Genomic DNA, 57,671 nt, shown 5'->3' on the forward strand with positions numbered 1-57,671 from the left:
CCGGGAATTCTGGGACGCGGCCAGTTCGTCGGCATCTCAAAAGCTCGGCGCCATGCTCCGCTTATCAAAAATGGTTAACATGGCCAACGTCGGGGAAACCGGATCGTTTCGCTGGATGATCATGTCGTTGAACCTGTTGGGTTGTCCCGCGACGCATCCCGTGTATTTCACCCGCTGCGATAACGACGGCGACGGTTCGCCGAATGTCACCTGTTTTGGCGGCGATTGCCACGACGGCGACAGCGACATCAATCCCGGTGCCGACGAAGTCTGCAACGGAGTCGACGACAACTGCGACGGAAATGTCGACGAAGGCGGCGCCGCGCTGTGCAGTGACGGTATCTCGTGCACCGAAGATTACTGCGACGGCGCCCGTGGCTGCCGGAACGAAGCTATCAACTCGCGCTGCAACGACGGCGTCAATTGCACGACCGACGAGTGCATCACCGTGATCGGCTGCCGCAACACGCCCGTCAACAGCGCCTGCAACGACGGATACGACTGCACTGACGATGTCTGCAGCGCCTCCAGCGGGTGTTCCAACTCGCCGATTCATTCCCGATGCGACGACAACTTTACCTGCACGACCGATACCTGTGACCCGGGCAAGGGCCAACTGGCCACGGGCTGTAATTTCCAGCCCATTCATTCCCGATGCGCCGACGGCTTTAGTTGCACCGATGATTCCTGCGACCCGGCCAACGGTCAATCCGGAACCGGCTGCTACATTCAATCTCTCGATTCGCGCTGCGAAGATGGCCTCTATTGCACCGACAACACCTGCGACCCAGCGACCGGCGACCCCGCCACCGGGTGTTTGCTTACGCTCTTTCACACCCGCTGCGAAGACAACGTCGACTGCACGCAAAACGTCTGCGATCCGGCCGACGGCTGCACCTTCTTGGCGCAGGATGATCTTTGCAACGATGGCGTTTTCTGCAACGGCGCGGAATATTGCGACACCCAAGACGATTGCTCGCCGGGCGAAGAACCGTGCCCCGACGACGGCCTGTGGTGCACGGGCGAAGAAATCTGTCACGAGAACGAACAAACCTGCAAACAAGTCGACGTCCCTTGCCAAGAGGACGGATTGTTCTGCAACGGCGACGAGTCGTGCAACGAATCCGACAAAGCCTGCGTGTCCGCCGGCGACCCCTGCGCCGCCGACAAAACGTGCAATGAGAGCGCCAACTCCTGCGACGATGCCGGTGACGACGACGCCGGTGACGACACTGATGATGACGCGAACGACACCGATGACGACACCGATAACGGCGACGACGACGCCAATAACGGTACCAAAGACACCGATGATGATGACGACGGCGGCGGTTCCTGCGGCGGCTGAGGCGCTAGCTTAACGTCTCGTCGTCCACCGCGAGGCTCTTTAGAATCGGCAGCAGATCGGAAGGCTCGAGTTCGCCGGAGGCTAGGCGGTCGGCGAGGTCGGCAAGGGTTTGGCGGAGGGCGTCGAGTGTCGATTCAGCGCGCAGCAGGCGCGTGCTGGTCAGTTCGATGCGCTCGGCCATGTCGGTCAAAATCGCATGCATCAGCTTCTTGTTGGCCGACAGGAAAAGCGTCAACTCGTCGGTGCCGATGCGCAGGATCTCACTCTCGGTCAGCGTGCGCACCGTCGCTGAACGCAACGCGCCGCGCACCAACGCCATCTCGCCCAGCACCTTGCGCGGCTGCGTGATCACCGCCAGGCGCCGCCCGCCGCGAATCACCTCCACCTGCCCGCTGACCAACCAGTACACCGCGTCGGCGATGTCATCTTCGTAGAACACGACCCGACCCGGCGGCAGTTGCAGCAGTTGACCGCCTTCGGGCCCCGACGAGCCCACCGATGAGTTGGGCGAGACCACCTCGGCCGGCGGCGCTTCGTCCGCGCCACGCTCGTGAAAGATGCCGCTGTCGAGGGGCGATTCGGTTTCGCCGACCACCCACGCCAGGTCGTACATCACCTCGTGCATGTCCTGATAACGCCTCGCGGGCTGCTTGGCGGTCATGCGGTCGATCAGCTTCATGACACGCCGGTGCGACTCGTCGGTCCAGTCGGCCGGGTAGCTGATGGCGTCGGTCAACTGCCGCGTGAGCACCAGCGGAATGCTCGTCCCCTTGAAGGGCGGTTCGCCGATCAGCAGAAAGTACAGGCTGCAGCCCAGGCTGTAGATGTCCGAACGGCGGTCGATGGGCGCTTGCCGGCTGATCTGCTCCGGCGCCAGGTAGTGCGGCGTGCCCAGGATGCCGCCCGCCATGGTGACCGAAGGGTCGTCGGCGGTTTTGGCCAGGCCGAAATCGCTCACTTTGGCCATGCTGTCGGCGGTCAGCAAAATGTTCGAGGGCTTGATGTCGCGGTGCACGTAGCCCTTTTCGTGCATATACGCCAGGGCGTCGGCGACCTGGGCGAAAATGGCCACCGCCTGCTCGAGGTACATGGGGCCGTCGAGGTGGACGTTCTGGTCGGCGGACAGGCCGTTGATGAACTCCATAACCAGATACGGCCGGTCGTCGTCGAGGCGGCCCATGTCGTAGGCTTCGACCAGGTTGTCATGCCGGAGCGAAATCGCCGTGCGGGCCTCGCGTTCGAAGCGTTCGGCGTAATCGCAGAAGGGGCCGGTGCAGGCGATGTCTTTGAGCACCTTGAGCGCCACCGTTTTGCCGTCGGCGTCGCGGGTGCCGCGGTACACCTCGGCCATGCCGCCGCTGCCGATGGGCCGGAGGCCGGTGAAGCCGGGGATTTCTTGAACCGACGCTTGAAAAGCTCTCATGTCGACCGGTCCTTGTTTCCTAGTAGAAAATTCCGCCGAGCAAGCGCATGATCTCGGTCAAGTTGAGACCGGATGTCAGCCCTTGCTGTACCATATAAATACACGACATCAGGAAGAAAGTCAGATAGATCTTCCCGACGCCGATCACCTGCCCCAACAGCTTGAATTTACCGATTTTTTCCCGCAGACGCCGGTTTCGCCCTTTCTGGGCCATGAACAACTGAAGCCAGATGTTCAGCCCCGTCAGCACGCCCAGCAGGCCGGAGCGCACGAGAATCGGATACGCAAAGGACATGTTGCCCCGGTAGAAACTGATGGGGACAAGGTGCACGAAGATCCCCAGGCCGATGAAGAAACACAGAATGCAGGCCAGCATGTAGGCGGCGTATTTGCCGATCTTGCGACCGGTCTTGAGCAGCACGGGGTTGAAGATGATCGCCACGACGAAATCGCGGTTGTAGATGTTCCACCGCCGCCAGTGCTCGAGCAGGTTTTTGGCGAAGAAGGGGAAGTAGAAATCGGCCTTGAGGTCGAAGCCGAACATCCGCCACAGGCCGATGATCAGATACACGTTGCCGGCCAATTCCAGGAATATTTTCAAGAAGTTATAGTGCGTAAACAGCAAGATCTGCCAGCCGGGCAGTTCGGAAGCGAGGTCTTGAATTGGCGTGGGTCCCTGCCAGTCGAGCCAGTGGGAAAACAGCGTCGTGCGGATGATCAGATACAGCAGCCCCTGCCCGAACAGGATGACGCCGTCGCGGGCGATGAGTGTCCGCTTGCGCGCCATGAACTGGTTGTTGAAGTAGGCGTAGCCGATCGGCTTGATGTGGTAAGGCACCAGGAAAAAGGGCCCGGCGAACAGGTAAAGAAACAGGTTGAGCAGCGACTGCTCTTCGGGTTTCCCGGCGAGCAGATTCGTCTTTTCAAACAGGTAGTAAACGCTTTTGAGGAAGATGGCGAAGAAGGCGACCACCGCGAAAACATGCATCTGTCGCGGCACGATCAGCGGCTTGAGATGCCCGCGCCACGCCAAGAAAAACATCGCCCAGAACAAAATGAGCGCCGCCCATTTCGCCTTGTTCGGTAAGCCGGAGCGTACGAGGTGGTAGAGGCCCAGGCCGATGATCGGCATCACGACCAGGGTTTGCCAGGGGATGAGTATCGGCGCGGTGCAAACCGAAACCAGCAGCAAAAACGAACGCTTGTACGCCGCCGGCACGAACCACCCGGCCACGACAAAGGCCCACATCACCGCCAGGAAGGTGCCCAACCCGCGAGCGTTGGCGGTCTGGTTGAAGTCGCCGGGCATGAAGCTATAAATCGGGCCGGACTTGTACAGGTAATATAGGACGTAGAAAACAATCGCCGCCCCGGCCGCCAACGCCGGCGCGCCCCACCAGGGTCGATCGGCGTCGTTCTCGAGAACCTTCGGGTCCAGGTTCTTTTCTTTCAGCCAGGAAAGCACGGCCTGCACAGTGAATCCTTCTTACGGCGCCGGCGGCGCATCGGTGGGAGCGCGGCGCGCGGCCATCACCTCGCGCACGACCTCGACCAAGAAAACCAATGCCGCCGCGGCAATCAACCAAATGCCGAAACGGTAGAAAACCTTCAGAGCTTCGGCCGGAAGGAGCATCAACGGCAGCGCCTGACTCGCGCCGAGCACGACCGCCGCCCCGAGCATCAACCTGCGCCAAAGCACTTTGCGGCGGGAAAATAGTACATATAGCGCGGCGCCGAGGCCGAATACCGCCAGCCACCCGACCAACAGATGCTGCCAGATGCGTAATAGCTGCAAATCAACGCGGATATCGCCTGGTTCGGGCAGGTCTTTGAATTCTTTGGCCAGAATTCGTTCGCGCACGGCGGGCACGGCGATGATCTCCCGCCGCCGCTGCTCGCGCTCGCGGGTTTTCTCCAGTTGGTAATCCTTGACACCCCGGTATCCGGCCAGTTCCCTGTTCAGCAAGTGCCAATAACCCAACGCGATGGCCGCCGCGACCACCACCGAAGCCAAGGCCAGCGACACGTTGGTTACGCGATCTCGGGTCAAGAACCGCAAACTGCATCCTCCGCCAGGTTAGGAGCGTCGTGCCGACGAAAACGCATCACATGATAGCGAATCGGGAAATAGTAGTACTGCGGATACAGCTTCGTGTCGATCCGGTGCGACTCCAAGCAGAAACCGTTGGCAAAAAAAGGCGCGGTCAGGTACTCAACGGGATAGGTTTTGAAACTCGCCTCGCGGACCGGCTCGACCATTGTCACGTGGCCCTCTTTTTTTAGCGCACGGTAGATAGATTGGTACAAGCGGTTGCGTTCTTCGAGGTCTTTCTGCGGTAGAGGTTTTTCAAGGTCCCTTATACCCAGGCGGCAATTGATCACTGTCACGACATCGATTTGGTTTTCCGGCAACATCACGTCCTCCGGACGCGAATGAACTAGGTGAACCCGATCCTCGCCGGGAAGCGTGAACGCATCCAACGTCGCTCGGAGGAATTCTAAAGACAACGCATCGGTATCCACCGCGTAAATTTTAGCGACATCCACCTGCCCGCGTAGTAAGCGAATCTCAAAAGCGCCGGTGCCCGCGCCGATATCCGCAATCACGTCGCCGTCTTTGAGTCCGAGGTCTGCCATCGTCGGCAGCAACGACATCGACTTGAAAAGATTCATCGGGTCGCGGCCCTCGGCCGCCCACCGGTTTAACACTTGACGGTTGTTTTCCATGTTGCGTTGCCGGTCGGTTGCTTCGGCCGTCGGAGCCAGCGAGTGAAACATCTTGTATCGGAAGCGGTTGTGAATCCAGAGACCGGCCGCTACCAACAAGACGATCGCCAACAATAATGCGGTGGTTCCAGCGATTCGCTTGGCCATCACATCCCCTTGTTCGGCATTAGTCCGCTGTCTCCAATGCGGCCGCCAGAATCTCCGCCGGGTGCTTGGCGGGCACGCCGGTCAGGTGAGTGATCTGCATCCGGCAGCCCTCACATTCGGACAAAACGACGTCCGGTTTCCACTGCGCCACGCGCTCACGCACCTCTTGGCCAATGGTGACGGCGAGATCGGCGGTCTTGTGTTTCAGGCCGAAAGTGCCCGCCAGGCCGCAACAGCCCGCGTCGAGGGTGCGGATTTCGAATTCGGGAATACGGCTCAGGATCACCGGGGCGTTGGCGCCGTGGCCGAGGGCGGTTAAGTGGCAGGCCTCGTGAAAGGCGGCGAATTGGGGTAGCGGTTTGAGCGACAGGCGCAGTTCGCCCAGGTCGTCCAACTGCTTGAGATACGTGAACAAATCCAGCACTTTGGATTGTACGTCGGCGGCCTCGACACCCAGCAAAGCAGCGGTTTCCTGCGCCAGCGCAAGCGTGCACGAGGGCGAGCCAACGACGATCGCTTCGCAGCCTTCGTCCAACGCCCGCCGCAGCGAGACCATGTTTTTTTCGTTTTGCTTCTTGGCCGCCGCCAGATTCCCCCCGCCGATGAGCGCCGCGCCGCAACACGTCTGCTCGGGGATGACAACCTCCACCCCCGCCGCCTCCAGCACGCGGAGCACCGCCCGGCCGACGCCGGGGTCGTTGCTGTCGGTAAAGCAACCGTAGAAGTAGGCGACCTTGCGCTTGGCCGGATGACCCTGATAACGCCGCGCCTCCGTGGCAAAGCGCCGCCGCGCGAAAAGCGGCATGGGGGCGTGTCGGGAAATTCCAAACAGTTTCTCGGCCAGCCAACGCGACCATCTCATTTTCAAGAAGGGGTTGATGAGAAACGCCAGGTGCGAGCCAAGCGGCATGAAGCGAAACGCGTTGGTCAGCAGGTGCGTCGGCAGGTCCCGGCCCCGCGCCGCGGCGTATCGCTGCTTGGCGAAAATGTTGATTTCAGCGATGGGAATGTCGGCCGGGCAAGCGACCTGACAGCGGTGGCAGCCCGTACACAGGTTGATCCAATCGCCCTCGACCGCCTCGCCGCGACCGCGAAACCGTTGAGCGTCGGGACCGGCCTGCTTCGGGCCGGGGAAGGCGTCGGTCGCCTGGGCGACCGGGCACGCCGTGACACAAACCGTGCACTTGATGCAAGCGTCGTACAGGTCGTCCGGCCGCAAAGGTTCGATCAACTTACGCCGAGTCATGATCCGCCTCCTGCCGCTTCCCGCCCGGCCTGCATGCCGGTGGCCAAAGCCACGGCGCCGCCGGAGCGTTCACAGTACGGATCGAAATCCGCCAGGATGTCGCCGGCTGCGAATAGGTTCTCGTATTTCGGCTTGCCGTCGACAAGCGGACGCAGCGACTCGTCGACCGCCACGCCGGTGCGCAAGGACGGATGACCGCCGGGGTCCAGAAAGCGCTTGCTGAAAAACGGCGGCCCGGCCTCGCCGCTTACCGGCAAATCGAACAAGGGTTCGCGCAGCCCCGCGCGGTCGCCGATGATGCCGCCGCCGACCAGATGTCCGGTGGCCAGCACGACCGCGTCGGCTCGCTGTTCGCGCTGCGCATGGCCGACCTTGACCATCACGCCCCGCAAGCGTGCCGGGTCTTCCAGAGGCCCCACCGCCCGCGCTCCTTGAACGATGCGCACGCCGGCGTCGAGCACGCCCCGGCGCAACGCGGCGAAGAGGCGCAATCCCGGCAGGCTGGGCGGCTGGCCGGGGACTTCCACCAACTTACCGCCGAAGGTCGCTTCAATTTCAGCTACCAGCGGCGAGACTTCGCGGCGGCCGAGCAGCGCGGGCACGGCCACGGTTTGGCCTGCGGCGTGCTGCTCGAGGAAGCGGCCGAACAATTCGGCGAAGCGCTCGTCATGGAACATCACCGCGACACCCAAGGGATCGCGTCGCAGCGGTTCGGCTTGGAAATCCAGCGCGGCAACGGCGTGCCCGTGGCGGACCGACAATTCCCGCGCCAGCATTTCGGACGAGAAGTTTTGAAACAGGTTGATGTTGCACACGACCCGGATGCTCTCGGCCGCGGCGTCCATCGTGGCGGGGATCAACGCGGTGGGTCGCGCCGCGCCCAACACGGTCAACACGCGAACCAGCCTTCGCCCGTCGCCGCGATATTCCAAGCCTTGCGCCGCGACGGCTTCCCGAAAATCCTCCAGCGCCGACTCCACCGTTTCCACGCCGACCTTCGCATAGGGATGCTGCGGGTGCGTCTTGGCGACTTCGGCCACGGCATCCAAGGGCACTTCGCTCGCTGCGGCGGAACCGGGCGGATAAGCCAGCACGTCAATGCAGCCCGAAAAGAGGTGGTGCATCCCCTGCCCGCTGGTCAGCAACGTGACCTCCGCGCCGCGCCGCGCCGCTTCACGCGCTGCGGTCAACCCGGCCAGGCCGCCGCCGATGACCAACACGCGCGTCACGATTCACCCTCTCGGTCCAGGCCCATGAGCGTGCCGTAAATCGCGTAGTTGAGCGCTTCCTCGCGCAACTGGTCGCCCCACAAAACGGGCGCGATGCCGTGGAAACGCTGTTCCAGAAAGCGACGCAATACGGGCCGGGCCCGTCCGGGCTCGACCAGCCCCTTCTCGGCCAGCAGGCTGAGGGCGCGAAAAGCGCACATGCCCCCCTGGCAGGTGCCCATGCCCAGGCGGGTGCGGTGTTGGATATCGGTCAGGTCGGCGCGTCCGCGCAGTTCGGGCAGAATAGCCTCGATCATGTCGCGGTCGACCATCTCGCATTCGCAGATCATATCGCCGGGCTTGGTGTGGCCGATTTTCGCCAGGCGGTCGAAACGGGAGTACGGATCCCGAGCTTCGGCGGTCCGCAAGGGTGTCTCGGCGGTGCGGCACGGCTGTTGGACGCCGAGAATGTCGCACACGAGATCGGCGGTTTTTTCGGCCATGAGTCGGTAGGTCGTCAGTTTGCCGCCGACGATGCTCACCAGGCCGGGGACGTCGTCGCGCTTGGCGTGGTCGAGCACAAAGAAGCCGCGGCTGATGGCCCGGCCGTCGACCCCGGGGCCGCTTTCCTGATAGAGCGGCCGCACCCCGGCGTAAGCCCGCAGCGCGCGCGAAGCGGCGAAGCCCGGCACCATGTCGTCGCCTTCGTTCAGCATGAGGTCAAGTTCGGCTTCTTCGATGCCCAAGCCGTCGGGTGAAGGTACGCGAATGCTCGTGGTGCCGATGATGCTCGTGGGCCCGTTGGGAATCATCAAATCACCGTCGGCGGGCCGGCGGCAGCGATTGATCACCCGGTCGCAAAAACGCCGGTTGAAAATCACCAAACTGCCCTTGGACAGCGCCAGACTAACTTCCACACCCGCCAGCGCCGCCAGGGGCATTGACCACCCGCCCGCGGCCAGCACGACCAGGGGGGCGCGCACTTCCCGCTCGCCGTCGCCGTCGTCGAAACGCACCCCGATCACGCGGCGGCCGTCGCGGACGAATGCCGTCATCGCGCTGTGGGTCAGTATCGTGGCGCCGTGACGTTCGGCGGCGCGGGCGTTTTCCTGGGCCAGCAGAAAGGGATCGACACTGGCGTCGGGCACGGCAAGCGCCCGCGTGAGGCGCGGGTTCAGATGCGGCTCGCCGTCCAGCACGTCTTCCACACGCCGGGGTTCACAGGGGATGCCCGCCTCATCGCAGGCGCGGCGGAGTTGATCGTAATAGCTCGGATCGTCGCCGGGCAGTTCGATGGACAATCCGCCGGTCGGCTCGGTGCAGTGGGGGGCGATCTTTTGGATGATGCGGTTTTCTTCGATGCATTCGCGCGCCGCGACCGGATCGGTGACCGCGTAGCGCACGCCGCTGTGCAGCAGGCCGTGGCAGCGCCCGGTAGCGCCGTACGCCAAATCGTGTTGCTCAAGAAGCACGACGCCAAGGCCCCGCTCGGCCAAGTCCCGGGCCACGCCGCAACCCGTGGCGCCGCCGCCAACCACGATGACTTCCGTGCTTTTTACTTCCCTACCGGGTTTCATGTCGCTCCTATACGGCTCTCCGGTGGTTTTAGCGGTCTATGACAGCGCTGTCCAGCACGTGTGCGCGAGCGGTGCGACATATTCCACCCTTTTAATGCCAGGTTGGCGCTTTGTTGAGCGAAGTAGTATGTAGTCGACGATGAACACAACTCGACGCGCCAACGTCTCGGCCGTCGCCACGGTGGCCGCGGCGGTGATTACCGCCTTTTTCCTCTGGGTTTGGCTGGCCGGGCAAATCACGCCCCGGCTGCCGTCCCGCGATGCGCTCTTGGTGTGCGATATCGTCGCCGCCCTAGACGCGGGCCGCGACGTGCCGGGCTCTCTAAGCGAAGACCTGCAACTCGACAACCCCTTAGTGCGAGCCGCCGCGTGGACCGGCACTCATTGCGGTGCTTCCCTGCGCGGCATGCTCTGGCCGCAGGTGTTTTTCGTGATCGTGTTGTTGATCTCGGTCGCGGCGCTGGCCTGGCGTTGGGGCGGACCCTCCGCGGCCGGCCTGGCGGCATGGTTGGCGCTGGCGGCGCCGGTCACGCTGGGCTCGGCGTTGGAATTCACCGATCTGGCCGCACTGCAAGCCGGCGTGGCCGGGGGCGTGGCGTGTTTGGCTTGGATACGCCGCCCGCGGGATAGCTGGTTAGCGCTTGTGGCCACGTTGTGTGTCGCCGTGCCGGTGGCCGCACGCGCCACGTTTTCGACCGGCGCGATAGCCGTGTTGACCTACGGCCTGGCGAGCCTGGCGGTGCTGACTCCGGGCCTTCTCAGGCGGCGGGAGACGCCGGAACCTCGCAGTTGGCTTCCGGCGGCGTTGTGGGCGTTGGGGTTGGTGCTGCTGATTCCGCTGTTGCATCCGCGCTTCGCGGGTTTGCAGGCCGATTACTTCACTCACGAACTCGGCGGGACCGGAAGCGTCGAAGGCGGGTTCAGCCCGGCGGCGCTGCTGGGCTATCCGTCGATTTGGGCGTTGCTGCAGGTCGGGCCGGTAATCGCGTTGGCCTGCCTGGCGGCGACGGGCGTCGCCCTGCGGCGCAAAGAAGCGCGGCGGGTCGCGGTGCCGTTGATCTGGCTGTTCGGGACAATGCTCGCGCTGAGCGTTCTGCCCAAACGCAACGAATACTACCTGCTCGGCGCGGTGCCGGCTTCGTACGTGCTTGCGGCGACCGTGGCGGCTCGACTGCCGCGGCGCGCACTGATTGCCGCTTGGATGCTCGTCGCGCTGGCGAGCGCCTATGGGGCCTATCTATACGTCGATGCGAACGCTTACGAGCGCCTTTGGCATCGTACCAAAACTGTCGCCGCCGACACGGCGCAGCCCTTCGACTACTTCTCGGCCTTCCGAAACGGGGCGCTCAATCCCTATCGCCCGCGCCCGGATAACGCCCGCACCGAGGAGGATATCGTAGCGGAGGCCGTCACGCGGCACTGTGGCGAGTTGCCGTTGGTCCGCCTGTTTCCGTGGGGAAGAGATTGCGTGCTTGATTTCTATTTGTGGCGGGCTCGCGGCCGCCGCCGGCATGTCTCCGCTGCCGCCGCCGATGCGCCGCTGAACGGCTCCTACTGTTTGTTGATCCCGCGTGTCCCGGGCGCGGCGGATGACGACGCGGCGGCGCAATTGTCCGCCCATCTTCCGGAACTGACATCACCTGAACATGGGGCGGCACGGCTGGACCCGGATCGCAGCCGCCTGCTGCTGGACGACGTCGAACACGCCACGCTGCTGGCCCGCCTGCCCGGTCGTAATCTCTACGCGATCGACCCCGCGGCGCCTTAGCTCAACTGCGCGAAATTAACGGTGCCGATTGAATGGCCGTTTCGACGCGCATACAACTAGCGCCTATTCGGCTGGATTCTCCGGCGCCGGCGCGCGATCCAATTCGGCCTCGAGTTCGTCGGCGGCCCCGGCAAAGCGTCCTTGGAAGAGAATCAACACCACCGCGCCGACCGCCACCGCAAACCACAACGTCGCCAGACGAATGATGAGCGTCGCGGCCGAAGCGGGGGCCTTGGTCATTTTCGCCGCTCCCATGATCGTCTGACTTTGCAGCATGCCGATCATGCTCGCTTCGGTCGGTCCCAAGCCGCCGGGGCTGACCACGCCGAGAATTGTACCCAGAGCGTAGATGAACGCCGCGGCGAGCAATTGCGGGTCGTCGGTAAAGGCTGAGAGAGTGATCCAGAAACCGAGGCATTCGCACAGCCACGCCAGCACCGACCAGAAGGTCGCCACCAGCAGGGGCCAGAAGCGCAGCAGGCGATAGGTGGAGTCGTACATGCTGTGCAGCTTGTCGCCGACGCGGCGCAGGGGGCCGAGTTTTTCGATCAGGCCGATCAACCCCAGCGAGAGCGTGCGGTTGCTGATCAACGCCACGAACGCCAGCAGCAGCAGGCTGAAACCGCTGAGCACCCACAGGCTTGACGCTTCGACGGTGAAGACCGTCAGCCCCGCCAGGCTGATGAACACCAGGGCGACGAAGTCGGTAATGCGTTCGCCAACCACGATCGGCGCCGATACGCTGATCGGCGTGCCCTTGAGTTGTTTGAGCAAGACGCTTTTGAGCAGTTCGCCGATCTTGCCGGGGCTGATCGTCATGACCAACCCGGACAGGAACACGATCAGGCTGTCGGACCGGCGCAGATCGATCGACAACCGGCCCAGGTAGAAATGCCATTTCAGGAAGCGGAACATGTAATTGGCGAACGCCAACACGAGCAACAGCGGAAACAGCCACCAGTTGAACGTCGCCAAGGCGTCTTTCAACTCGCCCCAGCCGGAGTAGAGCATCATCACCAGGTACACCAAGCCGCCCACGGCAATGCCCACGGCAAGCTTGCCTTTCAGGCGCGAGAGCAGAGACGGCTGCGTGGTGCTCACTTCGATCTCCGTAAAAAAGGGCCTTCAAAAATAGGGGCAACCGCCGGGTGATGCAAGCTCAAGGCTTGCGCAACACGGCCAGGTAGCCCACCGGCAGAAGCGGCACGAGGGCATCGATCGCCGCGGCGGCCCGCAGGCAAAACCGATGTAGCGCGCGTCCCCATCGCCAACCCAAGTGATGTTGACCCAGGCGGTCGAGGGCGCGAACCAGGCCGGGGAAACGCGAGCGTGCCCGGTCGCGGTTCATCCCGTATAGACCGTAAAGGACGGCCTTGGCGGCAAGCTGCATCGCCTTGGCCGGGAAAAACCACAGGAAATGAAAACACCAACCCGCCGGGCCGCCCACCCGCCGCAGATACTCGACCTCCAAGCCCGCCTGGACTCCCAGCCGCCGCACCGCGCCGGCCGAATAACGGCGATACCCGTGCTTTCCGTACAACGGATAGGAATAGTGCGACGGCACCGCCAGCAACGCGCGCCCGCCGGACTTCATCACCTCGGCCATACCCCGCGCTACGCGGTGATCGTCGGCGAAATGCTCGAAGGCCGTAAGGGAGATCACGAAGTCGAACGTGTCGCCCAGCGACCCCAACTCGTGCGCGTCACCTTGGCGGCGGGTGCCGGGAAACTCGGGCGGCAGCGGCAGGTCGTCCCATCGCTCGTCGCTGATGTCCACGCCGGTGTACGTGCCGCGGATATCCGCCTCGACGAAAAACAGCGCGTAGCGGCCCGAACCGCAACCGATGTCGAGCACGGCGGCGGCGGACGGACAATAACGGCGAATCAGCGGCGGCACGCGCGTGGTCAACTCGCGGCGAAACGGGCTGCCGTAATCGGCCTGGACCGCTTTTTCGCGGGCGGCGGCGCGCGCCTGCTCGTAGGTGACGCTCACGCGGACAGGACTCCTTTCGCTCGGGGACGCCGCCAGTATACGGCAAGGACCGGCGCGGCAAAACGGCCACCGCGGCGTTGACCGACAGCCGTCAAAAAGGGTAGAAATCAAACCAGCGAACTTATCTACTTTTTTAGACAGAGCGGGAACATGATTAAAGGACGACAGAAAAGTTTCGGGCAACGTTTGCACGACGTCATCCAGACCCACGCGGGCGGCGTAGTGCGGCGTTTCGCGCAGGCCATCGGCGTGAATCATCAGGCGGTGCACAACTGGCTGTCCGAGGAAAGCCTGCCCAACGCCAAGGCTCTCGTGTCGCTGTGGAACGTCTACCGTGTCGATCCGTTGTGGTTGCTGACCGGGGAACAGAGCATTCACGGGCCCGTGGTCTTGCGCGTGGCGCCCGCGAGCGAAGCCTATGCCCAAACCGAAGACGCGCTGGAAGGCGATCTGGAACGCGAGCGCTTTGTGCCCATTCCGCTGCTGTCGAAGGAAAAGGCCGCCGGCACGCCGCGCGAAATTAGCGCCAACGACATCGAGGATTTCGTCGTCATCCACACCGATTGGGCGCCCCGCCCCGAAATGCTGACCTGCGTGCGGGTGGAAGACGACGCCATGCAGCCGGTCCTGGCCAAGGGAAGCATCGTGGCTGTCGACCACGGCAAGCGCGATCCGAAAAGGCTTAACGGCAAGCTTTGCGCTTTCCGCGTGCCCGGCGGCGTGGCGGTGCGCTGGTGCCACTTCCGGGATATCGATTACGTGGTCGGGTACCCGGAAAACCGCGCGGCGATCAAGCGCGGCGCCATGGTGATCTCCACCGGTGAAGAGGCCGCGGATTGCCTCGTGGGGCAAGTCGTTTGGTGGTGGGGTCGCTCAGCCTAGAGATCGCTCACGGCCGGTAGAATGCCGAAACCGTCCGCCTTTTGCACCGCCCGCACAATCGCTTCGGACACGGCGTCGGCCGCCATTTGGCCGATCGCGGGCAGGTCGGCGCCCTGGTTGCCGGTTGATAGGGCGAACACCACGTCGCCGTCGTAGGGGCCGTGGCAGGGCCGCACGGCTCGCGCCAAGCCGGTTTGCGCCATGCGGGCGACGAATCCGGCCAGGTTCTTGTCGAGCTTGGCGTTGGTGGCCACGACGACCAGCACGGTGTTGTCGATCATCGAAAAGCCGGGACGCTGCGCCGGCGGGCGGGTGGACAGCACGCGGGCGATGTCGGCAAAGTTGCCGCCGGGTTCGCGCGCTCCCGCCACAATCGCGCCGGTCGCGCTGTCGATCACATCGCCCCAGGCGTTCACCGCCGCCAAGGCCCCGACGACCAAGCCGTCCTCCCTGGTCCGGGAGGCCGTGCCCACGCCGCCTTTCATCGCGCCGGCCAGCCCGAAGAGTTTGCCGACCGTCGCGCCGTGTCCCGCGCCGACCGAACCCTCGGCCGTTTCGATGCCGGCCGCCGCGAAGGCTTGGGCGGCCAGTTCCGGAGTCGGGACCGCCTCGCCGCTGCCGAAGCCCAAATCAAAAAGCGCCGCGCAGGGGACGATCGGCACCGGGCGCCCTGGAGTGGGCATACCCGCACCGCGCGCCGCGAGGGCGTCCATCACACCGGAAGAAGCTCCTAAACCGAAAGCACTGCCGCCGGTCAAGACGACGGCGTCCACGCGAGACAGCAAGTGTTGCGGCAATAGGGAATCGCATTGCCGCGTGCTGACGGCGGCGCCGCGGCGATCCACCGACCCGACGGCGGGCGGATCACACCAGATGACGGTAACGCCTGTGCGACCCACGGCGTCGTGCGCGTGGCCGACGCGCAGGCCCGACACATCGGTGATGGATCCGGACATAAACTTTCTTTGCCTCCGCTTGGCTGGTTTCGCAGGTCAACCTAACTTATGATTTCGGCATGGGCAAATCGCGCTGGCTTTGGGTGGTGTTCGCTGCAACGGTGTTGATTCGCGTCTGGGCCTTCGCGGCTTCGGACAACGGCATCGACTACCACCACAACGCCTTCGACCGCCCCTTGTTCGTCGAAGGTTGGATCGAGCGGGGCGGTATCGTGCCCGATCCCGTGTACCCGCCGGTCCACTTTTACTTGCTGGCCGGCCTGCGGCTGATCGGCGGCGATCTGCTTCACGCCCCGCGTCTGCTTTCTCTTTTGTGCGCGCTTATCGCCTTTTGGCCGCTCGTGCGACTGACCGAGCGGTGGTTCGGCGAGCGGGCCGCGGTCTGGAGCGGATTGGCTTACGCCGTATTCCCGCTGGGCGTGCGGGTCGGCGTCGTGTCGCTGGAAGTGGCGCCGTACCTGTTGTTTCTCGCCCTGGCCTTCGAACGCTTCGGCAAAGCGTGGCTCGCCGGCGTAAGCGATCGTCGCGCTGCCTGGACCGGCGTCTTGTGGATGAATCTGGCGGCCGCGACCCGTTTCGAGGCGTGGATTCTCTTGCCGGTACTCGCCGCCTTTGCCTTGTGGCACGACCGCCGTCGCGGCTGGCTCGTGGCGCTTTTGCTCGGCGCGTTTCCGGTGGTCTGGCTGGTGTACGAATGGTCGATCACGGGGCATCCGTTTCATTTTCTGTCCGTCGCCGGCGGCGTCAGCCAGGTGCACATGCAGAACGTCAGCCTCGTGTCGCGTTTGACGGCGTGGCCGAGGATCGTGGCCGTGGCAACCGCGCCCGTGCCGGCCATCTTGGCGCTTTGCGGCGCGGCGGTGGCGGTAAGACAGCGTCGCGGGCTGTGGCTTCTGGTCGCGTTCGCCTTGAGTCTGGCGGTATTCACGGCGCGCACGACCATGGGCGCGTTCGGCACCAACGAAACGAAGTACGCCGCCGCGTTGGCGATGATGCTGCTGCCGTTCGCCGGTTTGTATATGGCTTCGGTGCAGGAATCTTTCGCCGGCGCGTCACGCATCTTGATGGGCGTCGCCTTGGTGCTGCTCGTGGCCGGGCCGGCGCTGTACCAGGTGCGGGTCGACAATCAACGCTTCCGCGCCAGGCCCGATTTGCGCCAGGCCGCCGAGTGGTTGACCACGCACCGCGGCGATCGCGGCGTTGTGCTGGGTACCCGCGACCAAGGCTTCTTGCTGGTGCATGGCCGCATCCCGCCCGCCGCGCGGCGCTTGGCGCAAACAAACGACGACAGCGGCCGCATCAATGTCGGCCACCTGCGGCAACTGCTTAGCGCGCCGGGAGTTAAGCTGCTCGTGTACGACCGGTTGCCCGACGCGATGGATTTTCACCCCGTATTGAAGTTGCCCGAGGGGGATCGCGTGACGTGGTCCAACCTGCCTTTTCACCGCGTCTGGCGCAGCGGATCGTATGCCGTTTACGAGGTGGAAGGTACGCCCGTCGGCGGTTGACCTCTGCTCGCTTTCTTGACTTTTCCCGGGCGTCCCTACAGGATGGTCGCGCATTGTGGCGATAGTTTGGAGGTTTATCATGATGACCCGTAAACAATGGATGGCGATCGTCGGCGCTTGGCTGGCGCTCGCATTTTTACTAACTGGTTTGGCCGCCTGCGGTGGCGGCGGTGACGATAACTCGGCCAACTTGGGCGGTGACGACGACGCGAGCGCCACGGACGACGACGACATGCCGACGCCGGGTCCGGGCGATGACGACGATGATGACGACGACACGACACCGGGCGACGACGACACGACGCCGGGTGATGACGATACGACGCCGGGCGATGACGACACCACGCCGGGCGACGACGACGACGACGACACCACACCCGGTGATGACGACGATGACGACACCACACCCGGTGATGACGACGACGACGACGACGACACGACACCCGGCGATGACGATGATGATGACGATGACGATGATGACAATGATGACGACGACACAACGCCGTCGCTCGGTGGCGTCCCGATATTCTCCGCCCTGCGCAGCCTTTACGGCGGCAACGACGGCACTAAGGGGTATTTCATCCATCTGGAATGGCTGGAGGCCGTGGATCCCGACGGCGAAGACATCATCTACAACATTTACGAAACCGACGACCCGAACAACATGAGTTACGACACCCCGGCCTACACGACCGCGAATTTGGAATACGATGTGACGGGGTTCGCTTCGGGTGATTTCTACTGTTATTCCGTGCGCGCCGAAGATGAAAGCGGCAACGAAGACGAGAACTCTTTCGTCAATTGCGCCGTGGCGGCCGACGCCTTCTATGTCGATGCGATCAACGGCGCCGATCCAGCCGCCGGCACGGCCGAGGATCCATTTGAAAGCCTCGACCAGGCCAACGACGAACTGCAAGGAACAGCGGCGGTCACCACCAATATCTACATCGCCGAGGGCACCTATGTCGGCGGTATCCTGCCGGTCAACGACTTGGTCGGCATCTACGGCGGCTGGCACAACGACACAAGCAAGGGCACGTGGACCCGCGATATCGACGCGTACCTGACCACCTTGAATCCGTCCTCCGGCACGGCCTTCGAAACCGCCAGCGCCACGACGATGATCGACGCATTTTCGCTTTCATGCGGCGGGGCGACGGGCATCGTCATGGGCCCCGGGTTGACTGCGGCGGCCAATGTCGTTTTCGACGCCTGCCCCATCGGCGTGTCGGTCACGGCGTCGGCAACGGATCAAACGATCGGCGAGATTGCGCACAGTGAATTCGTCGGCGGCCTCAACGGCATCACCGGTGTCACCTCGACATCCGGTTCGGTCATCGTGGTTTCGTTCAACAACCATTTCGACGCGGTCGAAGAGCCGATCTCCATCACGCATAACAGCGGCGGAAGCATGGTCGCGCAAGCTTTCGGCAACACGATCGAGGACGCGGAAACAGGCATTTCAATTGTAAGCGACAACGGCGAGGCCGCGGTGCAGATCTACGAAAACACGATCGTCGCTTCTTCCGACACAGCGATCTTTTTCTCGTCGGATTCGCCCGGTGCGAGCCAATTCGTGCAGATCGGCGACAACCGCATCGTTTACTCAGCCAACTACGGCATTCACATCAACTCGACCAACGGCGGCGACGAGTCCACGGTGTTCCTCGAGCGAAACACGCTGGTCTCCAACGCGAAGGGTGTGTTCCTCGAGGCGATCGAGGATGCCGGCGACTCTTCGTTCGGGACCTATCGAGTCTCGAACAACCTCGTGGTCGGCGGTGAGAACGGCATCTTGCTGGAGTTCACCAACAACGGACTCTCTGATTTGGAATTCGTACCGTGGATATTGAACAATGCCGTGATGAACGCGTCGGATGACGGCATTCATATGCTGGTCAATCAAACCGGCGGTTCCCTGGAACCCTCGCCGCGGATCTTCAACAACGATGTATTCGGTTGCGACGGTTCGGGACTCTATTTCAGCTTCCAGCCGCCCAGCCCCACGGGCGAGCCGCAGGTATACAACAACATCGTTTTGGACAACGACCTCGAAGACATCACCGTATTCGCGGGCGTTCCCGGTGACCAAATCGCCTTCAACAACTACTCCACCGGCGACGGTTCCGGACCCGGCAACATCTCGGCCGACCCGATGATCACCCATTTGCCCAGCGGCTTCGACCGCACCGACGCCGTGGGTACCACCACGACCTTGGAAGTCGCCGTCGCGGGTGAGTACACCACCGGCGAGTACATCGAGATCGACAATGACGGTGTCGCCCGGGAAATTACGGACGTAACCAGCACGACGATCACCTTCAGCCCGGCGTACTCGCGCGCGGTGCCCGCGGGCGCGGCGATTTTCCTGTGGGGCGCAAGCGACGATGTCGACGAGGACTTCACCTTGGTGACCGGTTCACCCTGCATTAATGCGGGCAACCCGGAAGGGGCTTTCAACGACCTGGACGGCACGCGCAACGACATGGGTGTCACCGGAGGCCAGTTCTACTCGCCGCGTTAATAATCGGCGACAAACCAACCGTTCCAACGAGGCGCCCCGCGGGGCGCCTTTTTCTTACCTGGAACTTCCGTCTTCGGCATCTGTCAAAACCAGCTCAGTGACCAAATCACGGAGGTGCCGATATGCGCCGTTCATACTTTGCGGTGGTGGCCGTTTTGGCCTTGGCTTTTTTCGCAGGATGCCTGGCCGATGCTCCCGACCAATGGGCGGCGCCCGCCGCGGCCCCCGTGTCGGAGCACAGCAAGGATGACGACAAAGCCCGCGGCGAACCGCCGGAGGAAGCCGCCGACCCGGAACAGATGGGACATCGGGCCGCGCTGGTCAACAGAAAGCTTATCCGCACGGGTGAAGTCACCGTTCGCGTCAAAAGCGTCGACGACGCCCGCCGCGACTTGGAAGCCCGCGTTACGGCGGCGGGTGGCTACGTGGCCGACGTTTTGCATCAACGCGCCGGGGGCAATCGGCAACTCAATATCACGCTGCGACTGCCCGCGGAGGGATTCGGCGATTTCCTGCACACCCTGCGCAATCTCGGTGTGTTGGAAAGCGAGCGCGTAACGGTGCAGGACGTCACGGATTCTTGGATTGACCTGCGGCAGCGTATCGCCACGAAAGAAAAACTGGCCGCGCGCCTGGAGCAGCAGATTGCCGAGAAGACCTATCGTTTTCGCGACCTGTTGGAAGTCGAGAAAGAACTGGCCCGCCTACGCTACGAGATCGAAAGTCTCAAGGGCCAATTGCACGGCATGGACGATCGCGTCGCGTATTCAACCTTGCAGGTCCACTTGTACCAAGAAGTGATGCAGAAAATCGCGCCGCCCGACAGCGTGTTTGCGCCGCTGCTCAACGCCATGGAAAACGCGGGCCCCCATTTCAAGGGAAGCTTGCGGGCCTTGATGGCATTTTTTGGTGGTGTGATTACCGTGGTTGTGGTGATGGCGCCGTGGCTGCTGTTGGCCGGTTTGGGAATCTTGATTCTGGTGGCAATCATCCGCCGGACGCAGCGACGCAGCCGGCGATCCGCATAGCTACTCGGCGAGGCCGTTGACGGCGTCGTAATACAGAATCGCGTCAAACAATGCGTCGACGATACGTTTCTGCGTAGCGGGCTCGGTCAGTAGTTTCGCCTCGCGCGGGTTGGTGACGAAACCGACTTCAACGAGCACGGCGGGCATCTGCGCACCGGCCAACACGAAAAAGGGCGCTTGTTTGACGCCCCGATTTTCCAACCGCATGGCCAAATCCAAACGCGCCTGCATCGCCACCGCCAACCGCTCGGACGCCGCAAGATTCTCGGTGCGAATCATGTCCTTGAGAATCGAATCCAAATCGTCGCCGTCCCCCGGCGTTTCGCTGGGCAGAGGCATGAGGATTTCCGGCCCGTTTTCGGCGGCGGCCAGCGCGGCGGCCCGTTGGTCGGATGATGTCAACGACAGAAAATACACTTCAAAACCCGTCGCGCTTCGCCGGTAGGCGCCATTGGCGTGAACGCTCACAAACATGTCGGCCCCGCGGGCGTTGGCCATGCCCGTGCGCTCGCTCAACGGAATGAAGGTGTCGTCGCTGCGCGTCAAGACCACGGCCGCAGTCGTCTCGCGACGCAGCCGGTCGGCCAGCGCCAGGGTGATGGCCAGGTTGATATCCTTCTCGCGAATACCCTGCGGACTGCAAGCGCCGGGGTCGTGTCCGCCGTGGCCCGCGTCAAGCACGATGCGGTTCACGCTGAGCATGCGATGCCGGCCGAATGCGCTATCGAGATACAACTGCGGGCTGACGGCCGGCGCGGTGGTGGGCTGCAAGGCCGCCAGTTTCACATCGCGACCGGTCAGCTTCGGTAAAGCGCGTAGGAAAAACGCCGTGGGTAACGATAACCGCCCGTCAAGAAAAAGCGGCGCCGCACCCAGGTCCATCATGCCGCCGTCGACGATGGCCGTGGTTGTAAACAAGGTCGCCGAAGCCCGCCGGTCGCCGAAGCGAATGGTCAAGCGGCGGCTGTCGGCGTGCCACTGCGCCTTGCCGCCCAACTTTTCCAGCAACGCCTCGGCCGGAAAAAACACGACGTCGCCTACGCGATAGACGTCGTTGACCGGGAAGGCCTCGTCGCCAATATGCAACTCCGCCGTGCCGGCCCAGGCGGGGCCGATCATCAGGCACCAGGCGGCCAGTAACAGGCCTACTCGTGCGACAGCTCGCAGTATGTCATCCCTTCGGTGTTCAAGCAGTGACCGATGTTGCCCTGCGGGTCGACGCAAATCAAACCGGCCCGACCGCCGATTTTCCCCAACTCCTCCATTCCCAGGCGGGCCGCCTGCATGGCGTCGTGGCCGTTACGCATGAAATCGACGATGGACTTGGCGAGGCACACTTTGATTATGTACTCGCCGGTGCCGGTACAACTCACGCCGCCGAACTCGCTGGCGTAGGTGCCGCAACCGATCATGGGTACGTCGCCCACGCGGCCGGGCAGGTCAAATTTCAATCCACCGGTGCTGGTGCCCGCGGCAATATGGTGATCCGCGTCCAACGCCACGCAACCCACGGTGCCCAGCGCCTCTTCCTGCGGCATGGCCCGACGGAGGTTCTCGACCATGTCGCGCCTATCGGCACGCAGGTATTTACGGCGCAGGTTCAGCCACAGCATGAGCTTCTCATCGGTGCGCGGATCGTAGGGCCTGAAGCCTTCGGAGCGCGCGTACTCCGTGGCCAGATCGCCTTCGAGTACCGAGTGAAAAGACAAATCCATCAAGCGTCGCGCCACGCGGATCGGATTGCGCACTTCGGAAATGCCGATAACGGCGCCGACCTTCAACGCATCGTCCATGATCGATGCATCCATGCGCACGATGCCGTCGAGTTGGACGTAGCTGCCGGTGCCCGCGTTGAGCAACGGCGCGTCTTCCATAATCGAAATCGCCTTGGTGGCCGCGTCCACGGCGGCGCCCCCCTTTTGCATAATCTTCATCCCGGCCTGGGCGGCGCGGCGCACCACGGCGTTGCGTTTGTCGTAATCCGGGCCGCGGGGCCCGGCCCCGCCATGACAGACGATGCGTAACATGGATTAGTCTCCGGTTTAGTCGAAGATTTGCTGCAGGTCGATTTCCACGTACTGCGGTTCATCCTCAACGTTGATTTCGCGACGCACGCGGTACTCGTCGATGTGAACTTCCACTTCGTGTCGGCCGCGCGGCAGATACAACATCGCCCCGGTGGCGCCCGCGCCGGTTTGTACTTCCTGCGTACCGCCGCAGTGGATGACGTGGGCGCCGGCCAAGGGGACCTCGCCGACGCGAACCAAGATTTTCACTTCCAGCTCTAAACTTTGTTCGCCTTGCTCGGCCGTCAGCCGCGGACTGATCGAATACGTGGCGGTGTGCGCCGGTCCTCCGGAAATAGGCGGGATTGGCGGTTGGCCCGGCGTATAACTCACTTCCCCCGCAGCGCGCGAACCGTCGCGTTCATCGATGGATGTTTGCAGTTCGACGACGATCCTGTCGCCGAATGTAACGTGGGTCGTGCGATGGTAATCGGGCCCGCCGCGGGCGTTGGGTGCGGCAAGCATCGAGAGCAAGCTCATGAAATCCTCAAGGTCGACGTCGCTCTTGATTCGGAAGCTGCGAATGTTGTGTTTCAACATCAGGAATACAAAAGCACCGACCGCGGGCAGATTCGTCGCGTAGTTGGAAAGCGCCGCCCCGCCGAACAGCAAGATGTTATGCAATTCGACGATGGTGATCTCCGACCGGCTACCGGCGACATCGGCCAGCATGCCGTGGAGCAATTGGGCGTTCTGCGCCACCAGACGGTTGGTTTCGGAGTAGCGCGCCATGTGGGCCGCCACATTCATCCATTGTTCGATAAAAAAGATGACGCGTTCTTCGGTCACGTCGTCGTAGAGTATGCGTTTCATACTTGACATGATTCCCTACCATGTACGGTATTGACGCCCGATTCCGCGGGCGGGGCAAAACCGCCTCGATCTTATGAACTCAGCGCGCCCGGTGTCAACGGATCGGCTCACACCCCGGCCTAGGGCCGCGGCACGAGGATCCCCTCGGATTCCGGCGCCCACTGATAGTTACGCTCGATGATTCGCTTGATGCCGTACGGCAGGTGTTCGCGCACGACGTATTGGTCGATCACCGCGCCGAACTCCTTTTGCGCCAGCGCCCGCGCCACCAAGCGGCTTTCGTCATCGTAGAATTCGCCGGCGAAGAAAAACGGCCGGTAATGCAGGTGGCGTCCCACGAGAGGCCGAAACGAACCGGCGCCGTTGAGCGGGTCGAGCACCGGCTTGTCCGCCGGAACGTTCGCGGCCACGAATTTCATTTGCGTCATTTGCCGCTCGCGGCTGCTGTAGAGTTCGCTGTTCCAGATTTGCGCGTGCGCCAGCGCCAACCCGATCACGAACACCACAAGCACGGTCCGCCGCGACTTGCGCAAGAAATACCACGCCGCCAAGAGAGCGAAAAACAAATACGGCAAAATGAAAATGTGCATGAACAGCACCGGCATCAAGATCAACTGCACGAGGGCCAACAGCGCGTAGACCGCGCAGAATCGCAGAATCGTCTGCGGCGCCGAAGAGGCCGAGGCCCGCCCGCGCACCAAGCGAAGCGCCGCATACCACGCCGGTCCGACAAAAATCAGGGTGGGGAGAATTATCGTCGGCCACAGCAGCAAGCGGTAACGTGTCAGCAGCGCCGATTCGGCGAAGCGGATGCCGTTGTCGGGCAGCGCCACCATGTTGGCGGCGTTCATGTCGCAGATCACGCCGATCGTAACCAGCGCGACCAAAAACGGCCCGACCGCCAACGCCGTGAATCCCAGCCAGTGAAGCAATCTTCGACCGAAAGACATGCCCAAGCCGCGGGCTAGGTGCCGTTCGAAAAACAATGCCAGAACCAACGAGAGCAGCACGGCCTTCTGGGTAAACATCAGGCTTAAGCCGATCAACAACCCCGCCAGGTAAAACCAGCGCAGCTTTCCGCCGCTTTCGATCAAGTACCACAGGCACAGCAGCGACCCGAGTATCATCGGGTACACCACGGTGTCGCCTCGCACTTCCGATAAGCTCGCGCCGATGATCGGCGAGGTGAGCGCAAAGCCGACGGCCAGCACCCCCGCCAGCGAACGACCGGTCACCAGACGGCCGAGCGTGTAGAGTTCCCACAGCAGCAGGAGTTGAAGCGGAAAGGCGATCAGCCGCACCACGGCCGGTAGGATCGGACCCGGGCCGACCAGCGCGTAGATGGGGTAAAGCAAAAAGCTGAAGGTCGGCAGGTGGGAATGCAGGTAGTCGCGAAACGGCAACACCCCGCGGTCCCACAGCCACAGCACTTGGAGGTTCTCGAATTCGTCGACGTTGAACTGCCCCCATAGCGCCCACCCGGCTTGCCGCAGGATCAGCAAACCGGTCAGCGCCAGTAACGGCCACGGAACGCTACGTCGCAACGAGGGGATGTCCATTGTCGTCCGCCACTCCTTCTTAGTGCGATGCGCTATTGTGCAACGAATCGCCCGGCAAGCAAAATTGCCCCCGAACGCCCTGCGGCGGGCTGTTTTTCAACGGGGAATGTGTTTACAGTGAGAGTATCTAACAATCGGTTGGAGAGATTCCATGGGCGAAATTAAATTGCATGCACGAATTAAAGTCTGGATTACAGACGACAAAGGGAAAACTATTTTCGGATCCGGACGCATGCGATTACTCGACGCCATCCACCGTCAAGGCTCCATCCTCAAGGCCGCTGAAGAACTCAGCATGAGCTATCGCAGCGCGTGGGGCCGCATTCGCGCCACCGAAGAACGCCTGGGAGAAGCTGTCGTCGAAAAAATCCCCGGCGCCGGACGACGCGGGGGGTCGCGCCTGACATCGCGCGGCAAGGAACTGCTCGACAAATTTCACCATCTGGTCGACGCCCTCGATTCCGCTTCCAGCAAAAGCTTCGACGCCATCTTTCTCGAGGACGAATAAACGCTAATGGCTGAACCCCGAAAACGACTACTCCTGATTGACGGGAGCGGCTACATCTTCCGCGCTTTCTTCGCGATTCCCACGCTGTCCAATTCCCAAGACCTGCCGACCAACGCGGTCTACGGCGTGGCCACAATGCTCGATAAGACCCTGCGCGACCTGCAACCCGACAGCGTGGCGGTGTGCTTCGACACCAAGGAAAAAACCTTCCGCCACGAACGCTATCCCGAATACAAGGCCAACCGCCCGGAACCGCCCGAGGAGCTGGTGCCGCAGTTCCCGCTGATTCACGAACTGGTCGAATTACGCGGCCTGCCCTGCCTGGCCGTGCCGGGCTACGAGGCCGACGACGTCATCGGCACGCTGGCCCGCCAAGGCGCCGCACACGGTTTCGAAGTTGTGCTCGTCTCCGGCGACAAGGATTTGATGCAACTGGTTGGCGAGAACGTGACGATGTACGACCCGATGAAAGACATCTGGTACGACCACGACGGCGTCGTCGAGCGCTTCGGCGTCGAACCCGGCCGCGTGATCGAAGTGCTCGGCTTGGCGGGCGACTCGTCGGACAACATCCCCGGCGTGCCGGGCGTGGGCCCCAAGACGGCGCTGAAACTCTTGAAGGAATACGGCGACATCGCCGGAGTGCTGGCCCGCGCGGAGGAAATCAAAGGTAAGCTCGGCGAGCGCTTGCGGGAAAACGCCGGCCAAGCCGAATTGTCACGCGAGTTGGCGACGATTCACACCGAGGTGCCGCTGGATATCGGCGTCGCCGAGTTGCAGCCGCGTCCGCCGGATTTGGAGAAGTTGCGCGAGTTCTATACGCGGCTGGAATTCCGCAAGCTGCTTGACGAATTGTCCGGCCCCGCCACGAACCTCAGTCGGGATCATTACGAAACGGTGCTCACCGGCGAGGCGCTCGCGGCGATGTGCGAAACGCTTCGGCGCGCCGGCGGCTTCGCCTTCGACACCGAAACGACCTCGCAATTTCCCATGCGGGCCGAACTGGTCGGCCTGAGTTTCTGCGCCGACGACGAGGTCGCCTACTACGTGCCGGTGGCGCACAGCTACTTGGGCGTTCCCAAACAATTGCCGGTCGACGAAGTGCTGGCCGCGGTCGGGCCGCTGCTTTCTGACCCGGATCTGCCGAAGTGGGCGCAGAACGCCAAGTACGACATCATTGTGCTCGCGCGAGCGGGCGTGACGGTGCGCGGCCTGGCCGGGGACACGATGATCGCCGACTACCTGCTGGCCGCCGGGCGCGGCGGGCACGGTCTGGACGCCATGGCCTTGCGGTACTTGGGTCACACGACGATCAAATTTGATGAAGTCACCGGCAAGGGCAAAAGCCGGAAGCTGTTTAGCGAAGTGGATACCGAAACCGCGACGCAATACGCGGCGGAAGACGCGCACGTCACATGGCTTCTAAAAAAGCATTTGGAAACCGAGATGCAGGCCGACCCCGCCACCGTGGCGCTGTACCGCGACCTCGAGATCATGTTGATCGACGTGTTGGTCGCCATGGAGCGGCGCGGCGTGGCCATCGACTCGGCGTTTTTCAAACAGCTATCGACCGAGATGGACAAACGCATCCAAGCGGTCACCGCGAAAATTCACGAAGCCGCCGGCACGACCTTCAACCTCAACAGCCCGTCGCAGATCGCCGAAGTGCTTTTCGAGCGGCTCGGCATCAAACCGCTCCGCAAAACCAAGAAAGGATTCAGCACCGACGCCGCCGTCCTGGAAACCTTGGCCGAACAGGGTCACGAAGTGCCGCGGCTGATGTTGGAATACCGCAGCCTCGCCAAGCTCAAGGGCACGTACGTGGACGCCCTGCCCCGGCTCGTTCACCCGGTGACCGGCCGCATCCACACCAGTTTCAACCAGACGATCGCGGCGACCGGCCGCCTGTCCTCGAGCAACCCGAATTTGCAGAACATCCCGATTCGCACCGAAGAAGGACGCCGCATCCGCGAGGGTTTCATCCCCGCGCCGGGCAAGGTGCTGCTGGCCGCTGACTACAGCCAAGTCGAACTGCGCTTGGCCGCGCATTTGTCCGGCGACGAAACGATGATTGCCGCTTTCCATTCCGGCGAAGACATCCACCGGCGCACGGCGGCCGAGATTCTGGGCGTCATGCCGGGTTTGGTTTCTCCGCAGGAACGCGCCATGGCCAAGACGGTCAATTTCGGCGTGCTCTACGGCATGAGCGCCTTTCGCTTGGCTCACGATTTGGCCATCAGCACAAAAAAAGCCAAGGCGTTCATCGACAACTACTTCGCCCGTTATCCGAAGCTGCGCGCCTACCTCGACGGCGTGATCGCCGAGGCCCGCGAACGCGGCTTCGTGCAGACGATACTGGGGCGCAAGCGGCCGCTGCCCAACATCAACAGCCACGACCGCCAGGCGCAGGCCGGGGCCGAACGCGCCGCGATCAACACGCCGGTGCAGGGTTCGGCGGCGGATCTGATCAAGCTGGCGATGCTGGCGTTGCACCGCCGCATTGAGCGTGAGGAGTTGCCGCTGGCGATGATCCTGCAGGTTCACGACGAACTCGTTTTCGAGGTGGAGGAAGACGCCGTCGATAAGTACGCGGCGATCGTCAAAGCCGAAATGGAAGGCGTGATGGAACTCAGCGTGCCCTTGGTCGTGGACATCGGCACGGGGCGAAACTGGGGCGAGGCGCATTAGATGAGGCGCAAGCCGATCGGATTGCCGTTTTTTCGTTTCGCCGCGCTGATCCTGGCCCTCGCGGCCGTGCTGTCGGTGATGTTCTACCTGCGCCAAACCATCAGCCCAAAACCAAAAACCGACACGCCCGCACCGCCCGTCCAGACTCCGGCCCCTACGCCGGAAGCCGCCGCCCCTGCCCCCGCCGCGTTCCCCGAGCCCGCCGACACCACGCCGGATGAATTCGTCCAGCGCATGAAGAACACCGTCACCTTCGTCTATGACGGCGACACCATCATGACGGCCGACGGGCGCCGCATCCGGTATGTCGGCGTGGATACGCCCGAGCGCCACGAGCCTTTCTTTGACGAAGCCACCGCCTTGAACAAGAAGCTCGTCGAGATGCGGCCGGTGACATTGACGGAATGCAAAAAGAAACCAATCGATAAGTACGGCCGCACGCTGGCAACGGTCTCCCGGGAAGGCGCCGACGTTGCCGAGGCGCTGCTCACCGCCGGGCTGGCCGAACCCTTTCACGATCGCGAGTGCATCGCCGATTGCCGGCCCTACTGGAAATGGATGCTGACCGGCTACCAGCAGCGACGCGGCTTGTTCCGGCAGCGCCCGCCCGAGCCGGTGCCCGCGGTCGTGGCCGACCGGTTGTTCGACCGCTACGGCCTGGTGGTCGGTGTGGTGGACAACGTGCGCGAATCGACGAAGGCCTACCATTTGAATTTCGGCAAGGATTGGACGACGGATTTTTCGGTGACGATCAGCAAGAAAGACATCGAGCCGTTTTTGCGCGACAAGCTGCTGCCGCATTCGTTCGTCGGCCTGGAGCTGACGGTCTTCGGCAAGGTTGTTTCGTCCCGCGGCCCGCGCATCTTCGCCGTCTGCCCCGCCCAAATCGTCACCGTGAACGCGCCGTAGGCGAACCGCGAGCCAAACCGAATTAGCGCTGAGGAAACTCTTCCGCGAAGCGGTGCGACCCCAACACCTTCACGCCCTTGTAGCTGCCGACACGGCGCAGGTGTTTGTCGTTGGAGACGATGTAGCGCGCGTTGCCCACGACGGCGGCGGCAAAGAATTTATCGTCGCTGGGGTCTTCGCACACCGGATACGGCAGCGTGGAGTTGCGCACCACGCGGGCGTCTTCCGCCAGCGCCCTCAAGACGCGTTCGGCCCGCTCGCGGCCGCCGGGTATGGTGCGAATGCCGCCGTGCCTCCGGAAGACCAGTCGCGCTTCATGGATCGTTTCCGGGGAGGCCACCACGTTGAGCGCGCCGGCCAGGAATGCGTCGACGATTTTCGCCGAGGCCGAGTCGGGGCCCATGATGCCGCCGACCAGGATGTTCGTGTCCAGCACAATGCGCGGCGGGGGCGGCGGCGCGGTAAAGGGTCGCATGAGCCAGCGCCACAGCGTGGAAAGGAAACGACGCCACCATGCCGGCCGGCGCGGTCGTGCGGCCTGCCGCTCCCAGTAGCGTTTCTTGGGGGTTTTGTTTTTCGCGCGGCGTCGGGCCATGTTCGGCTGGTCTCCTGTTGGTTGAGGTAACGCGCCCGGGCGGCGTGTTCTCCACGTTATAAGCGAAGCGCGGTCGAACTCTCAATAGGTATTCGCTTGACGCGCCCGGCGGCAACTTCCTACATTCAGGGTGTCGAGTCGTGGCGAAAGGAGACCCATGAAATACTTCCCCGCGAAGTCAGCCGGTTGCCGAACCTGCTTGCCCGGATTGGCTATCGTGCTGATCGGCGTCTTCTTTGTCACCGGATGCAGCGATACGCTGAATCAGTACATGCCGCTGGACGTCACCAATTACTGGATCTACGACGTGCAGGCCGCCGGCGGCGGTAAGCGCAAAGTCATGGAGCAGGTGATCAAGCGCGGCGGCGACAAATACACGCTCAACAACGGCGAGGTGCTTCTCTACCTGCCCAACCAGGCGATCATGAACAAGCAGGGCGTGACGATTCTGGATAAGAACCTGCGGCTGCACCACACGTGGGTCGATAGCGAAATGCTCTTTGAGGTCACGCGCAAGAATTTCGAGGTCACCGTGCCCGCGGGCACCTATCGCGAAACGCTGGAAGTGACGTGGACAACGAAATACCCCGGGGACGTTGCGATCACGCCCAACGTGGCCCCGATCTTGGATCCCGGCTCGAACCCGCGGGTGTTCATCTACACGACGATATACGCCAGGCACGTGGGCAAGGTGCGCGAACAGTACGTGACGATTCAACCCGACGGCACAAAGACAGTTGAATTTATTGCCGAACTCATGGAGTACAAACTGCGTCCGCGCTGATTTTTCGCAACCGCATTACCTTGTTGATTAGCGGATTTTGCTTGACACATATCGATACGGAATCTATTCTGCCAATCGAGTGGGGGCGCTTTTTAGCGCTCCTGTGTTTTATCGGCCCCGTGTTGAACGGGTGAGACAACGAATCTACCGGGGCCCTTAGCGTGAGGTTGTGGCACTGAACCTTCCCGCTTACCATTCCGGCAACCGTGCCTCGTGCCCGCAACGGGCATGCGGTGATCGAAGTGTAAATCCATTCGATTTTCCAACCAACAACTGCAAACAAGGGAGATAGAAATGAAGAGCAGATGGCTGTTTATTGTCGGCCTCATTTTGCTGCTTTCCGTAAGCGTAATCGCCTGCGGCGGCGGCGATGACGACGACGATGTCACAAGCGGCGATGATGACGACACGCCGCCGATTGGCGATGATGACGATGACGATGACGATAACGATACCGCCGGTGACGACGATGACGATACGACCGACGACGACACTACCGACGACGACACCGCCGATGACGATGTCGTCTTCACACCGGTCTACGACGAACTGCGCTGCACGCTTCCCGACCCGGAAAGCTTGGGCGGTGATACCGTAGGCGGCGGCGCGGCCACCGGCAACATCACGGTGTACGTATATGATGACGCTACCTGCGATCCAGTCGTTGGCGCCGACGTCAACGGCGTGGCTACCGATGTCGACGGCTTGGCCAGCGTACCGGCTGCGACCAAGGGTGAAACGCTCGTCGTGGCGACCGCGGCCGATCACTGGAGCTGGGCGTATCAAGCCGATGCGGCGGTGATGTATTTCCGCCTCCGCGGCGACAACACCTTCTCCTACGGCGATTCGGCCGTCGGCGAGTTCATCGACGGCACAGCGCTGGCGCTGGACAACCCGCAGCAAACCTTCACGATCCTTAGTCTCGGCCAGCTTCTCGCGGCCGAGATTTTCATCGGCGGCGCGGTGCCGGGCCTGGCTCGCAGCACGATCCTGTCGCTGGATGACGCCGGATTGGTGGCCGAGGGCCTGTTCGACATCAACTACGATTTCGACGGCGATGCCGGAACAATTGCTTTGCCGACGAACATTTACTTCCCGGAAATGGATCTCGGCCTGAACTTGATCGGCCTGCTGGAAGCTTCCGCGGACGGCGTGAACGAAGCGTTCAACGTGCCGGTGGAAGACTCGGCGACCGAAATGGCGCTGGAAGGTTTCGTGGCCAGCCTGACCATCGGTGAAGCCATCAGCACGGACGCGCTGCTGGCTCTGATTCCGGTGCTGATCGGCGGCGGCGACATCATCGAAGTGGTGCTCGGCTTGATCGAGCCGATCATCAACGACGCGTTGGCCTTCGAGTATCAGGGCGTGCTGCCCGACTGGGATACGACCGGCGCACCGGATATCGACGTGGTTTCGATCGACGAAACGACCCTTGATGTCACGACCCCGGGTTTCGCGGGCTACGACTACCTGAACGTTCTGCTCGGCGAAGTCGGCAATCGCGCTCTGTGGCCGATGGGCTTAAAAATCGGTGACGACACGACCTTCGACGCGGCCGCAGTAGACGATGGTGACTACATGCTTCTGAGTGGCCAGACCAACCTGCTGGCCATTATCGACGGTTCGACCATCGACGCGCTCGAGTTGACCTTCGCGGCTTCCTACGCCGACGAACTGGGTGACTGGGGCGGCGTGGTCGACTTCTTGGCCGAAGATTACCTGCCGGTATTCGACGGCGGTACCACCGAATACACCGCCGGTGGCGTAGTCAATTGGGCGCTGGCTAGCAAAGCCGACGTCGACGCCTATGTCGTCGCAGCCATTCCGGCTGACGGCGAGGCCGGCATCGCGGTTCTGCCCGGCACCGTCAGCAGCTTTGATGCAGCCGGTTACTTCGACTACACGGTCAACGAAGAGGACGACGTGATCGTTGTGATCGCTCTCGACCTTCCGGCAAGCACCGACTTGAACGCGTGGGATCCGACGGCTGTCGCGTATCAGAACGCCAAGTCGCTTAGCCTGTGGACGAATTACCCGATCGACGAGTTGCTCGACGAGTTGCTGAACCCGCCAGCCCTCTAAACTTCGGAACGATTTAACCACCGCCCGGCCCTACGGGGCCGGGTTAGATTCCTGACAAAGTCCTCGCCATTCGGCGGGGGCTTTGTTTTTTGTCCGAAACCTGTTTCAGGCTAATTTCGGGCCGCGCGAAGTTCGACCTTCAAGTCGAGTTCAAGATGCCACGAAGGCGACAGCGAGTGAACTTCAACGTGGTTGCCCCCTTCCTGCAAGGTAGGCAGCGAGGCGGTAGCTCGTCGCATGACGGCCTTGATTCGAAGCGGCGAATCCTGTTCGTTTTCCGCAATCGAGAACTCCGCACTTCTTACGGTTGCGAGCCAGGGATCGAGATGGTGGGGCATGGTGAAGATCGCGGGATCATCCGGCGTCGCAAACTCCGAAGGGCGCCCGTCCATTGCGGCGATTTCGATCCTTCCGCGCACCGGGGCGATTTCTACGGACAATAAGGGAAACGGCGCGTCGATCAAAAGATGATCCTCAAACGAGGCAGTATATTCCAAAATAGACGTCGACCCCGTTTTCGAATCGCCGCCGCCTACTTCGGTTTTCAACCACGAACCGGGTGGAAGTACGACCTTTTCCGCCGGTAGTTTGGCGTAGGTTTTGTCGACGGATGCAAAACGCAACGGCTCGGTCAAGATGACCTTGTTTCGGTAGTACGGGTAGCCAAAGCTGCGGCCCGGTGAACGTGTATAGAGGTTCGGATTACGCCGGAGTGTTTCAATCGACACAATTTCGCGACTTGCCTGGTCAGTGTAGAAGAAACCGCGATCGGCGTCGAAGAAATGCCAAGCGTCTTCCCAAAACACTTCGACGCCCGAGTGCACTTCGCCGAAGTGAACCACTCGCGCTTTGAAACCCGCCGCTTCGGCAAGTTGACCAAGATAGTGGGCCACCTCGCCGCATTGAGCGACCCCGTGATAGTTGAGTCCCGCCAAGACGTCGCTTGATAGAACTCCATTTTGCAAATCTCCGTCACTCACGTGCGCAATCTTTTCGCGCAACCTTTCGAACAAACAAATCATCGTAGCTTCCGGTCCGTTCGCTTTGTCCGGACATACGGAAGTAATTTCGTTCAAGCTCCAGGTGCCCGGCCTGCCACTCACAATCAAACGCGGCGATGCCATGGTTTCGTCAACGCTCGCGCGCATCGTCCAATTGCGCAGGCGGGGAGTCGATCCAGGCGAAAAAACCAAATTCGTGGCGGGGCGATTATTGTTAAGCTGAAACACGTACGTCTCGGTCACCGTTATCGCGCCGGGCGCGAAGCGAAGCCATAGCAAGGTCGTCACAACCGCAAGTAGTGTCGCGGCAACCACGATGAAATATTTTGTAATGGCCGACTTACGGGGCGACTGTTTTTGGCGAACCATCTCGTAATTGAACCCCTCGTAAAACCAGCTAGGAACAATATAAAATCGGAAATCGTCATGTTAGCAATTCGCTCAACATCGTCAACTCTGTTGTCATATTCCTTGTTTATTTTCGGTGTCCAGCTCCCCGACCCGGCCCCTTTGGAGGTCGGGCCTTTTTTTGTGCAATTTTTGCCACGAGCCAGCGACTACATTGATAACAGGACCTTGCTTGATCCTCGGGAGATAGATCGCTATTTTATGGAGCGTCCGAGGAGGTTCGAGAAAGGAAAACGATGAATCGCCGATCTATGATAATTCTTGCCGCGACGTTGGTCGCCGTTTTTGTATCCGCTTCCGCCGCTCCGGCGTGGGACATCACCACCTACCGCGGCGCGGAAGTGGTCGCCGGCGAACTTATCGTCACGGTTTTGCCCGAGGCATCGCGCACCGATCTGTTGGCCGCTATCGACCGACGCGGCTTTCGCGTGGAAACCGTCCGCAATCGATTCGGCCTCACCCTGCGCCCCACCGAGTGGATCGACCGGATCGATGAGGCCGAAGGCGCAGCGCGATACATCGCGGTCGGCTTCGATTCAGCGCGCGATATGGACGAAGTGAAAGACGAAATCGCCGCGCTGCCCGGCGTCGCCGATGTGTCCCCCGACCCTATTCGGCGGCTGTTCTTCGTGCCCAACGACCCTTTTTACGACCAGTATCAGACCTATTTGCCGCAAATTAATGTCGAAAAAGCGTGGGATAGGACGCGCGGCAAGGGCGTGATCGTCGCGGTCATCGATACCGGATACGTGCTCAGCGGCCTGACCGACGGCGCGATCCACGTGATGCAAGGCTACGACTTCGGCGACAACGACGATGACCCGAACGACAGCCAAGGCCACGGCACTCACGTCACGAACACCATCGCCCACCACACCAACAACGGGTACGGCGCGGCGGGCGCGGCGCCGGAAGTGACGATTTTGCCCTGTAAGGTTTTTGCCGACGGAGCTGAGGGCGCCCGCGACAGCGACATCGCCGCAGCCATCGATTGGGCGACGTCTCAGGGCGCGCACGTGATCAATCTCAGCCTGGGCGGCAGCGAGTTCAGCGGCGCGTCCAACGCAGCGACGCGGGACGCGAATGAAGCCGGCGTCGTAGTGTTTGCGGCTTCGGGTAACGACGGTCGTGATCGCATCAGCTACCCGGCGGGATACGAGGCGGTAATCGCCGTGGGCAGCAGCGAAACGCATGCGCTGGATTCTTCGGTTTATCGCAGTTCCTTTTCGAATTACGGCGACGGCCTCGAAATCGTCGCGCCGGGAAATTCCATCATCGCTGAAACGCTAGGTCAGGACGGTATTGGATTCTACCTCGCCGCTGGTACGAGCACGGCCTCGCCCCACGCGGCGGCTGCCGGGGCCCTATTGATTGCGGCGTTGGACAAAGACTATACGCCGGACTTGATTCGTGAAGCCTTGCAGGAAACCGCTCGCGGCGCGGAGGGTTCCTGGGATTACGAGTTGGGTTTCGGCGAGATCAACATCTACGGCGCGATGGAATACCTGACCGGTCCCAACCCGAACCAACCGCCCCAAGCGGGTATCCTCACCGATGTGCTGGAAGGTCCGGCACCTCTGACGGTGCAGTTCACCGCGGCGGCCTCGGACCCGGATCACGATCCGCTGTCGATTCTGTGGTCGTTCTCTTCGGGCGAGGTGTTCCACACGGCATTTTTCAGCCATACGTTCGAGGAACCGGGTACATACGACGTGATGCTGTCGGTATCCGATCCGGACAGCGCGGGCGATTCGGCGGTTATTTCCATTGAAGTGCAGCCGGCGGCGAAGGACAGCGCGGATGAGGACGACAAGGGCGGCGCGTGCGGCGCGACCGGCGGCGGTTTCGGCGCGTGGCTCGCGGTTCTTTTATCGCTTCTGTTTTACCGGTTTCTCACGCGTCGGGGTCGGTTGTCTGTTGCGGTAGGAACAAGGGAACTTTCCTAAGCCCGACGCGGTGCAGCCAGAATTGCAAAATCACTTTAAGGTTTTCGAGCCCGTACTCCGCCGATCGTTTGAAGTTGATGCTTGACGCCTCGGCCATGTAACGAACCGGTACGGGAATTTCCGCGATTTTGAAGCCAAAAAAGATGGCCTGCGCCAGGAACTGCGCGTCAAAGGCGAAATCGTCGCTGTTTTGCCGCCAGGGGATGGTCTCGAGCACGCGGCGGCTGTAAGCGCGGTAGCCGGTGTGGTATTCGGACAGGTTTTGGCCCAACAGAATGTTTTCGGTGATCGTCAGTAGGCGGTTGGCCAGGTACTTGTAGACCGGCATGCCGCCGGCGAGTGCCTCGGCCCGCGTGCGGATGCGGCTGCCCAGCATAATATCGAAATAGCCGTTCTTGATAAAATCGACCATGTGTCCTGCCAGCCGGCTGTCATACTGGTAATCGGGATGGATCATGATGACCACATCGGCGCCACGCTCCAGCGCTTCGGCATAGCAGGTTTTTTGGTTGCCGCCGTAGCCCAGGTTGCTCTCATGTTCGATCACGGTCAGGCCCAGTTCGCGGGCAATAGCCACCGTGCGATCGCGGCTGCAATCATCGACGAGAATGATTTCGTCGGCGACGCCGTCGGGGATGTCGGCGACGGTCTTTTCCACTGTAGTTTCGGCGTTGTAGGCCGGCATGACGACAATCACTTTGTGTTTATGCATTACCTTGTTCCCATTGGTGGAAATCAATAGTACAATAGCACAAATCTGATCCGGAAGTAGCGTCGAGATTTGTGGTTTCGACGTCTTGCTTGGAAGATTTGTAGACGTGTGTTTGGACGCGCACGGTATTTGTAGGGGGGTGCAACTCGGGTGCATCAGCCGTAATCTGCTGTGACTTGACAGAAAAGTCCGGGGATTGGTAGGTTCGTGCGACATTTAGCGCTCTCGGGTTGGGGGAGAAAAAACAAAAATTTCCGGAGGTTCGTTGTATGAGCCAGGACACGAAGAACAGCGGCGGCGGCGAAGATAAATTAGGCGAAATCCTTGTTCGCGAGGATTTGATCAGCCCCGAACAACTTGAAACCGCGCTGGCTGAACAGAAAGTTTCCGGTGGGCGCCTGAGTTACCACCTGTCCCGCCTGGGCTATCTGGAAGAGAGTGAACTCGCCGACATCTTATCGCGACAGTACAACGTGCCGTCGATCAACCTCTCCGAGTTCGAGATCGATCCGGAAGTTATCAAGCTGATCAGTCGCGACATCGTCGAGAAATATAAGGTCATCCCGATCAGCAAGGCAGACAACTCCCTGATCGTGGCCATGGCCGACCCCTCCAATATCATCGCTATCGACGATATTAAATTCCTCACGGGCTACAACATCGAAGCGGTCGTCGCGACCGAAGATTCGATCATGGCGGCCATCGACAAGTACTACGACATCGACACGACCGAAGATTTCGACAAGGTGATGGAAGAGTTCGAGGACGAAGATCTCGAATTGATCTCGACCGAAGAAGACGTCAATTTCAAGGAACTGGAAAAAGCCGCCGAGGACGCGCCGGTCGTCAAGCTCGTCAACCTGATTCTTTCCGACGCCATCAAGAAAGGCGCCTCGGACATTCACGTCGAGCCGTACGAGAAAAGTTTCCGCGTGCGCTACCGCATTGACGGCGTCCTGCACAAGGTCATGGATCCGCCTCGCAAGCTGCAAAACGCGATCATTTCGCGCTTGAAAATTATGTCGGAACTCGACATCGCCGAACGGCGCCTGCCCCAGGATGGCCGCATCCGGTTGAAGACGGCCAAGGGCAAAGAGATGGACTTCCGTGTCTCGACCGTGCCGACGATTTTCGGTGAGAAGATCGTCCTTCGGCTCCTGGATAAGGACAGCCTGCAGCTTGACATGACCAAGCTGGGCTTCGAGGAAGGCCCGCTCAAGTGGTTCAAGGAAGCAATTCACAAACCCTTCGGCATGGTGCTGGTCACCGGCCCGACCGGTTCAGGTAAAACGACGACGCTGTACTCGGCGCTCACCGAACTGAACACGGTGCACGACAATATCAGCACCGCGGAAGACCCGGTCGAATACACCCTACGCGGTGTCAACCAGATCCAGATGCACGATTCGATCGGCTTGAACTTCGCTGCCGCGCTGCGTTCGTTCTTGCGGCAGGACCCGGACATCATCATGGTCGGCGAGATTCGTGACTACGAGACCGCGGAAATCGCGGTCAAAGCGGCGCTCACCGGTCACATGGTGTTGTCGACGCTGCACACCAATGACGCCCCGTCGTCCGTCAACCGCCTGTTGAACATGGGTATCGAGCCCTTCCTGGTCACGGCGTCGATAGTGTTGATTCAAGCCCAGCGCTTGGTTCGGAAGATTTGCGAAACCTGCAAAGAGCCCGTGGAAATCAGCCCGCAAGTGTTCAAGGACATCCAAGTATCCGACGAGCAGGCCCACTCGATGAGCGCGCACAAGGGCGCCGGTTGCATGAAGTGTTCAAAAACCGGTTACCGCGGCCGCATCGCGTTGTTTGAAGTTTTGCCCGTGTGGGAAGAGATCAAGGAATTCGTCCTCAACGGCGCTTCGACTTCGGAAATCAAACGCGAGGCGATTCGCCTGGGAATGAAGACGATGCGCCAAGCGGGCATCACCAAAATCGACGAAGGCATCACGACCGTCGAAGAAGTGGTTCGCGTCACCGCGACGGATTAAGCGTCGCGACTTGCAGGGTAATGGCGATTCACCCGCTCCCTTGAGGGGAACGGCTAAGAATTCAACCATATTGGCGGAAAGCGGACTCGTATTGAGTCATCAACGTCTTTCCTGCGGAGAATCCTGAAGTGGTCGATCTACACCAACTCCTCAAATTGATGATCGAAAAAAACGCCAGTGACCTCCACATCACCACAGGCACACCCCCGCAATTGCGGATTGACGGTCGTTTGACGCCGGTCAACATGCCGCAATTGACCGCGTCGGACACCAAACGACTATGTTATTCGGTGCTCACGGAAAACCAGCGCCGAATCTTCGAGGAAGACAGCGAGTTAGACTTGTCTTTCGGCGTCAAGGGCCTATCTCGATTTCGCGCCAACGTGTACAAGCAGCGCGGCGCGGTGGCCGGGGCGTTTCGGGTCATTCCCTTCAAAACCTTCAGTTTTCAGGAATTGGGTTTACCGCCGATTATCGGGGATTTAGTCAACCGTCCGGCGGGGCTGATTCTGGTTACGGGAACGACCGGCTCGGGTAAGTCGACGACGCTCACCAGCATCATCGACAAGATCAACATGACGCGCAATCAGCACATCATGACCATCGAGGACCCGGTCGAGTACCTGCACGCCCACAAAGGGTGCATCGTCAACCAGCGCGAAGTGCATTCGGATACGCACAGTTTCGTGCGGGCGCTTAAATACGTGCTGCGGCAGGACCCCGACATCGTGCTGATCGGCGAGATGCGTGACGTGGAGACCATCGAATCCGCGTTGAATATTGCCGAAACAGGCCACTTGACCTTTGCCACGCTGCACACCTCCAGCGCCGTACACACCATCAACCGCATTATCGATGTGTTTCCGCCGCACCAGCAGCCGCAGGTTCGCGCCCAGCTTTCCATGGTTCTAGAAGCCGTGTTGTGCCAGCAACTGTTGCCGCGGGCCAGCGGCGTCGGCCGCGTTCTATCGCTGGAAATCATGGTGCCCAATGCCGCGATTCGCAATTTGATTCGTGAAGACAAGGTTCACCAGATCTACAGCCAGATGCAGGTTGGCCAATCGACGCACGGAATGTTGACGATGAACCAATCTCTGGTTGCCCTGTACCGCAAGGGAATCGTTTCCCTCAAGGAAGCCCAGATGCGCGCTGTCGACCTGGACGAATTTACGAACCTTTTGGAAGGAAACGCGCCCAAACGGAAATAAGTGTGCTAAAATCGCTCGTGAATCACCCTGGAGGTCAGCCAGATGCCGGTTTTTAAATGGGAAGGCAAAAGCCGCACCGGCCAAGTCGTCAAAGGCGAAATGGAGGCACCGTCGTCGGACGCGGTAACGCAGAAGCTCCGTTCGCAGCAAATTGTCGCGATGACCGTCAAAGCCAAGGGCAAGGGCTTGGCGGCGCTCAATTTGAATCTGACGGCACCGAAGATCACAGAACGGGAAGTCGTGATTTTCTCGCGTCAGTTCGCCACCATGATCGACGCAGGCCTGCCTCTTGTACAATGTCTCGACATTTTGATCAGCCAGCAGGACAACAAGGCCTTCCAAAGCGTCCTGCAAGACGTTAAAAACGACGTCGAAGCCGGTTCAACCTTCGCCAAGGCGTTGGGAAAACACGGGAAAGTGTTCGACCAGTTGTACGTCGCGCTCGTCGCTGCCGGCGAGGTCGGCGGTATTCTCGATACCATTATGAACCGCTTGGCCGCCTACATGGAAAAGGCCTCCAAGCTGAAAAAGAAGGTCAAAGGCGCGCTGATTTATCCCGGCGTCGTCTTATCCGTCGCGTTCGTCGTCATCATTGTGTTGATGATTTGGGTCGTGCCGGTCTTCCAAAAAATGTTCGAGGACTTCGGCGGCGCGCTACCGGCTCCCACGCAAGTCGTCGTGAATATCTCAGAATTCTTCCGGGGATACTGGTTCATCATCTTCCCCGCCTTGGTCGGTTTGTTCTTCCTCTTCAAGTACTTCGCCGCCACGCCCAAGGGCAGCGCCATGCTGGACGACATTTCGCTGAAATTGCCGGTTTTCGGTGATTTGCTGCGGAAACAAGCGGTGGCCAAGTTCACACGGACCCTGGGCACCATGATTACCTCCGGCGTGCCGATCCTGGATGGTTTGGAAATTGTCGCCAAGACGGCCGGCAACCAGACCATTGAACGCGCCATTATGCAAACCAAGGAGCGCATCGCCGAAGGTAAAACGATCGCCGAGCCGCTTCTGGAGTCAGGCGTGTTCCCGCCGATGGTGTGCCAGATGATCACCGTCGGTGAGGCCACCGGCGCCTTGGACGTCATGTTGGCCAAGATTGCCGACTTTTACGAAGACGAAGTCGACCAGGTCACCGAGAATCTCGCCCAGCTTATCGAACCGATCATGATGGTGTTCCTGGGCGTGATCGTCGGTGGTCTCTTGGTTACCATGTACCTGCCGATCTTCAAGCTCGTTACGGTCATTGGTTAACAGGACAGTCGTCTTACCCATACCCGGGACGGATGAACCCGCCGCCAGTGAACAGGTGCGATTGCTGCAGTGGCTTGTGCTGCTGCGGGTCGTAATCTCCTTTATTCTCCTCTACACGACCTACGTCCTTTACCAACCCAATTCGACGGTGCTGCAATACGGCATTTCGTTGATCGGCGGCAACGTGCTGATGACGTTGCTCTCGGCGATGTTGATCGAACGCCGGGCCACCAGCCGCACCTTCGTGCTCTTTCAACTGTACTGGGATTTCGCCTTTGTCAGCGCCCTCGTATTCATCACCGGCGGCTTCGATAGCCTGTTCAACTTCCTGTACATCCTGACGATTATCTTCACCGCGATCCTCACCAGCCAGGCACACACGATGACTATGGCACTGGCCTGCTCCGCCGCCTATGCCGGCATTTTGCTGGGGCAGCGCTTCGGCTGGATGCATCCACTGGCCATGGACCAACTGGGTTTCGAACCCGCCGCGGACAGCGAAGTATTCGTGAAAATTTCACTGAACGCCCTCGCCTTTATCAGCATGGGCGTGCTGGCGAGCTATCTGGCGGCCCGCGGACGCGAAGCGCATGTACAGGTGCTTCGTCAACGCGAGGAAATGGAAGCCCTGCAACGCTTGAACGAAAGTATCGTGCAGTCCTTGCCCATCGGCCTGATTACCTGTGACGACGAGGATGAAATCACCTTCGCCAACAGCCACGTGGCCGATATCTTGGCCCGCAAACTCAGCGATTTCCGCGGGATGCCCCTTTCGGAGTTGCTGCCCCAATGGGACAAGCACCGTCGCGAGGGCGAGCCTTTTGATATGGACCGCATCATCTCGCGCCGCGGTCGACACCAGACGCTGTCGGTCACAACCAACGCGCTGTGCGACGAAGTGGGACGCATTATCGGCCGCGTGATCACCTTGCAGGACATGACGACCGTCCGCCGCTTGGAGCGCGTGGCCAAACAAGCCGACCGGCAGGCCGCCGTGGCCAAACTCGCCGCCGGCATCGCGCATGAGATCCGCAATCCGCTGGCCAGCATGTCGGGATCCATTCAACTGCTGAGCACGGAACTGAAGCTGGAGCCGGTGCACGAGCATCTGATGAAAATCGTGCTGCGCGAAACCGACCGCCTCAATGAACTTATCAATGACTTCCTGACCTATGCGAGGCCCGCCAAGCGGCGGGACACGGTCGGGGATTTGTCGCAGATTATCGAAGAGCAGCTCCGTGTCCTGGCTAACGACCCGGCGTGCCACAACATCGAGATAGAGACGAACCTGGCGCCCAAGATGATCTGTCAATTCGATCCCGATCAAATTCGGCAACTGCTTTGGAATTTGTTCAAGAACGCGCTTCAAGCCATGGAGGAAGCAGGCGGCACGTTGTCGGTCGGCACCCGCAAACCCGAGCGCTTCCAGGGGTATGTCGAAATCGAAGTGACCGACACGGGACCGGGCATCGAGACGGATAATCTGGATTCCATTTTCGATCCGTTTTTCACGACCAAGACAAAAGGGACGGGGCTGGGGCTGACGATTGCCTACCGCATTGTCGAGAACCACGGGGGGCTGCTTTTCGTGGTCTCCGAACCGGGATTGGGGACGACGTTTCAGGTGTTAATTCCCGGATTGGACATGGTCAGCCTGCCCGCGCCTGAGTCGTGATAACTATCCAATAACAAAGATATTTGACGTCATGTTTTGCTATCAAAATAACTAATTTTGCCGGGTTGACAAGGGTTCGGCAAAGGTATAGGTTCGTGTCGCATTACGACCACACATTGAGCGTTTGCTAAGGGGTTATCGATGATTGAAATTCGCTTTCATGGACGAGGCGGGCAAGGCGCGGTGACCAGTGCCGAATTGCTCGCCCAAGCCGCCATCGCCGAAGGAAAGTTCGCGCAAGCTTTCCCGAGTTTCGGCCCGGAGCGGCGTGGTGCGCCGGTTCTGGCTTTTGCCCGCATCGACGACAAACCCATCCGGTTGCGCCAAGCGATTTACGAGCCCGATGTTGCGATCGTACTGGAAGAGGCGTTGATGAGCATCGTCGACGTGGAATCTGGAATGCACGACGGCAGCATCGTGGTGATCAACACGAGCAAGAGCGCCGCGGAACTGCGCGAAAAGTTCCACCTCACACGGACCTTGTGGTTGGTTGACGCAACCCGCATCGCGATGGAGGGCATCAAGCGGCCCATCACTAACACGACGATGCTTGGCGCGGCGATTCGCGCCACGAAGTGCGTCGATTTGGAACACATGAAAGAGCCGTTGCTGGAGCGTTTCGGGCCCAAAATCGGACCGTTGAACCTTAACGTGCTCACTCGCGCTTTTGAAGAGGCGTCGGAGGACTCGGCCACATGAAAACGAAACTGCTGCCGAATTGGCGGGAAATCCATCTCGGCTGCGTGATACCCGAACCAGGCACGGCCATGGAATACAAAACCGGTGACTGGCGCAGCTTCTATCCGAAAACCGACGAAACCTTGTGCGTCGCCTGCGGCTTGTGCTGGCTGTTCTGCCCGGATGATTCCCGGCAGCCGGTTAAACGCCAGAAGGCCGCGCCCGGCGACATGTACGAGTACTACTACGACTTCGACTTCAACTACTGCAAAGGTTGCGGCATTTGCGCCGCGGAATGCCCGACGCGCGCCATCACGATGGTGGAGGACGTGAAGAAATGAAGAACCGAATCGAACCCGGAAAAACCATCGGTATGGAGATCTCGATCGCGCAGGCCGAGGCCGTCGCCCAGTGCGACGTGGATTGCATCGCGGCCTACCCGATCACTCCGCAAACCCACATCGTCGAACACCTTTCGGAAATCGTGAACGACGGCGACTTGGATGCCGCTTTCATTCCGGTGGAATCCGAACACTCGGCGATGAGTTGTTGCGTGGGCACCTCGGCGACCGGCGCGCGCACCTTCACGGCCACGGCCAGTCAGGGCCTGGCGTTGATGCACGAGATTCTGTACATCGCCTCGGCGATGCGCCTGCCGATCGTCATGTCCTGCGTCAACCGGGCGCTATCGGCGCCGATCAGCATTTGGGGCGACCAAGGCGACATCATGGCCGAGCGTGACACGGGCTGGATACAGCTTTTCACGGAAAGCGGCCAGGAAGTGATCGACCAGACGATCTGCGCGTTTCGCATCGCCGAAGACCACCGCGTCATGCTGCCGCTCATCGTCAATCTCGACGGCTTCCAGATGAGCCACGTGATTGAGCCGATGGCGTTTTACGACACGCAAAAAGTGCAGGACTTTCTCGGCGTGTACGAACCGGTTTACCGCCTGGACCCGCGTGACCCCGTCATGATGGGCCCGGTGGGCATTCCGGAAATCTATCCCGAAACGAAAATGGCCCACAACGAAGCGTTGATTAACAGTCAAGCGGTTATTCAGGAAGTGTGGGACCTGTTCGCCAAAGAGTTTGGCCCGGCGTACCGCCCGTTCGACTTGTACCGGGCCGATGACGCCGAATTCATTTTGGTCACCGTCGGCGGCTTGGGCCAGACGGCCTCGGTGGCGATCGACGAACTGCGTGACGAGGGCATCAAGGTCGGCCAACTGAAGCTGCGCTTGTGGCGACCCTTCCCCCACGCCGAAATTCAGGAAGCGCTCGAGCTGGTCGCCGGTGTCATGGTCTTCGATCGCTGCCTGAGCATGGGCGGCCCCGGCGGACCGGTGGGCTCGGAGATCAAAACCAGCATGTACAACCTGAAAAAACGGCCGACGATCTCCAATTTCATCGGCGCGCTCGGTGGACGTGACGTGACCGTGCAGGAATTCAAGGACATGATTAAAAAGGGTATCGGATACGTCGAGAAAGACGACGCCCCGATGTACGAAATGTGGGGGGTGCGCGAATGAGCGAAGTCAATTACGGCGTCTATTCCGCGCGGCTGTTGCCCCAGGAAGAGCTGTTCACCAAGGGACACCGCGCTTGCCAGGGTTGCATTCCGGCCCTGATGCTGCGGCAAATCACCAAGGCGGTCGGCCGCGAACTTATCGTGTGCAATGCCACGGGCTGCATGGAGATCATTGCCAGCCCTTATCCCTTCAACGCTTGGCGCGTGCCCTGGATTCACGTGGCGTTCGAAAACGCCGCCGCGGTGGCTTCGGGTGTGAGTTCGGCAATGGAAGTGCTCAAGCGCAAGGGCCGGCACTTTCACGACCGCAAAAAGAAGATTGCGGTCATGGGAATCGGCGGCGACGGCGGCACGATGGATATTGGCCTGCAGGCGCTCTCGGGCGCTCTCGAGCGCGGGCACGATTTCTTTTACGTCTGCTACGACAACGAAGCATATATGAACACGGGCATCCAGCGTTCCTCGGGAACGCCCATGGGCGCTTCGACCACGACCAGCCCCGCGGGAAAAGTGGTTCCCGGCCAGGTCACGTGGAAGAAGAACTTCGCCGAAATCGCCGTCGCACACGACATTCCCTACGTGGCTACGGCGTGCCCGAGCTTTCCCTTCGACCTGATGCGCAAGGTGAAGCACGCCGCGGATGTCAACGGCCCGGCGGTGCTGCACATCTTCGCGCCCTGCCCGACCGGCTGGCGCTGCGCCGGCGACGCGGGCATTCGTTTGGGCCGCATGGCGGTCGAAAGCGGCATCTTCCCGTTGTACGAGGTAATTGACGGTAAATACATCATCAATCTGGATATCGAAACGGTGAAGAAAACCGTCGAGGATCCTTTGGCTGAAATGAGCGAGTACTTCTTCCAGCAGGGCCGCTTCCGGCATCTGAAAACCAAGGAAGATCTGCTCGGCGAGATCCGCGACCGCACAATGAAACAATGGAGACGACTTAAAGCCAAAGCGGAGATGAGCCATGTGTGACTGCCAGACGAAGGTGGATACCGCAAAGATTGACGAAATGATCGACAAGTACGGCAAGGACCCGTCCAGCCTCATTTTGGTGATGCAGGATATCCAAGCCGAGTATCGCTTCCTCCCGGAGCCCGCGTTGGTCCATATCGGCGAGGAACTCGGCGTGCCGATGTCGCGCATTTATAATGTCGCAACCTTTTACAGAACCTTCAGCCTCAAGCCGAAGGGCAAGCATCAAATCCATGTCTGCATGGGTACCGCGTGCCACGTGCGCGGCGCCAAACGCATTTTCGACGGTGTGGCCCGCGAGCTGGGCGTCGAGGCCGGTGAAACCACCGAAGACGGAATGTTCACCCTCGAAACGGTCAATTGCCTCGGCAGTTGCGCCCTCGGGCCCTTGGTGACAGTCGACGAGGAATACGTCGGTAAAGCGACGCAGGCAAAGATGAAGAAAGTCATCGACCACTTGAAGAAAGAGGGAGAGGGCAATGGCGAGGCTTAAGAACTACGAAGACCTGGAACAGCTTCGCGAACAAGTTGTCGCGACCCGCGAATCCGAAGAGTTGATGGTGGCGGTGTGCGCCGGTACCGGCTGCAAAGGCTCCGGCGCGGACGCGGTCGTCGCGGCGTTCAAAGCTGAGCTGGAGAAACAGGGTCTGGCTAATAAAGTGACGTTTCGCGCCACGGGCTGTCACGGTTTTTGCGAACGCGGCACCTTGGTCGTGATTTATCCTCAGAAGCTTTTCTACCAGTTAGTCGGCCCCGATGACGTGGCGGAAATCGTTGAGAAGACCGTCAAGAACGGGGAAATAATCGAGCGGCTGCTCTTTCAGGAAAGCAAGGACGTCGACCCGGTGCAGCACGAAGCGGACGTCCCGTTTTACAAGTATCAAAAGCGGCTCATTTTCGGCAACAACGGCCGCATCGATCCGAAATCCATCGAGGACTACATCGCGTGGGGCGGTTACGTGGCGCTGGCCAAAGCGTTGCGCGACATGAACCCGGATTCGGTTCTGGAAGAAGTCAAAACCGCGAACCTGCGCGGGCGCGGCGGCGGCGGTTTCCCGGCGGGAATCAAGTGGGAAACCACCAAGAAAGCGCCCGGGGAGCCCAAGTACGTGCTGTGCAACGCCGACGAAGGCGACCCCGGCGCGTATATGGACCGCTCGCTGCTGGAAGGCAATCCGCACTCGGTGTTGGAAGGCATGCTGATCGGCGCCTTCGCCATCGGCGCCGGCCAGGGCTTCATTTACGTGCGCAACGAATACCCGCTGGCGGTGGAAAACACGATGGTGGCGCTCGAGCAAGCGCGCGAATTCGGCTTGCTGGGCGACGACATTTTGGGCTCCGGTTTCTCGTTCGATGTCAAAGTGAACCGCGGCGGCGGCGCCTTTGTGTGCGGCGAATCGACGGCGCTGTTTGCGTCGGTGGAAGGACGGCCGGGCGAGCCGCGCGGCAAATTCGTTCGGTCGGCCGAACGCGGGTTGTACGACAAGCCGTCGAATCTGAACAACGTCGAAACCTGGGCCAATGTACCGATCATCATTCGCGACGGCGCGGCGAAATTCCGCGAGATCGGCACCGAAGGCAGCCCCGGCACGAAGATCTTCTCGCTCGTGGGCAAGATCAACAACACCGGGCTGGTGGAAGTGCCCATGGGCATTACGCTGCGGGAGATCATCTACGATATCGGCGGCGGCATTCCCAACGGCAAGAAATTCAAAGCGGTGCAGACCGGCGGCCCCTCCGGTGGCTGCATCCCGGAAGAACACCTGGACCTCCAAATCGATTTCGACAAGCTCAACGAAGTCGGCTCGATGATGGGTTCGGGCGGCTTGATCGTCATGGACGAAGATACGTGCATGGTCGATATCGCGCGGTATTTCATCGAGTTCCTGTGCGAAGAAAGCTGTGGAAAGTGCCTGCCCTGCCGCGAAGGTCTCGCGCAATTGTGCAAGCTTTTGCAGGGCTGCTGCCAGGGGACGGCCGAGCCGGGCGACCTCGAATTGATCGCCGACTTGTGCGACACCATTGCCGAAACCAGCCTCTGCGCATTGGGCCAGACGGCGCCGAACCCGGTGCTGTCGACCATCAAATTCTTCCGCGACGAATACGAGGCGCACATTCACGACAAACGTTGTCCGGCGGGCGTCTGCCCCGATCTGCTGACGTTCTCGGTGATCGACGAAAAATGCATCGGTTGCGGCGCGTGCAAGCGCGTGTGCCCGGTCGACGCGATCGAGGGCGAGAAAAAAGAGATCCACAAGATTCTCGACGACAAATGCATCCGCTGCGGTCAGTGCTTCGACGCCTGCCCCGTGGACGCGATCTTGAAGGAGTAGGAAGACATGGCCGAGTTGATCAAAGTTACCGTCAACGGCAAGGAGATCGAGGTCCCCTACGACACCCAACTCCTGCAAGCCTGTCGCCAGGCCGGCGCCGATGTGCCGACCCTGTGCCACAACGAAAACCTCAAGCCTTACGGCGTGTGCCGCATTTGCTCGGTGGAAATTAACGAAGGGCGCAAAACGCGCATCGTTCCCTCGTGTGTGTACACGGTGCGAAAGCCGGTCACCGTCGAAACCGACACGCCGCGAATTCGCAAGCATCGGGCCATGCTGCTCAACCTGCTTTTGGCTCGCTGCCCGGGCGAGAAAGTTGTGCAGGATTTAGCGGCGGAGTTCGGCGTCACCGAACCGCACCCGCGTTTCGAGAAGCGCAACGACGACTGCATTTTGTGCGGCATGTGTGTGCAGACCTGTCGTGACATCGTCGGTGTGGCGGCCATCGCGTTTGAAGGTCGCGGCACGACTCGGCGGGTCACGCCGCCGTTCGACAAGGAAAACGACGTTTGCATCGCCTGCGGCGCGTGCGCGTACGTCTGCCCGACCCAGTGCATCGACTTCCACGACGAAGCGGGCACGCGGCACCTGGATCGTTGGCACCGCGAAACCGAACTGTTGGTGTGCGACAAATGCGGCCGATACTGGCTTCCCGACGCTTTCGCGCATGTCTTTCACAAGCGGATGGGCATCGACCCGGCTTCGCTGACGACCTGCCCCAACTGCCGCTGACAACCGGCGCTTTTAACCACGACGCCGCGCCACCGAGCGCGGCGTTTTCTTTTCGTTTTGGCGCTCCGCCGGCGAAAATGAATCACGATTCAACAGGTTTGCGAAAAGCCCCCTCTTGGCGATAATATGAATCGGTTTTGGTGAGATCATTCTCAGTAGGGATTGGTGTGCGCCAATCCCGCTTGGGTTTTCATGGGATCACCCGTAATCAGTAGGAGACTTGCAGTTATGTATTTTAGACGTTTTGGCCTGGCCGTCGTGTTGCTGGCGCTGGTCGTTTCGGCCGCAGTCGCCGGCACGAAATGGATTGCCTTCGACGGCACACGCGCAACGCAGGATCTCGCTGTATACGTCACGACGAATACGGCGCAATCCTTATCGTTTTCTGTACACATTCCCACGGTTCGCATTCAAGAAATTACCGCCGAGGACGAGGTGTGGCAGCAGCTTGATTTCAAGCGGGCCAGCATTCACGCCCGACCCGGCGAGCCGCAAGTGCCGGTCGTGACGCGCTGGATCGCCGTGCCCCAAGGTGCGGACGTACGCATCAAAGTCGACGCCGGCAAATACAAAGAACTCGAAGGCATCAACCATTTCCCCGCGCAGATTCCGCCCGTGGATTGCTATACCGGCGACGACGACCCCGGCTTTAGCTGCGGCCCCGTGTACGAGCGGGATGCCTTCTTCCCCGGCGCCTTCTACAGCACCGAAGGCCCGACCTCCGTGCGCGGCATGCGCTTGCTGCGCCTCGACCTCTTCCCGGTCCAGGTGAACCCTGTCACGGAAGTGGCTCGGATTTATTCCACACTCAACGTGGACGTGAGTTTCACCGGCGGCCAAGGGCGCTTCTTCACCGACCGCCGCGCGAACGGCTTCCAGAAAATTTACGACATTGCGATGAACCGCATGGCGTTCCGCGACGAGCCGGCGCCCGCACTGACGGGCAAAAGCCCGACCGGCGCCGAGTACCTGATGATCGTACCGCCGACGTGGACCGACGCCATCGCGCCGCTGGCCGAATGGAAAACCCTGCAGGGCTACGACACTGAGGTGTACACGACCGACGATTCAGGCACGACCTGCGAATCGGTCAAAGCCTTTATGCAAAACGCCTATGACACTTGGGACCCGGCGCCCGAATTCGTTTTGTTCGTGGGTGACGCCGAGTTCATCAATCCTTGCTACGAAGTCTACGACTACGGCGAATACATCGGCTCCGACCTTCACTTCTGCCAGCTCGAAGGCGACGACGAATGGCCCGAATGCGCCAGCGGCCGCATCAGTGTCGACACCGCAGCGGAGTTGGAAGACCGCGTCGCCGACATCCTGATGTACGAACGCAATCCGCTCTCGGGCGCGGCGTACGACGACTATTACAGCACCGCCGTGAACGCGGCGTATTTCCAGCCCGGCTGGAGCAGCAGCAGCGAGGCCGAGCGTCGTTTCTGCCGCACCAGCGAAGAGATCTATCAGTGGTTCAATTACGCGATGGTCGACAGCCCCTTCGACGCCTATCGGCTCTTCTTCACCGATAGCTCTGCCGACCCGATGTACTGGAACCAGGCGACCTACAACTGGACCCCCGACTGGTGGGCGGGCTTGGGCTACGACGATTACAACATCCCGCCCGAATTACTGCGCACCAACGGCTTTGCCTGGGATGCCGGCGCGACTGACATTGCCGCAATGGTCAATGCGGGCGCGGCTTTCGTGACCCACCGTGACCACGGCGGCGTCGACGGCTGGTCGGAACCCGCCTTCTCCAACAGCGACGTGCAGGCCCTGGCCAACGGCGACAAGCTCGTCGCGTTGTGGTCGATCAATTGCTTGACCGGCTATTTCGATAACGAAACCGGCAGCGGCAGCCACGCGATGGCGTTCACCGAAGAGTGGGAACGTCATCCGAACGGCGGCGCGGTCGGCATTCTGGCATCTACCCGCGTGTCTTACTCGGGCCGTAACGACCGCATGGTCTGGGGCTGGATGGACTCGCACTTCCCGGAATACGAGCCGAATTGGCCCGAAACTAAGGTGCCCAACGATCCCGAATGGCGGATGGGCCTCGTGCTGACCTACGGCAAGCTGTACATGGATCACTACTACCAGGACGATCCGTACCGCTTGGCGGGCATCACGGAATTCCATTGGTTCGGTGACCCGACGATGGAAATGTGGGCCGGCGTGCCCGGCACGATGACCGTCTCACACCTGCCGATTATTCCGATGGGCGCCGCGAGCTTCTCGGTTGATGTCAACGTGGACGGCGCGCTGGTCGCGCTCGTGCAGGACGGCATCATCCTCGGCAAAGCGATCAGCAGCGCCGGCACGGCGGAAATCGCCTTTGACGGCCCGATCACGGTGGTGGAAGACGTGAACATCACGGTCACCCGCCGCCAGTACCGGCCGTACGAAGAAACCGTGATGGTCGGCGCCACGGATGACGGCGTGGTGAATCTGAACCGCGCCATGTACACCGAAGACGACACGATCGAAGTGAGCGTTTCCGACGCGGGCCTGATCGGCCTGGGTACGTATTCGCTGCACATCGACAGTGATAGTGAAACCGGCGGCGAAGATATCCTCTGCACCGAGTTGGTGATCGGCGACGGTCCCACGGGCAGTTTCTTCGGCTCGATCGAAGTGACGACCGCCCCGGCGACGGCCAACGGTGTGCTGTCGATCGGCGACGGCGACACCGTCACCCTGTACTACCATGACGACGACACCGGCTCGGGATCCCCGGCCGACAAAACCGACACCGCCTACGCCGACACCGCCGCTCCGACCTTTGCCGGCGCGGTCAGCGCCGTAGGCAGCGATCACAGAATGACCATCACCTGGCACGCGGCTACCGATTTGACGCCGCCGATCACCTACCAGATCTACCGCGCCGAAACCTCGGGCGGTCAAGTGTTCACGACGCCGCTGGCGGAAACCGGCGACACGCAGTTTGTCGATACCGGCCTGCCGAACCTGGTCGAGTATTTCTACGTGGTTCGTGCCACCGACTCGTTGGGTCATCAGGACACCAACACGGCGGAAGTGAGCGACTACACCGTCGGACCGGTGACGATCTGGGAAGAGGATTTCGATCCCGACGGTATTCCCGCCAGTTGGGAAATCATCGATGGCGGCAATACGGGTCCCAACTTAAGGTGGAACACGGAAAACTTCGGCGGCCGCACCAGCGATATGTTTGACGGCCTGTTCGCTATCGCGGATTCCGACGAAACCGGCAGCGGTCCCGACTGGGACGACTACATGATCACCGAAGCGATCAACTGCAGCGGGTACTCGGGTATTCGCTTGTTGATGACCCACTACTACCACTCGCTGACCGGCGACCAGGCGACGTTGTATATCTCTACCGACGGCGGCGACACGTGGGAGGAAGTGGTCGACTACACCGGCAGCAGCCGCGAACAAGCCGAAGACATCGACGTATCCGAATGGGCCGACGGCCAGTCCGACGTGCGTTTCTCGTTCTACTACGCGGGCGACTACGACTGGTGGTGGGGCGTGGACAACCTCGAGCTGATCGGCCAAGTGGATGACGCGCCGCCGATCATCGAAGACTTCGCGGCCTCGACGGTGGCCGGCCCTGCGCCGCTGACGGTGAACTTCGACGCGACAACCAGCGGACAGGTTTCCAGTTGCGAATGGGATTTCGGCGACGGCAACCTGTCGTACGAAATGGCGCCGACGCACGTATATGACGAAGTGGACACCTTCGCGGTAACGCTGACGATTGAAAACCCCTACGGGGCCGATACCCTGACGAAAAACGCGTACATCGAAGTCTCGTGTCCCGCACCGGTGGTCGATTTCGAAGCCGACGTGACCGAAGGCGAAACGCCGCTGGAAGTCTCCTTCACCGACCTGTCGGATGCTTACGAAGGCTGCGACCCGACGTCGATCGCCTGGGACTTCGGTGACGGCACCACGGTGCCTGATGTCAACAATCCCAGCCACACCTATGACGCGCCGGGAACCTACACGGTGAGCCTTACCTACACCACCGAGTACGGCGACGGTGAGTTCGTCGAAGAGAAAGTGGATTACATCGACGTCGTTTGCGGCCTGCCCGTCGTCGACTTCGAAGCCGATGTAACCGAAGGCGAAGCGCCGTTGACCGTGCAATTCACGGATCTATCCGACGTGGCCACCGGCTGCGAGATCGATTCCTGGACTTGGGGCTACGGTGTGGATCAAGCGAGCTTGACCACGGTTCAAGAGCAGAACCCCGAAATCACTTTTGAGGAGCCGGGCGTGTACCACATCGCCTTGCGCGTGACGAACGAAGCCGGCGCGGACAACGAACTGAAGGCTTCGTACATTACGGTCACGGAGGCAGGCAGTGACGATGACGCCACCGACGATGATGACGACGACGACAACGATGACGACGCCAGTGATGATGATGCGGCCGACGACGATGCCGTTGATGACGACGACAACAACGACGACGACGATAGCGGCGGCTGCGGTAGTTGATAACCGGAGTTAAAAGCCAAGCCGGGGCGGCTTCGCCCCGGCTTTTTTTTGTCGTGAATGACGTTGACGCCCGATCTACCAGCCGCGTCGCGTCCGCACCCACGTGATGAAGTTCGCCCCGAGCCCCGCTCCCAAATGCCGCACCGCCTCGCGCACGATATGGCAATCCGCGTAGGGCGCCTCGTGTAGCGAGGCCCAATCGTAGATGTACGGAAAAGCGAAGCACGCCTGCGGCCGGAAATTCGGATCGGTCTCGAACAACGTGCACACATTGCGGTCGGGGTCGAATGCGCGGCACGTGAACCACGACCCCTCCGCGGTCGGCGGCGGATCATCAAGCGGCACGAAAAGATCCAACACAGCGTCCAGGTCGGGCGGCAGCCCGGCGGTGTCGCCCGCGTCACGGCGCGCCTGCCACTCGCGCAGGGTCTCGTCGGTGACACTCAGGAAAAACGCGCGGCAACACGTGCCGCACCGGGCGCATGAGATCGTCAGCGGGATATCGTCGGGAACGCGAATCGCTCCCCACGGCGTGTCGATGAGGGCCATGCCGACCTAAGCTTCGACGCTCGCCGGCAGTTCTTCGCCCCGTCGCAGGGCGCGTCGCGTGCGGCGTTTTTCCTTACGCCGTTGCCGCCAGCGCGGGATGTCGTCGATCAAAATGCGATAGATACACGGGATGACGAAGAGGGTCATCAGCGTGGAACCGAGCATGCCGAAGACAATGACGTTGGCCAGCGGCGACCAGGTTTCGCTACGCCCCCCGAGCCCGATGGCCGTGGGCAGCAGGCCGCCGATCGTCGTGATGGTCGTCAGCAAAATTGGCCGCAGCCTGAGAGATCCGGCGCGGAACAGGCTGTGCCACGTGCCCAGCCCGGAAGCGCGCGCCTTGTTGATGAAATCGATCAGCACGATGGCGTCGTTAACCGCCACCCCCGCCAGCGCGACCATGCCGTACATCGCCACGATGGAAAACGGCGCGCCGGCCACGAGCAAACCGAACATCGCGCCGATGAAGGCGAAGGGAATCGTGAACAGGATGATGAAGGGCTGCTTGAAGCTCTTAAATTGCCCGCCCAGGATCACGAAAATAAGAAACACGCCGACCAGGAAAAGCCGTTTGAGCGCCGCGAAAGACTCTTCGAATTCCTTGAACTGGCCGCTGCTATCGAGTTTGTAACCGGGATACTGCCGCGAGAGTTCGCGATCCCAGTAATCCAGGAGTCCCGCGTTGATCGTGACCAGCTCGTTGCTGTGAGCGGGGTCGATACCGGCCGACACGGCGATGTAGCGCTCCTGGTCGATGCGCTCGATCGTCGGCGATGCATCGACGACTTTCAGATCGGCGACAGCGGAAAACGGCACCCAAACCACCTGGCCGGTCGGCCCGGTGCCCGGCACCCGCAGGCGAGAGATCGTGGTCATATCTTTTTCGAAGTTGCGCGGGTAGCGCACGACCACCTCGACTTCGTCGTTGCCGTCGCGATAGCGCGTGGCGATCTGCCCTTCAAAGGCGGTGCGCACGAAAGCGGCGATTTTCAACAAGTCCAGCCCGTAATAGGAAGCGGCCGATTCGTCGACGATCACCCGCATTTCCTTCTTGGCGCTGTTCCAGTTGTCTTTCACGTCCACGACGCCCGGCACCTCGATAAGGTAGGCCTGTATCTTGTCGGTGATTTCCTCCAGGACGTCGAAATCGCCGCCCATCACCCGCACGTCAATGGGCCTTCCGGTCGGCGGGCCGCCGTGCGGCTTGCGGAACTCGAGTTTGGCAATGCCGGGGATGTCGGTCAGCCGCGTCCGCAGGTCGTCAATGATTGCATCCAGCGAACGCCGCCCCTCTTTCTTGCTGGGGAGTTCGATCACCACCTCGCCGATGTTGTTGGCGAAGACCCAATCGGATTCGGTGCGCATCAACCCGGCGGTTCCCTGAATCGATAACACCTCTCGCTTGGGCAATTGCATCGCCGCGCGCTCGACCTGTTCCAGCGTGTCGTTCGTCACCTCGAGGCTGGTGCCCGTCGGCAATTCGACGAACACCTGGAACATGTTGATTTCCTCCGAGCCGGAAAGCTCCACGCCCACCACCGCGGTCAAGGACCCGGCGCCGATCAGCGCCACGACGAGAAAGACCATCACCCATCCACGCCGCCGCATGATTTTCGCGAGAATGTGGATGTACAGCCTCTGCAAACGCTTGACCCAGGCGGGCGTCGGCGCGATGCGGTGCCGCTTGGTGGTCCACTCGGCGAAGTGGGAAGGCAAGAAAACGAAAGCCTCGACCATGCTCGCGGCCAGCACGAGACACACGACGATGGGAATGATGCGCATGAATTTGCCCATGATGCCGGGCATGAGCATGAGGGGCAGAAATGCGGCGACGGTCGTCATCGTGGCCGAGACCACGGGCATGAAAACCTCTTCCGTGCCCTCGATGGCGGCTTGGCGCAGCGACTTGCCCATCTGATAGTGTCGGTAACTGTTTTCGACGATGATGATCGCGTCATCCACGACGACGCCGAGTACGAGAATGAGGCCGAAAAGCGTGTTGGCGTTGAGCGAATGGCCCGTGTAGTACATGAAAATGAACGTGGCCAGGAAAGTCAGCGGAATGCCGATCGCCACGAGCAGCGCGTTGCGGGCGCCAATGGCCAGGTAGAGGAAAATGATCACCAGGATCAGGCCGAGCGCGCCGTTGTTGCGCAGCACGCTCATGATTTCTTCGATTTGTTTGCTGGTGTCGGAACTCCAGGTCAATTCCACCCCGGCGGGCAAGGACGGACGAATCTCTTTCACCAGCGCCTTGACGTCGTCGACAATGTCGATCGTGCTGGCTTCGGAGCGCTTGGCGATATTGATCGACACGGCCTTGTTGCCGTTCAGGCGTGAAATCGTCGTCCGTTCCTGGAAGCCGTCGGTGACTTGCGCGATGTCGTCGATCGTCAGTGCGGCGCCGCCCGGCAGGCTGCGTACCACCACGCCCTTGATGCGCTCGGCATCCTCAAAGCGACCCACGGTGCGCAGGAGGAATTCTTCGCGACCGGCCCGCACCTTGCCGGCGGGCACATTTTGATTGGCCTGGGCGAGCGCGTAGGCGATCATGTCCGGTGATAAGCCGTGCGCCTCGAGCAGTTCCGGCTCGACCTCGATCCAAACCTGGCGGTCCTCGGTGCCGGTCAGTTCGGCCTTGGCGACGCCGCGCACCTGCAGCACACGCCGTCGAATGTCGATCACCAGTTTGCGCAACTCGAGTTCGGTCAGCGGCCCGCCCAGGTGCAGCGTCAGGATGGGCACCATCTCGGTGGTGTCGAACTCTTTGACCTGCATATCGCGGCGGGTGTTTTCGGGCAGATTCTGAACCTTGTCGATTTCCGCCTTCAAGTCCAAAAAGCGCGAGCGGAACACGTCGTCATCCATGGTCCGGAACTTGACCATGATGAAGCTGTGGCCCTCTCCCGAACTGCTGATGATATCCTCAATGTCGGCAATGTCCTGGATTTCCTCCTCGATGGGAATCGTGACCAACTGCTCGACTTCTTCGCTGCTGGCCCCCGGCCATGGAGTGATGACGAAAACCCAGTTGAACTTCACCTCGCTGACCAGTTCGCGCGGCATGTCGAGAAAAGCGAACAGGCCGATAATCATGATCGTCGCCATCAAGATGTTGACGAGTACCGGGTTATCGACCGAAAGGCGGATAATGCCCTTCATGGCTCAGCCCTCCGTCGCCGGTTCATCCGGTGTGGGCGCCGCGGCTGCTCCGACCGGTGGCGCGACGCGCTCGCCGTCCTTTTCCACGATGGTCAATGGGCTGCCGTGCTTGACGGAGTTTTGTCCCACCGTGATCAGCAGGTCGCCCGGCGCCAGGCCTTCCACGATGCGCACTTGCTGGCCGCTGCGTGACCCGAGCACGACGGGCCGGGACGCGGCGGTAAACTCGCCGTCTTTTTCCACGGCGACGTACACCAAGTCTTTCTGATTCTGCCGCACAACTTCATCGCGGGTGACGACCACCGCGTCGGGAATGCGGTCCAGTTCGATTTCCACCGTGGCGCGCATGCCCGCCATCAGCATGCCGTCGTCGTTATCGATTTCCACGCGCACCGGGAACGCGCCGCTGCCGCGCGCCGCCGCCACGCCGGTGCGGGTAATGCGGCCGGGGAATTCGCGCTCGGCCACCGCAGGCACGGTAACCGGGGCCACCATGCCTTTTTTCACGAGGAGTATCCGGCTTTCCGACAGGGCGAGATCCACTTTCACGACACCGTCTTTGACCATGGTGATCACCGGCGTACCGGGGCTGACCAATTCGCCGGGGCTGGCGAGTCGTTCACTGATCCGCCCGGCAAATGGCGCGCGAATGATCGTTTCGGCAAGATTACGCCG

The 57,671-nt window shown here is 61.1% G+C and carries 44 protein-coding genes (2 of these 44 cut by a window edge); 24 read left to right on the forward strand and 20 right to left on the reverse strand.

Annotated elements, in window-relative coordinates; translation table 11 throughout:
* A protein-coding gene (locus P9L99_12035; GenBank protein ID MDP8224081.1) for a C25 family cysteine peptidase crosses the window boundary here: on the forward strand, positions 1 to 1,348 show its end. The gene continues 1,649 nt to the left of window position 1, outside the view; 1,348 of the gene's 2,997 nt are visible here — the last part of the coding sequence; the start codon falls outside the window, past its left edge; its stop codon occupies positions 1,346 to 1,348.
* A 4-nt stretch (positions 1,349 to 1,352) separates the two neighbouring features.
* Here the strand turns inward: P9L99_12035 and P9L99_12040 are convergent, their stop codons facing one another.
* The 7 genes from P9L99_12040 to glpA are packed head-to-tail and all read right to left on the reverse strand — an operon-like array spanning position 1,353 to position 9,676.
* Positions 1,353 to 2,771: a protein kinase gene (locus P9L99_12040; protein MDP8224082.1), complete on the reverse strand. Its 1,419-nt coding sequence runs from the start codon at positions 2,769 to 2,771 to the stop codon at positions 1,353 to 1,355.
* Between the two features lie 19 nt (positions 2,772 to 2,790).
* On the reverse strand, positions 2,791 to 4,245 hold the full coding sequence (locus P9L99_12045; GenBank protein ID MDP8224083.1) for a hypothetical protein: 1,455 nt from the start codon (positions 4,243 to 4,245) through the stop codon (positions 2,791 to 2,793).
* Between the two features lie 12 nt (positions 4,246 to 4,257).
* Positions 4,258 to 4,830: a hypothetical protein gene (locus P9L99_12050; GenBank protein MDP8224084.1), complete on the reverse strand. Its 573-nt coding sequence runs from the start codon at positions 4,828 to 4,830 to the stop codon at positions 4,258 to 4,260.
* Complete coding sequence (locus P9L99_12055; protein MDP8224085.1) at positions 4,818 to 5,645, reverse strand: class I SAM-dependent methyltransferase; 828 nt, start codon at positions 5,643 to 5,645, stop codon at positions 4,818 to 4,820. Before P9L99_12055 ends, P9L99_12050 begins: the two co-directional genes overlap by 13 nt.
* Positions 5,646 to 5,664: 19 nt before the next feature.
* A complete protein-coding gene (locus P9L99_12060; GenBank protein MDP8224086.1) occupies positions 5,665 to 6,891 on the reverse strand; it encodes an anaerobic glycerol-3-phosphate dehydrogenase subunit C in 1,227 nt (408 codons plus the stop codon).
* Positions 6,888 to 8,120: an anaerobic glycerol-3-phosphate dehydrogenase subunit GlpB gene (gene glpB, locus P9L99_12065; GenBank protein ID MDP8224087.1), complete on the reverse strand. Its 1,233-nt coding sequence runs from the start codon at positions 8,118 to 8,120 to the stop codon at positions 6,888 to 6,890. Before glpB ends, P9L99_12060 begins: the two co-directional genes overlap by 4 nt.
* Positions 8,117 to 9,676 carry an anaerobic glycerol-3-phosphate dehydrogenase subunit GlpA gene (gene glpA / locus P9L99_12070; protein MDP8224088.1) on the reverse strand — a complete coding sequence of 520 codons (1,560 nt, stop codon included), beginning with the start codon at positions 9,674 to 9,676 and terminating at the stop codon, positions 8,117 to 8,119. Before glpA ends, glpB begins: the two co-directional genes overlap by 4 nt.
* Before the next feature lie 139 nt (positions 9,677 to 9,815).
* On the opposite strand from glpA, the gene P9L99_12075 reads away from it, so the two are divergent.
* Positions 9,816 to 11,444 carry a hypothetical protein gene (locus tag P9L99_12075; protein MDP8224089.1) on the forward strand — a complete coding sequence of 543 codons (1,629 nt, stop codon included), beginning with the start codon at positions 9,816 to 9,818 and terminating at the stop codon, positions 11,442 to 11,444.
* A 63-nt stretch (positions 11,445 to 11,507) separates the two neighbouring features.
* Here P9L99_12075 and P9L99_12080 read toward each other — a convergent pair whose 3' ends face one another.
* On the reverse strand, positions 11,508 to 12,545 hold the full coding sequence (locus tag P9L99_12080) for a lysylphosphatidylglycerol synthase transmembrane domain-containing protein (GenBank protein MDP8224090.1): 1,038 nt from the start codon (positions 12,543 to 12,545) through the stop codon (positions 11,508 to 11,510).
* A gap of 58 nt (positions 12,546 to 12,603) precedes the next feature.
* The gene (locus tag P9L99_12085) at positions 12,604 to 13,437 is read right to left on the reverse strand and encodes a class I SAM-dependent methyltransferase (GenBank protein MDP8224091.1); all 834 of its coding nucleotides are present in this window, start codon (positions 13,435 to 13,437) and stop codon (positions 12,604 to 12,606) included.
* 150 nt (positions 13,438 to 13,587) lie between these two features.
* Here P9L99_12085 and P9L99_12090 point away from each other — a divergent pair, with 150 nt between their 5' ends.
* Positions 13,588 to 14,319: a S24 family peptidase gene (locus tag P9L99_12090; protein ID MDP8224092.1), complete on the forward strand. Its 732-nt coding sequence runs from the start codon at positions 13,588 to 13,590 to the stop codon at positions 14,317 to 14,319.
* On the opposite strand, the gene P9L99_12095 is transcribed toward P9L99_12090, so the two are convergent.
* Positions 14,316 to 15,275 (reverse strand): P1 family peptidase, encoded by a 960-nt coding sequence (locus P9L99_12095; GenBank protein MDP8224093.1) that lies wholly within the window; start codon positions 15,273 to 15,275, stop codon positions 14,316 to 14,318. The genes P9L99_12090 and P9L99_12095 overlap by 4 nt on opposite strands.
* 59 nt (positions 15,276 to 15,334) lie before the next feature.
* On the opposite strand from P9L99_12095, the gene P9L99_12100 reads away from it, so the two are divergent.
* The 3 genes from P9L99_12100 (at position 15,335) to P9L99_12110 (ending at position 20,335) form a co-directional block, all read left to right on the forward strand.
* A complete protein-coding gene (locus tag P9L99_12100; GenBank protein ID MDP8224094.1) occupies positions 15,335 to 16,783 on the forward strand; it encodes a glycosyltransferase family 39 protein in 1,449 nt (482 codons plus the stop codon).
* Positions 16,784 to 16,862: 79 nt separating this feature from the next.
* Positions 16,863 to 19,307 (forward strand): hypothetical protein, encoded by a 2,445-nt coding sequence (locus tag P9L99_12105; protein MDP8224095.1) that lies wholly within the window; start codon positions 16,863 to 16,865, stop codon positions 19,305 to 19,307.
* A gap of 122 nt (positions 19,308 to 19,429) precedes the next feature.
* Positions 19,430 to 20,335 (forward strand): DUF4349 domain-containing protein, encoded by a 906-nt coding sequence (locus tag P9L99_12110; protein MDP8224096.1) that lies wholly within the window; start codon positions 19,430 to 19,432, stop codon positions 20,333 to 20,335.
* Here P9L99_12110 and P9L99_12115 read toward each other — a convergent pair whose 3' ends face one another.
* From P9L99_12115 to P9L99_12130, 4 genes are all read right to left on the reverse strand, one after another.
* Positions 20,336 to 21,454 (reverse strand): N-acetylmuramoyl-L-alanine amidase, encoded by a 1,119-nt coding sequence (locus P9L99_12115; GenBank protein MDP8224097.1) that lies wholly within the window; start codon positions 21,452 to 21,454, stop codon positions 20,336 to 20,338. It lies immediately after the preceding gene.
* A 26-nt stretch (positions 21,455 to 21,480) separates the two neighbouring features.
* On the reverse strand, positions 21,481 to 22,362 hold the full coding sequence (locus tag P9L99_12120) for an isoaspartyl peptidase/L-asparaginase (GenBank protein MDP8224098.1): 882 nt from the start codon (positions 22,360 to 22,362) through the stop codon (positions 21,481 to 21,483).
* A gap of 15 nt (positions 22,363 to 22,377) precedes the next feature.
* Complete coding sequence (locus P9L99_12125) at positions 22,378 to 23,214, reverse strand: hypothetical protein (protein ID MDP8224099.1); 837 nt, start codon at positions 23,212 to 23,214, stop codon at positions 22,378 to 22,380.
* A gap of 119 nt (positions 23,215 to 23,333) precedes the next feature.
* Positions 23,334 to 24,773 carry a hypothetical protein gene (locus tag P9L99_12130; protein ID MDP8224100.1) on the reverse strand — a complete coding sequence of 480 codons (1,440 nt, stop codon included), beginning with the start codon at positions 24,771 to 24,773 and terminating at the stop codon, positions 23,334 to 23,336.
* Between the two features lie 232 nt (positions 24,774 to 25,005).
* Between P9L99_12130 and P9L99_12135 the strand changes: the two genes are divergently transcribed.
* Genes P9L99_12135 through P9L99_12145 form a run of 3 tightly spaced genes read left to right on the forward strand, consistent with a single transcriptional unit; the run spans position 25,006 to position 28,878 of the window.
* The gene (locus tag P9L99_12135; GenBank protein MDP8224101.1) at positions 25,006 to 25,281 is read left to right on the forward strand and encodes a LysR family transcriptional regulator; all 276 of its coding nucleotides are present in this window, start codon (positions 25,006 to 25,008) and stop codon (positions 25,279 to 25,281) included.
* 6 nt (positions 25,282 to 25,287) lie between these two features.
* Positions 25,288 to 27,969 (forward strand): DNA polymerase I, encoded by a 2,682-nt coding sequence (polA, locus tag P9L99_12140; protein ID MDP8224102.1) that lies wholly within the window; start codon positions 25,288 to 25,290, stop codon positions 27,967 to 27,969.
* Entirely contained in the window at positions 27,970 to 28,878 is a 909-nt protein-coding gene (locus P9L99_12145; protein ID MDP8224103.1) for a thermonuclease family protein, read from the forward strand. It begins immediately after the preceding gene.
* A 22-nt stretch (positions 28,879 to 28,900) separates the two neighbouring features.
* On the opposite strand, the gene P9L99_12150 is transcribed toward P9L99_12145, so the two are convergent.
* Positions 28,901 to 29,473 carry a putative toxin-antitoxin system toxin component, PIN family gene (locus P9L99_12150; protein MDP8224104.1) on the reverse strand — a complete coding sequence of 191 codons (573 nt, stop codon included), beginning with the start codon at positions 29,471 to 29,473 and terminating at the stop codon, positions 28,901 to 28,903.
* Positions 29,474 to 29,630: 157 nt separating this feature from the next.
* Between P9L99_12150 and P9L99_12155 the strand changes: the two genes are divergently transcribed.
* Positions 29,631 to 30,257 (forward strand): hypothetical protein, encoded by a 627-nt coding sequence (locus P9L99_12155; protein ID MDP8224105.1) that lies wholly within the window; start codon positions 29,631 to 29,633, stop codon positions 30,255 to 30,257.
* A 294-nt stretch (positions 30,258 to 30,551) separates the two neighbouring features.
* Positions 30,552 to 32,339: a hypothetical protein gene (locus P9L99_12160; protein ID MDP8224106.1), complete on the forward strand. Its 1,788-nt coding sequence runs from the start codon at positions 30,552 to 30,554 to the stop codon at positions 32,337 to 32,339.
* A gap of 110 nt (positions 32,340 to 32,449) precedes the next feature.
* Here P9L99_12160 and P9L99_12165 read toward each other — a convergent pair whose 3' ends face one another.
* Positions 32,450 to 33,145 (reverse strand): hypothetical protein, encoded by a 696-nt coding sequence (locus P9L99_12165; protein MDP8224107.1) that lies wholly within the window; start codon positions 33,143 to 33,145, stop codon positions 32,450 to 32,452.
* Between the two features lie 839 nt (positions 33,146 to 33,984).
* Between P9L99_12165 and P9L99_12170 the strand changes: the two genes are divergently transcribed.
* The gene (locus P9L99_12170) at positions 33,985 to 35,694 is read left to right on the forward strand and encodes a S8 family serine peptidase (protein MDP8224108.1); all 1,710 of its coding nucleotides are present in this window, start codon (positions 33,985 to 33,987) and stop codon (positions 35,692 to 35,694) included.
* Here the strand turns inward: P9L99_12170 and P9L99_12175 are convergent.
* Entirely contained in the window at positions 35,642 to 36,406 is a 765-nt protein-coding gene (locus tag P9L99_12175; protein MDP8224109.1) for a glycosyltransferase family 2 protein, read from the reverse strand. The two genes, P9L99_12170 and P9L99_12175, sit on opposite strands and share 53 nt — an antisense overlap.
* Positions 36,407 to 36,675: 269 nt before the next feature.
* On the opposite strand from P9L99_12175, the gene pilB reads away from it, so the two are divergent.
* The 12 genes from pilB (at position 36,676) to P9L99_12235 (ending at position 53,285) form a co-directional block, all read left to right on the forward strand.
* Positions 36,676 to 38,406, forward strand: a complete 1,731-nt coding sequence (gene pilB, locus P9L99_12180; GenBank protein ID MDP8224110.1) for a type IV-A pilus assembly ATPase PilB — start codon at positions 36,676 to 36,678, stop codon at positions 38,404 to 38,406.
* 128 nt (positions 38,407 to 38,534) lie between these two features.
* On the forward strand, positions 38,535 to 39,614 hold the full coding sequence (locus tag P9L99_12185) for a type IV pilus twitching motility protein PilT (protein MDP8224111.1): 1,080 nt from the start codon (positions 38,535 to 38,537) through the stop codon (positions 39,612 to 39,614).
* Between the two features lie 42 nt (positions 39,615 to 39,656).
* Positions 39,657 to 40,868, forward strand: coding sequence for a type II secretion system F family protein (locus P9L99_12190; GenBank protein ID MDP8224112.1), 1,212 nt, complete (start codon positions 39,657 to 39,659; stop codon positions 40,866 to 40,868).
* A gap of 61 nt (positions 40,869 to 40,929) precedes the next feature.
* Positions 40,930 to 42,543 carry an ATP-binding protein gene (locus P9L99_12195; GenBank protein MDP8224113.1) on the forward strand — a complete coding sequence of 538 codons (1,614 nt, stop codon included), beginning with the start codon at positions 40,930 to 40,932 and terminating at the stop codon, positions 42,541 to 42,543.
* Between the two features lie 141 nt (positions 42,544 to 42,684).
* A complete protein-coding gene (locus P9L99_12200; GenBank protein MDP8224114.1) occupies positions 42,685 to 43,242 on the forward strand; it encodes a 2-oxoacid:acceptor oxidoreductase family protein in 558 nt (185 codons plus the stop codon).
* A complete protein-coding gene (locus P9L99_12205) occupies positions 43,239 to 43,562 on the forward strand; it encodes a 4Fe-4S binding protein (protein ID MDP8224115.1) in 324 nt (107 codons plus the stop codon). The genes P9L99_12200 and P9L99_12205 overlap by 4 nt, the downstream gene beginning before the upstream one ends.
* Positions 43,559 to 44,752, forward strand: coding sequence for a hypothetical protein (locus tag P9L99_12210; protein ID MDP8224116.1), 1,194 nt, complete (start codon positions 43,559 to 43,561; stop codon positions 44,750 to 44,752). Before P9L99_12205 ends, P9L99_12210 begins: the two co-directional genes overlap by 4 nt.
* Positions 44,749 to 45,726, forward strand: a complete 978-nt coding sequence (locus tag P9L99_12215) for a thiamine pyrophosphate-dependent enzyme (GenBank protein MDP8224117.1) — start codon at positions 44,749 to 44,751, stop codon at positions 45,724 to 45,726. Before P9L99_12210 ends, P9L99_12215 begins: the two co-directional genes overlap by 4 nt.
* A complete protein-coding gene (nuoE, locus tag P9L99_12220) occupies positions 45,719 to 46,219 on the forward strand; it encodes an NADH-quinone oxidoreductase subunit NuoE (GenBank protein ID MDP8224118.1) in 501 nt (166 codons plus the stop codon). The genes P9L99_12215 and nuoE overlap by 8 nt, the downstream gene beginning before the upstream one ends.
* Positions 46,206 to 48,059 carry an NADH-quinone oxidoreductase subunit NuoF gene (locus tag P9L99_12225; GenBank protein ID MDP8224119.1) on the forward strand — a complete coding sequence of 618 codons (1,854 nt, stop codon included), beginning with the start codon at positions 46,206 to 46,208 and terminating at the stop codon, positions 48,057 to 48,059. Before nuoE ends, P9L99_12225 begins: the two co-directional genes overlap by 14 nt.
* Before the next feature lie 6 nt (positions 48,060 to 48,065).
* Positions 48,066 to 48,791: a 2Fe-2S iron-sulfur cluster-binding protein gene (locus tag P9L99_12230; GenBank protein MDP8224120.1), complete on the forward strand. Its 726-nt coding sequence runs from the start codon at positions 48,066 to 48,068 to the stop codon at positions 48,789 to 48,791.
* A gap of 228 nt (positions 48,792 to 49,019) precedes the next feature.
* A complete protein-coding gene (locus tag P9L99_12235; GenBank protein ID MDP8224121.1) occupies positions 49,020 to 53,285 on the forward strand; it encodes a C25 family cysteine peptidase in 4,266 nt (1,421 codons plus the stop codon).
* A gap of 75 nt (positions 53,286 to 53,360) precedes the next feature.
* Here the strand turns inward: P9L99_12235 and P9L99_12240 are convergent, their stop codons facing one another.
* The 3 genes in view from P9L99_12240 to P9L99_12250 are tightly spaced (at most 6 nt apart) and all read right to left on the reverse strand, a layout consistent with a single transcriptional unit that may run on beyond the window.
* Positions 53,361 to 53,834 (reverse strand): YkgJ family cysteine cluster protein, encoded by a 474-nt coding sequence (locus P9L99_12240; protein ID MDP8224122.1) that lies wholly within the window; start codon positions 53,832 to 53,834, stop codon positions 53,361 to 53,363.
* A 6-nt stretch (positions 53,835 to 53,840) separates the two neighbouring features.
* A complete protein-coding gene (locus tag P9L99_12245; GenBank protein MDP8224123.1) occupies positions 53,841 to 56,996 on the reverse strand; it encodes an efflux RND transporter permease subunit in 3,156 nt (1,051 codons plus the stop codon).
* 3 nt (positions 56,997 to 56,999) lie between these two features.
* Positions 57,000 to 57,671, reverse strand: the 3' portion of a protein-coding gene (locus P9L99_12250) for an efflux RND transporter periplasmic adaptor subunit (protein MDP8224124.1). Its footprint extends 540 nt past the window's final position; only the last 672 of its 1,212 coding nucleotides appear in the window; its start codon lies off the right edge, out of view; it ends in the stop codon at positions 57,000 to 57,002.

This window comes from Candidatus Lernaella stagnicola (assembly GCA_030765525.1).
In the GTDB taxonomy this organism is placed as follows: Bacteria; Lernaellota; Lernaellaia; order Lernaellales; family Lernaellaceae; genus Lernaella; species Lernaella stagnicola.

Coding starts and splice junctions, on each gene's coding strand:
- polA (MDP8224102.1), top strand. CDS start 25,288: ATGGCTGAACCCCGAAAACGACTACTCCTGATTGACGGGAGCGGCTAC.
- P9L99_12155 (MDP8224105.1), top strand. CDS start 29,631: ATGAAATACTTCCCCGCGAAGTCAGCCGGTTGCCGAACCTGCTTGCCC.
- glpA (MDP8224088.1), bottom strand. CDS start 9,676: ATGAAACCCGGTAGGGAAGTAAAAAGCACGGAAGTCATCGTGGTTGGC.
- P9L99_12205 (MDP8224115.1), top strand. CDS start 43,239: ATGAAAACGAAACTGCTGCCGAATTGGCGGGAAATCCATCTCGGCTGC.
- P9L99_12055 (MDP8224085.1), bottom strand. CDS start 5,645: ATGGCCAAGCGAATCGCTGGAACCACCGCATTATTGTTGGCGATCGTC.
- P9L99_12225 (MDP8224119.1), top strand. CDS start 46,206: ATGGCGAGGCTTAAGAACTACGAAGACCTGGAACAGCTTCGCGAACAA.
- pilB (MDP8224110.1), top strand. CDS start 36,676: ATGAGCCAGGACACGAAGAACAGCGGCGGCGGCGAAGATAAATTAGGC.
- P9L99_12160 (MDP8224106.1), top strand. CDS start 30,552: ATGAAGAGCAGATGGCTGTTTATTGTCGGCCTCATTTTGCTGCTTTCC.
- P9L99_12100 (MDP8224094.1), top strand. CDS start 15,335: ATGGGCAAATCGCGCTGGCTTTGGGTGGTGTTCGCTGCAACGGTGTTG.
- P9L99_12120 (MDP8224098.1), bottom strand. CDS start 22,362: ATGTTACGCATCGTCTGTCATGGCGGGGCCGGGCCCCGCGGCCCGGAT.
- P9L99_12170 (MDP8224108.1), top strand. CDS start 33,985: ATGAATCGCCGATCTATGATAATTCTTGCCGCGACGTTGGTCGCCGTT.
- P9L99_12200 (MDP8224114.1), top strand. CDS start 42,685: ATGATTGAAATTCGCTTTCATGGACGAGGCGGGCAAGGCGCGGTGACC.
- P9L99_12145 (MDP8224103.1), top strand. CDS start 27,970: ATGAGGCGCAAGCCGATCGGATTGCCGTTTTTTCGTTTCGCCGCGCTG.
- P9L99_12190 (MDP8224112.1), top strand. CDS start 39,657: ATGCCGGTTTTTAAATGGGAAGGCAAAAGCCGCACCGGCCAAGTCGTC.
- P9L99_12060 (MDP8224086.1), bottom strand. CDS start 6,891: ATGACTCGGCGTAAGTTGATCGAACCTTTGCGGCCGGACGACCTGTAC.
- P9L99_12240 (MDP8224122.1), bottom strand. CDS start 53,834: ATGGCCCTCATCGACACGCCGTGGGGAGCGATTCGCGTTCCCGACGAT.
- P9L99_12230 (MDP8224120.1), top strand. CDS start 48,066: ATGGCCGAGTTGATCAAAGTTACCGTCAACGGCAAGGAGATCGAGGTC.
- nuoE (MDP8224118.1), top strand. CDS start 45,719: ATGTGTGACTGCCAGACGAAGGTGGATACCGCAAAGATTGACGAAATG.
- P9L99_12110 (MDP8224096.1), top strand. CDS start 19,430: ATGCGCCGTTCATACTTTGCGGTGGTGGCCGTTTTGGCCTTGGCTTTT.
- P9L99_12215 (MDP8224117.1), top strand. CDS start 44,749: ATGAGCGAAGTCAATTACGGCGTCTATTCCGCGCGGCTGTTGCCCCAG.
- P9L99_12105 (MDP8224095.1), top strand. CDS start 16,863: ATGATGACCCGTAAACAATGGATGGCGATCGTCGGCGCTTGGCTGGCG.
- P9L99_12075 (MDP8224089.1), top strand. CDS start 9,816: ATGAACACAACTCGACGCGCCAACGTCTCGGCCGTCGCCACGGTGGCC.
- P9L99_12235 (MDP8224121.1), top strand. CDS start 49,020: ATGTATTTTAGACGTTTTGGCCTGGCCGTCGTGTTGCTGGCGCTGGTC.
- P9L99_12090 (MDP8224092.1), top strand. CDS start 13,588: ATGATTAAAGGACGACAGAAAAGTTTCGGGCAACGTTTGCACGACGTC.
- P9L99_12095 (MDP8224093.1), bottom strand. CDS start 15,275: ATGTCCGGATCCATCACCGATGTGTCGGGCCTGCGCGTCGGCCACGCG.
- P9L99_12135 (MDP8224101.1), top strand. CDS start 25,006: ATGCGATTACTCGACGCCATCCACCGTCAAGGCTCCATCCTCAAGGCC.
- P9L99_12210 (MDP8224116.1), top strand. CDS start 43,559: ATGAAGAACCGAATCGAACCCGGAAAAACCATCGGTATGGAGATCTCG.
- P9L99_12115 (MDP8224097.1), bottom strand. CDS start 21,454: ATGATCGGCCCCGCCTGGGCCGGCACGGCGGAGTTGCATATTGGCGAC.
- P9L99_12175 (MDP8224109.1), bottom strand. CDS start 36,406: ATGCATAAACACAAAGTGATTGTCGTCATGCCGGCCTACAACGCCGAA.
- P9L99_12125 (MDP8224099.1), bottom strand. CDS start 23,214: ATGAAACGCATACTCTACGACGACGTGACCGAAGAACGCGTCATCTTT.
- P9L99_12130 (MDP8224100.1), bottom strand. CDS start 24,773: ATGGACATCCCCTCGTTGCGACGTAGCGTTCCGTGGCCGTTACTGGCG.
- P9L99_12245 (MDP8224123.1), bottom strand. CDS start 56,996: ATGAAGGGCATTATCCGCCTTTCGGTCGATAACCCGGTACTCGTCAAC.
- P9L99_12040 (MDP8224082.1), bottom strand. CDS start 2,771: ATGAGAGCTTTTCAAGCGTCGGTTCAAGAAATCCCCGGCTTCACCGGC.
- P9L99_12150 (MDP8224104.1), bottom strand. CDS start 29,473: ATGGCCCGACGCCGCGCGAAAAACAAAACCCCCAAGAAACGCTACTGG.